We start from the raw sequence: 57,671 nt of genomic DNA, 5'->3' as shown, positions 1-57,671 counted from the left end.
GATAGGCAGATTCGAACTGCCGACCTCACCCTTACCAAGGGTGCGCTCTACCAACTGAGCCATATCAGCAATCACTTAAAGATGGAGCGGACGGCGAGAATCGAACTCGCAGCTTTAGCTTGGAAGGCTAAGGTATTACCACTATACGACGTCCGCTTTTCTATCTTCATTATTGCAAAGTGGTGGAGGGAGGTGGATTCGAACCACCGAAGGCTGAGCCGTCAGATTTACAATCTGATCCCTTTGGCCACTCGGGAACCCCTCCAATACTTTTACAACAATTTTATTAATGGTGCCGACTGCCGGAGTCGAACTGGCGACCTACTGATTACAAGTCAGTTGCTCTACCAACTGAGCTAAGTCGGCACTACATTAAGTGGTGCGAATTCTAGTGGAATGTTTTCTCCCTTGCAAGCGTAAAAACAAAAAAAAACCATGTTTTTAACCATTTGATGTTTTTTTAATCGCCTAACGTTAAATGTTGCCACAAACTGGCGATATAATTTGCCATAAGCGAATTAGAATCGTTGCATGCCGATAAAGACTAGCTCATCAATAATGTAATGTTGCCTGTTTAATAAAGCCGCTATTTTTTTAGCGTTACCGCCAGTAAGTAATACTTTATCTAATGAGACTTGTTTATTAGCTTGCTTGATACCTTGTTCAATAAAACCAAGTGTTGCTGCCCAGCAAGCATTATTGACACCGTCAGAGGTACTTTTACCAAAAGAAATGTTGGCCTGATGTTCTTGAGTTGCCAGCACTTTTGTAGTATTTGATAAAAGACTATTAAATAATATATCAATACCTGGCAAAATCCACCCACCTAAATGTATGCCCTGACTATCGAGTAAGTCTATGGTTGTCGCTGTTCCCGCGTCAATAATAAGGACATTCTCATCTGGGTACAAAATATTAGCCGCCAGTAACGTCAACCATCGATCAATACCTAACGTTGTCGGTTGTTGATAGCTTGAAGTAACGCCAAAGCATTTGCTTTCACTGTTTACTATGTGCAGTTCAATATTATGCTGCTGAGCATAGGCTATAAAGACCTCTATAATATAAGCTTCGCTAACACTCGCAACGACGATAGATACCACTGATTCAGTGATACTTGATAGCCACTTTTCATTAATGGTTTCATTTCTTTCACTTTGAATTATTGATAATTCACCTTGCTGCTCAAAAGTGTATTTGGTGCGAGTATTGCCAATATCAACTAATAACCTCATGTGTCAGCCCTCAAGCTAACTTCACCACCATAAATAGGACTAATTTGGCCATCAACTTCTAACAATAAAGCTCCTTGGTTATTAATGCCTCGACAAATACCTTTCTTTTCACGCGTGCCGGTGATTAACCTTATCGGTTTATTGATATAATAATCTTGTTTGACCCACTCCTTGGCCATAGACAACAACCCTTCATGTTGATGCTGCTGAAGCCTTAATGAGAGTTTAGAAATTAACGTTGCAGCTAAAACATTTCGGTCAATCGTATTAACCGCGTTATTTTCATGCTCGGTGGTACTTTGAATCATAGCTGTTTGCAAATCTGTCCAAGGTTGATCGACTTGTTCTGCACTTTTTTGGGGCATATTAATATTTAAACCAATACCAATAACACAGTGACACGGTTCAAGAGCTTGCCCATCCAAATCAATAAGGATACCAGCCAGCTTAACCCCGCCAAAATAAATGTCATTGGGCCACTTTAACTGCACATCAATTTGATAAAGTTCTTTTACTGCATCGCTAACCGCTAGAGCCGACACGACACTTAATCCCATAGCTGCCGCCATACCTTGCTCTAAATACCAATACATCGACATATATATATGTGAACCAAAAGGTGAGATCCACTTACGCCCGCGTCGACCCCGCCCTGCATCTTGATATTCAGCTAAACAGACTTGCAAATTATGATTTTGATTGGGTAAACGACGCAATAAATAACTATTGGTTGAGTCGATAATATTATGCACTTCGACTTTGTTTTTATGACCCAATGCACTTAACTTGTATTGAATTTCTTTTTCATCTAATAGTGTTAACGGTTCAGATAATTTATAGCCTTTGCCGGTAACACTATAAATATCAAGCCCCATTTCAATTAGCGAGGCGATATGATTAGATATTGCTGCGCGACTCACCCCTAGCTGCTCACCTAACCATTGCCCAGAAACAAATTGTCCATCGGCTAAATATTGTATTAATTGCTCTCGTATTGCTTTGGCCATGATCAGTTTATAGCTCCTAAGGTAACTTCGCCCTGCTCACCGAGCATTCTTACTTCTGGTTGCAGCATAATGGCAAATAAGGCTAATACGGTTTGCTGTACATGTAGGGCTAAATTTTTGATATCTGCCCCGCAGGCCGAATCAATATTGGTTAGCACTAGCGCTTGCTTATTATGCACAGCTGCACCGTTGAGTTGATAACCTTTAAGCCCTGCTCTTTCAATTAACCAACCTGCTGCTAGCTTAACAGTGCCATTATCTTGTTGATAAGCGGCAATTTCTGGATGGTTATTTTTTAATAATAAAAATTGCTCAGCGCTGACCACAGGGTTTTTAAAGAAGCTGCCAGCGTTTGGGATAACCTTGGGATCAGGTAACTTAGCATTTCGTATGGCAATCACGGTATCCATAATAACCCTAGCATGACTATTTTTGGGCAAGGTATTTAATCCTTGGTAATTCAGCTTAGGCTGCCAGTTTTTTGGAAAACGTAAAGTAATATCTGTGATGATACCTTTATTTTTTAAAGCATTTTTAAAAATACTATCGCGATAGTCAAATTGACATTGTGCCTGAGTTAAGTGCTGTGATTTATTTTTAGCAAAATCAAACCAAGTTACACTTTCAATAAAATCAGCAATTTCAACGCCATAAGCACCAATATTTTGTACTGGAGCAGCGCCAACACTGCCAGGAATAAGCGCTAAGTTTTCTAGACCGTTAATGCCTTCATCAATACAAAAGCATACCAAGTCGTGCCAATTTTCACCGCAAGCGGCATTGACCTGATAATATTCTTCGGTTTCATTCACATGAATCCCTAAAAACTCAGGCTTAATAATTACCGGTGTTACACCCTCGACAAAAAGCGTATTACTGCCCGCGCCTAAAATATAAAAAGGTTCGCTAGTCACCGCTGCTAATAATTGCAGATCTTGTTCACTATTTGGATAATAAATAATGGGTGTCGTTGCATAGACTGCAAAACTGTTATTTTTTTGTAGGGAAAATTGTTGGCGTGATTTCATATTATAAGCAGAAGTACTTGCTGGTAAAAACTTACTCTTATTCTACCGCAGTTTTCAATAAGCGGAAGAGGTTAATATTGAGAAAAAGATTAACCCTGTTTGCGTACCGGTAGTTTAACAATATTATTAGCGCGTTCGTTGTAATACTTGTTTTGGTATTTATCAGTATCAATGCTTTGGCTGTGGTTGATTATGATGCCTTCAAATATTGGCTGCATTGACTATCGACTACTGACTACTGATAAAAAGAAGAACACTAACCTTGCTTGCGTACCGGTAGTTTAACAATATTATTAGCGCGTTCGTTGTAATACTTATTTTGGTATTTATCAGTATCAATGCTTTGGCTGTGGTTGATTATGATGCCTTCAAATATTGGCTGCATTGACTATCGACTATTGATAAAAAGAAGAACACTAACCTTGCTTACGTACCGGTAATTTAACAATGTTTATTAACCTTGTTTGCGTACCGGTAGTTTAACAATGTTATTAGCACGTTCGTTGTAATACTTGTTTTGGTATTTATCAGCATCAATGCTTTGGCTATGGTTGATTATGATGCCTTCAATGGGTGCATTGACTTGCTTTAGCATACGTAAACCTGTGGTAATTTGCTCTCGTTTCGTTTTTTCACCATGAACAACATACAAAACCGTTTCAACTAATTTAGAAATAATAGCCGCATCACTCACAGCATTTACCGGTGGTGTCTCAATAATAATTCGGTCATAAAAATTACCAAAAACTTTAATGAGCATATTAAGGCGCTTCATTGATAAAAAAACTAGCGGATTAGCCGGAGAAATACCCGAGGTTAAAATATCTAACTTTAAGTTTTTATCGCGGATAATACATTCATTAATTTGATGTGTTTTCGCTAATAGATTTGATAATCCTGGGCGATGTGGACTTAAATTCATATTTTTTGCTACGGTCGGATGTCGCATATCCGCTTCAATGAGCAAAACCTTTTCCATTTCACTAAACGAGCGGGCTAAATGTAGTGCTATAGTCGACTTCCCTTCATTTGGCACCGAGGATGTTATCGCAATCACTTTAGCTGGCTTACTTTCGCCATTAAACAATAAAGAGGTTCTTAACGTGCGCACCGCTTCGGTAAAGCGATTATCTGTGTAATAGGGATCACTCTTTTTTTCAGCACTTGGCGCTTGAAACTTTGGTAAAATAGCGAGAACAGGTGCTTCGGTAAAGCTATCAAGTTTTCGACGTGAATTTAACGTATCCATTGATATCTCACGCATAATGATAATTATGGCAATAATCGCAAACGATAGCATAAAACTCATAATCACTATGAGGGCTTTTTTCGGGGCGAATCTATCCGTGGGTATAATCGCTTTATCAATAAAACGCACGTAAAAGTTTGCTTTATAATTACCCATAGCGTCAGTCTCTTTTAAACGGACTAAATAGTTATTATAAAGTTCTTTATTGGTATCAACTTCGCGTTGCAATTGTGAAAATTTATTTTGTAAACGGCTCAAGCGTAAGTAATCTACTTTCGCAATTGCCAAACGATTATTCGTTGCTTTAACTTTTTCAGAAGAGTTTAGGTAATCTTTTTCAATAGATATTACAATTTCATCAACGAGCTGTACGATGCCTTTTTGTAATGACTCTAGCTCTGCTTGTACCGCTATACGTTTGGGGTGCTTGGGCCCGTAACGCTTGGAAAGCTCAAATATCTTACGTGCTGCTTTTTCATCGGCACGCCTTAATTGTACAAGATCACTTTGCTGACTGATTTCCTGAAGTTCCAGAAGTTGCGCGGTATTTTTTCGACGCTTTTGCATACTTTGGTAAGTTACTTCTAAATCATCTTTGATTTTTTCAGCTCGTATTGCTGAAGAAGTTAACTCGGTTAACTCAGAGCTAACTAGGCCAGCAATCCCTAAAATATCAACAATACCTTCCGCTTCACGGTATTCTTGTAGTGCTTGCTCTGATGTTTCAAGCTTTTTCTCTAACTCTTCAAGTTGGTCAACAAGCCACTGCGACGTTGACTCCTTTGACGCGCTATGGATTTCATCTTGGTATTGAAGATAAGTGAGACCGATTTGATTAGCGACTTTTTGTGCTAATTGAGGTGAGTGAGCAGCAAAACTTATTTTAACAAGTTCGGTGCTCGCTATCGGAGCGATAGTTAAACGACTTTCAAAGATTGAGATTAAGCTACTGACCGTTGGTCTACTAGTCCGCTTTCCTATGTCAGCGAAGAAGCTTATTTTGTCATTGTATTTACCACTATTAAATTCCTGATGTTCAACCAAATTTAAACTAATAATAACGCGCTCAGCAAATTTTCGAGACTTTAATAATTCGTACTGGGTTTTAACTTGCTCTTTACTGGCGCTAGATTCATTAAAGGCGTCATTAATCGATAAAGTATTAGCGGGTTTATTACTGCCTATTTGTAAAATAGCCGTGGCTTTAAAGGAAGGCTTGAGCAACGAAACATAAAAAGAAACCATCAGTGAAACGAGTAAAGTAAAGAAAACAATCTGCCAACGTCGAGACCAAAGCGGTCTTAAGACCTCTTTTAAATCTATCTCTTGGTTTGGGGCATTAAAATTTACGCTTTGATTATCGTTTAACATTACTGCTCATTATTATTTGCAAAACCACATATAAATACGGCTAATAAAATCTGTCGAAAATCCTTTTTCAGTTTTTATAATTATTTTTATTGTTATTGTTATGTTTATTTTAGAAAAAACTTTGTTCTATTTTTATAATATCATCAGGGTGGATCTCAGTAGCAATATTCCCCTCCAACGTCACTTTAACACCTTTGACTAGTCGTGTGATTTTCCAATCAGAAGTCGACGCTCTATTAGATAATCCTCCAGCGATTGCAATGGCTTTATCTAAGGTCAAATAATCTTGATAAGGGTAACCTCCTGGTCGTGTAACTTGTCCGTGGATAAAAAACGGCCGATAAATAGACACAGAAACAGAGACTTGTGGGTCAACAATATAATCTCCTAGTAAGCCTTTTCTTATCGTGGTTTCAAGTTTCTTAGTTGATAAACCTATTACTTGTATATCAGCTAAAAACGGAAAAGATATAAAACCCGATTTATCAATTTTCACATCAGTTGTTAAATCGTCTTCACCGTAAACAACAATATGTATTTTATCGCCAGGGCCCAGTAAATAATCACTTGCCTCACAAAAAAAGCTGCAGAACACTAAAATTAGTGACAAAACATAGTAACGCATATTTTTTATCCAATACTAAATATTAACATTAAAGCCTAACGATAAGCTATTGCCCTGGTTGTTTAGCCTATCATCACTTGCTGTTAGTTCTTTAAAAGTAAAACCTGCAAATACAGTCAGCCAATCATTACGTTGATAATTCAACCTAACCTCTGAGTATAAATAATCTTCATTAATCGTTTGCTCAAGGTAAACGACCTTTTCTTGTCTATACCCAACAACCGCAGATGTCTGAAAATAATCAGTCAGTTGATGAGTAAGTTGTAAATTAGTACTGTCAACAACTCGATAGCTATCGACAATTCTGTTGGTTGTTTCATAATTTCGTTGGGTGTTTATATTCATTTGCATAAAATTCGTTGGCTGCCAATTAATATCAACTCGCCATTTAAAGCGAGTATCGCTGGCAAATAATGTTTCTTCAAAAGTTAATCTTTGATAACCAATTAATGCTTGCAGTTGAGTTATAGCCGTCGATTGCCACTTCATACCGACTAATACCGCATATATGTCTTTATTTAACGGGCTATTATTTTGAAAGTTTGATTGGGTATAAGCTAAATCTGCAGCGAAATATGTCTTTCCTGACAGTAAATAATCAAAACTAGCCGCAACACTTTGATCAACACGGTCAAGTGCCTTATTTTCGGCTCGTCTTGTTTTATAGCGAAAGTCTTCTTGACCGATTGAAAGTTTTAATTTCGCCACTGAATCAATTTGGCCATATAAGTAACCTATATTAGCGGCAAGCGATTTTTTATCATCTCCGCTTGTTTTTGATTCTGCATTGCCTAAAGATAGGCCAGTACCGCGATATTCATAACTTTCCTGTAACTTAATATCTGCAAACAGTGTTTTGTTATGATCAAGCTTAAAGAAATAGCTTGGCTTAAATAATAAATTATTATGATCGTCTTCACTAAAGTGACTAAATTGGTAATGACTGACCTTTGTCGCTAATTGTATTAAATGTCGTGATAACTGTGTTTGAATAAAGACGGACGGTTCAATTTTTATGTAGCCGGTACTTTCTTCATCACTTCCTTGATTAAGAAAGTTACTTATTTGACCATATTCAGATAACAGCGTTGCTGTAAATTGATCACCACTTTCTAGCGCGAAGTCAGTTTCTGCTTTGAGTGCAAAAGAAGTCAGCAAAGTCATTGCAAAAGCAATGAGAAGAATGACTAAAAGTCTAAATATGACCATTGAAAAGTATAAACCTTACAAACAAATAATGAGCGCGGCACACAATATGCCCTAAAAGTAACGAATATGAAACATTACTGTTACATAAGTGCACGATTATTGTATATAAATGCTTTTATATTTACTTTGTTGCATAAATAAACAAACTCAAATATTTAAAGCCCACCTTAAAAACAAAAAAGCCGCTTTTAAAAGCGGCATTTATTTTCATAAATAAACGTTGAATTGATAACAGCGAGACCTATTCACTAAATATGTTTGATGTATACCTTAGATTTTCGTTGGAAGTTATACAGCTGTTTTTTACCTTCAGGTAAATCTTCCATTGAACTCTCGATAAAACCTTGTTCTCTAAACCAATGACCACTGACCGTTGTTAAGACAAATAATGAGGTTAAATGTTGATCAAAAGCCTTTACTTCTAAGGCATTCATTAAGCGCTCACCTCGATTTCCATTGCGATAATCAGGATGAATCGCCACACAGGCTATTTCTCCTGAACTTGCTTCGGGATAAGGATACAAAGCAGCACAAGCAATAATAACATCTTCCTTTTTAAGTACCGTAAAGCGATCAATTTCAACTTCAAGTAGTTCTCTTGAGCGCTTCACCAGAATACCTTCCTCTTCTAAGGGGGCAATCAGTTCTAAAATGCCACCGACATCATCGATGCTAGCGGTACAAACTTCTTCTTTATGATCTTTAGCAATTAAAGTACCGGCACCATCGCGGGTAAATAACTCTTGTAGTAAAGCACTATCACTTTGGTAGCTCACGCAGTGACAACGCTCTATACCATTTTCTCCACTCTCGATTATCGCTCTTAATAATAATTGGCGAACATGACAATCTTTATCATCCAATAACGTTTTTACTCGCCGTACACTACAGCTACGAATAAGCTCACCCGACTCATCAATTAAACCATCCTCTTGAGTAAAGGTAATTAATTTATCCGCTTTAAGGGCGAGTGCTGTTTTAGTCGCGACATCTTCAAGTGCTAAGTTAAACACTTCACCGGTAGAAGAGTAGCCAATCGGCGATAATACCACTATCGAGCCATAATCAAGCTGGGTATGAATACCGACCGCATCGATTCGTCTTACGCTACCGGTATATTTATAATCGACGCCATCACGGACCCCTATCGGTTTAGCAATGACAAAATTCCCGGTGCTAACACGAATTCGCGAACCATGCATAGGCGAGTTAACTAAGCCCATAGTGAGTAAAGCTTCGATATGTAAGCGCAATGAACCCGTCGCATCTTTTACTGCAACCAAAGTTTCAGCGTCGGTTACTCTAATATTATTTTCAATATGGCGAGTAATGTTACGCTGATCCATACGCTCTTCTATCTGTGGCCTAGCGCCATGAACTAAGACTAACTTAACACCCAAGCTACGCAACAAAGCAATATCATGAATAATATTGGCAAAATTTGGGTGAAGCACGGCTTCGCCACCAAACATAAGCACCACTGTTTTTCCACGGTGCGCATTAATATAGGGCGCAGCATTTCTAAACCATTTAACATAATTTTGTTCGTTATTATTGATGCTATCCATTTTCTAAGTTGTAACTACCTATTTGTTTATCCCAAACGCTAGCGTTTAGGATCTTAGCTAAAGTAAATACCTTGCCTAAATCAGTTAAAATGACGACTGAAATTATGCCTGTTGAGGCTGACTAAGTATGTATTCCATGGCGACTTCATCAGCAGGGTCTTTATGTGGGCTGGGTTCGCTATCTTCAATAATATTATCGGCTAGTGAACTTTTATCAATTAAGTTAAAACCAAGCTGCTGAAAATATTTTGGAATATAAGTTAAAACAATAATTTGCTCTAATTCCATTTGATAGGCAAATTCTAACAAATACTGAATAAGTGCTTTGCCTTGACCTTGCTGTTGGGCATCATCTTGTAAAACAACTGAGCGTATTTCAGCTAAACCTGTTTGATAGATATAAAGTGATGCGCTGCCAACAACCTTACCGTCAAGCTCGGCAACAACAAAATTCTGAATATCATGAATAATATTGTCACGTGACCGTGGCAGTATTTCCCCTTTATCGGCCCAAAAGTTGGTCAGTTGATAAATACTATCAACATCAGACATTCTCGCTCGACGAACAGACATAGCGGCAGCACGTTGCGCATTTAAACGCTGTTTTACTTGCTTTAATGCCCTTTGAATTCTTTGTTTGCCTGGCGCACCAACAACTTGCTCATTTAAGATAGCTTCATTGCCAGACTGAGTAGTCGCCAGTGCTTTTTCAACTTGTGAACGAGAAGTACCGCCGAGTGCTTCACGCTTATTAAGTGTCGATTCAATAGAAAGATGCTGATAAACATCTTGCTCAATTCTATCGCTGAATTCTTGTAGTTGGCTTATCGTTAAATCTTCTAAAGGTACACCTTTGTCAATAGCAGCTAATACGACTTCACCAACAATATGATGTGCTTCACGAAACGGAATATCTTTACCGACTAAATAGTCAGCAAGTTCAGTGGCATTCGCATAGCCTTGTTGGGCCGCGGCTAATGTCCGTGAGCGATTTACTTTCAGACCATCAGCAACGAGTACTGCCATTTCCATACATTCTTGCCACGTATCAAGCGCATCAAATAAACCTTCTTTGTCTTCTTGCATATCTTTATTGTAAGCAAGTGCCAACGCTTTCATTGTGGTTAACATCCCCGTTAAGGCGCCAAAAACACGACCTGACTTACCGCGGATTAATTCACAGGCATCAGGGTTTTTCTTTTGTGGCATTAATGATGAACCAGAACTGACCAAATCACTCATTTCAACAAAGCCAGCTTCACCTGAATTGTAGAAAATTAAATCTTCGGCGAAACGTGATAAATGCATCATTGAAATACTGGCTGAAGCCAACAATTCAATGACATGATCGCGGTCAGAAACAGCATCAAGACTGTTCATGGTGGCCGTTCTGAAACCTAAGCGACTTGCCAGTGCATTTCTATCAATAGGATAAGCGGTACCGGCTAAAGCGCCTGAGCCCAGTGGCGAAACATCTAAACGATAAAGCGCATCTTTTAAACGGCCAATATCACGGTTAAACATTTCTACATACGCTAAACACCAATGGCCAAAAGTTATTGGCTGCGCTCTTTGTAAATGGGTATAGCCTGGTAGTACCGTATCTTTTTCACGTTCCGCTAAATTCATCATCGCTTGTTGTAAATTGACAAGAGCAAACAGTAAATCGCCGCCCTTTTCTTTACACCATAGCTTTAAATCAGTCGCGACTTGGTCATTACGGCTGCGCCCTGTATGAAGCTTTTTACCTAAGTCACCCGTTTTTTCAATTAGCTGGATCTCTACCCAACTATGAATATCTTCCGCATCAGACAACAATATTTGTTGCGGATTTTCTTCTACCGACGCTTTTAATTCTTGCAATGCTGCCGTTAAGCGAACCAGTTCATCTTCATTTATAACGCCTACTTCATGAATAGCTTGCGCCCAGGCTATTGAACCAACAATGTCTTGCACTGCCATGCGGTAATCTACCGGCAATGAGTCATTGAACTTCTTAAATTGTAAACTCGCCTTTTCTTTAAAACGTCCACCCCATAAAGCCATGATTATTTTTCCTTATGCTTTAGCACAGTATCTTTTTGAGAAAGTGCGGTGATCCTACTCGATAAGCTAAATAAACGAATAAATCCTTCGGCGTGTTTTTGGTCATAAACATCGTCAGCACCAAAAGTAGCAAATGCTTCAGAATACAAACTATTTGGCGAACGACGTTGTATGACTTGTGCCATGCCTTTATACAATTTAACAACGACATCACCCGTTAGTTTTTCAGCAAATGAGGCAGCAGAAGCCAATTGAGCTTTAGCAAGCGGGGTAAACCAGCGACCATCATAAATAACATGTGAAAATTCAAGACCAATAGATTCGCGATATTTAAGTGACTCTTTGTCGAGAATAAGTGACTCTAAACCTTTATAAGCCGCCATCAAAATAGTACCGCCTGGCGTTTCATAACAACCACGAGACTTCATACCAACCAAGCGGTTTTCGACAATATCGATTCTACCAACACCGTGGGCAGCTCCTTTAGCATTTAAGTACATTAACGCTTGATAAGCACCGGCACTGTTTTCCTGGCCATTACCAGAGAAGTCTATTCCATCAATAGCAACAAGCTCACCGTCAGCAAAACTTAATTGTACTTTTTCAGGCTCATCAGGCGCATCCATAGGATCAACTGTCATGGTCCATACTTCTTTTGATGGCTCACACCAAGGGTCTTCTAACTCACCACCTTCATGAGAAATATGCCAAGCATTAGCATCACGACTGTAGATTTTAGTTAATGAAGCCGCACAAGGAATGTTACGTTCGGCAAGATAATCTAGTAAGTCTTCACGCGAAACCATGTCCCACTCACGCCATGGGGCGATAACAGTAAGCTCTGGCGCTAGTGCAGCAAAACAAGACTCAAAACGAACTTGGTCGTTGCCTTTACCCGTACAACCATGACACACGGCATCAGCACCCACTTTAAGAGCGATTTCTATGTGCGCTTTAGCAATAATAGGTCGTGCCATTGACGTACCTAATAAATATTGACCTTCGTATACCGCACCGGTTTTTAAAATGGGGTACACATACTCTTTTATGTATTCTTCTTTAAGATCAACCACGTAACATTCAGATGCCCCTGAAGCAATCGCTTTCTCTTTAACACCTTCAAGCTCTTCATCACCTTGGCCAACATCAGCACAAAACGCGATAACCTCACAGCCTTGATAATTTTCTTTTAACCATGGAATAATCGCTGAGGTATCTAATCCACCAGAATATGCTAATACTACTTTTTTGATTTGTTTTTTTGCTAAAGCCATTGTCTTATTCCTAACTAATCTTGATAAATTGTCATGCTGAATATAAATCAGCTGCTGACCTAATAATTTCTACACTATTATTTAGCTAATAGCGTAACGAGTACCGCATTTTGCGCCCACATTCTATTTTCTGCTGCTTGGAAAACTACCGACATTTCACTGTCAAAAAGTGCGGTTGTTATTTCTTCCTCTAAGTGCGCTGGTTGGCAATGCATCACAATACTGGCGCCACTGCCTTTCATCATTTGATGGTTCACTTGATAGGGTGCAAACTTCTCTAGAAGTGCAGCTTTTTTACTGGCATCTTCAAAGCCCATTGATACCCATGTATCGGTATAAATAGCATCTTGCGGCCCTAAAGCCTCAACATCTGATGTAAGTACCAACTTACTCCCTGACTTATCTGCAAAAGCTTTCGCTTTACTCAATAATTGTGCTTCTGGTTCATGCCCCGCTGGGCAAACCAAGGTAAAATCGACCCCTAGTATTGCAGCCATAAACATCAACGAATTGGACACATTGTTACCATCACCAATATAAGCAAGTTTAACCTTTGTTAAATCTATACCTTTACCTAAAACAAAATATTCTTGCAAAGTGACAAAGTCAGCTAGTGCTTGGCACGGATGATATATATCACACAGTGCATTAATCACTGGAATAGTTGCGTGCTCAGCTAAACCTTCGATGGCGCTGTTTTCAAAAACACGTGCAACGATAGCGTCAGCATAGCAAGAAAGATTTTTAGCGTAATCACTAACTCGTTCTCGCTCACCTAGTTTGCCATTTTGTTGGCCTAAATATAGCGCATGGCCGCCTAATTTGTTAATACCCATATCAAAACTAACGTGTGTTCTTAATGAAGGTTTTTCAAAGAGCATCACTACAGATTTACCCGCTAAAGCTTTACTATAGTCGCTAGGATGGTTTTTAATCTTTATTGCTAAAGCAATCAGATCAATTATTTGTGTTTTAGTCAGTTGATCATCTGCTAAAAAGTTTTCTAATCTTGTGTGTGTCGGTGACATGATAAGTCCTATCCGAAAAATCGTTAAATTAAGTGTGACTTAACTGTGGTTAATGTGGCTGAATGCGTGTGCCAATGGCATCACCCTTTATTAGATTGATGATTTGCTCAGGCGACTGCCAACTGGCAACCGCGATACTTCGTCGCAATTGGCTTGCTGCATGCAAAGCGGCATTAACTTTTGCGGTCATCCCACCAGCAATAACACCTTGCTCTATTAAGGAATTTGCCTGAGTTTTACTCAGTGAAGCAATATATTCGCCACGCGCATCTTTTACACCATTAACATCGGTTAGCAGTAGCAATTCGGCATTTAGTAACTGACAAATTGCGACAGCTGCATCATCCGCATTAACATTCACTAACTCACCATTGGCTAATGAACCAATAGAAGAGATAACCGGCAAAAAGTTTGCACTTAAAAGTGTATCGAGTAACTTACTATTATTTGCACTAGGCTCACCCACCATACCCAGGCCTTTATCGCTTAACTGACACGAAACCATATCACCATCGACCAGTGACAATCCAACGGCTTGCATGTGTAAACTTGCTGCAGTGGCAACAATCGCTTTATTAACACTACCTGCTAATGCACCCGCAATAAGGGGCATTTGCTCTTGAGGTGTAACACGTAAACCCTGTTTTTTTTCTGAAGTAAAACCAGCTTGGCTGAGTATTTCATCAACAACACAGCCGCCGCCATGCACTAGCACCACGGCTTGATTTTTTAATGTCGCGATAATTTTTAATAAATCAGCTAAAGCATCTTTTTTTTCAAGAATAGCGCCACCGATTTTGATCACTAATGGCTTGTTAGTTTTAGACGTTACTGATGTGTTTATTGTCTTAGTCATTAACTCTTTCCCAAAGTTACATTGTGCAACAAACTATACTCACTCGCTAAACCCAGAGAAATATTCGCACATTGCACCGCTTGTGAAGCAGCACCTTTTAATAAATTATCGATAGCACAACTCACCACAACAACTTGTTTTTCTTCATCGACTTGCCAATGTAAATCAGCAAATGGTGTATTAGCCACATTGTCTATTTTCGGCCAAGCGCCGGTTAAGCGCACCAATGGCTTATCTTGATAAGCGTTTAAAAAAGCTTCGTTAATATGTTTTGTCGTAATACCTGCTTTGATTTGCAAAGTGACAGTTGCCAGCAATCCTCTTTTATAAGGTGCAAGGTGAGGATTAAAAATAACCGCGGCATTAGCTTCTTGGCTTATCTCGGGTTGATGCCTGTGTTGTAAAATATTGTAGGGTGTTAGGCTGACTTCATAAAAGCTTGTCGCTAATGAGGCTTTTCTACCCGCACCGCTGACGCCGCTGATCCCATTAACAACAATGAGAGAGTTTTCAAGATGGTAGTTATTTACGGTAATCGGCTTAAGTGATAATAAACTTGCTGTTGGGTAACAACCAGGTACAGCAACTAATTGTGTATTAGCAATATCATCTTGCTGCCATTCGGCTAAACCATAAGTTGCTTGGGCAAGCGCCGATAAGTTTTTATGTTCAAAACCATAGAATGTTGGATAATCTTCACTATTTTTTAAACGAAAACCACCCGAGAGATCGAAAACCTTAACACCTTTCTCAACAAAAGCTTGTGCCCAGTCAGCACTGAACTCATGCGGAGTAGCAAAGAATACCGCATCAAGCTTTTGTACCGTATCATCGAACCAACGCTGTGAAAAACAGAGTAAAGGTAAATCACATACGCCTAAGTAACGCGGATGTAATTGCGAAAAGGTCATATCTGCCGAGCTACTGTTTTCTGACACCAGTAAATATTCAAGGGAAATTTTATCGTGCGCAGACAATAAATTAATCAGCTCTGCACCCACATATCCACTTGCTCCAATAACCGCGACTTTCATACAACCTCATCTATTAATTTTTTATTAACCTAAGGAAAGCAGAAAACAAATTATTTTCAATAGCCTTCTATATTTAGGTTATTTACACTAGAATAGGAAAATAACACCCAATGACTCGTTATGCAACAAATAAGCATAATTACCCATGGTTTTTTTTATTTATTCATTTTCAACTGTGAGCCACTATGAAAAATTTGCCCAACTTTACTGATTCATTAACACAACTTATTGCCAGTGCTTCTATTAGCTCGACACAAGCGAGCTGGGATCAAGGAAATTTAGCAGTTATTCAACTATTGGCAAGTTGGTTTGAACAACTCGGTTTTAGTATCGACATTCAAGCGGTGCCAGAAACCCGCAATAAATATAATTTATTAGCAAAACTCGGTAGTGGAACAGGAGGATTGTTACTGGCAGGTCATAGTGACACTGTACCTTTTGATGAAAATCGTTGGCAGTCAGACCCGTTCAAAATTGTTGATAAAGATAATAAGTTTTATGGTTTAGGCACGTGTGATATGAAAGGTTTTTTTGCTTTTATTTTACAAGTTTGTAAAGGATTAACCGCGCAACAGTTAAAAAAACCACTTTACATTTTGGCCACCGCAGATGAAGAAACCACCATGGCTGGCGCACGTTTTTTCACCAAAAACCAACAGATAAAACCCGATGTTGCTATTATTGGTGAGCCAACAAATTTGGTCCCTGTCATCATGCATAAAGGTCATATGTCCCATCGCATAACTATTCAAGGTCAATCAGGACACTCAAGCAAGCCAAGTTTAGGCGTGAATGCGATAGAAATTATCCATCAAGTGATTGGCCAATTAATGCAACTCAAAGAAAAATTGGCTCTCAATTATAGTAATCAAGCCTTTGATGTAAAGGAGCCAACCCTTAATTTTGGCGCAATACACGGCGGCGACAATGCCAATCGAATTTGTGGTCACTGCGAGTTAGACATTGATATGCGTGCCCTACCCGGCATGACTGACAGCGAACTTATCTTACTACTCAGTGAAGCGTTAAAACCGTTAGCTGAAAAATACCCTAATAGAATTTCATTTAGTGAATTGGATCCGAGTTCACCCAGCTTTGAACAAAGTAAAAACAGTGATTTTGTCACTATAGCCGAAGAAATAAGTGGTCATTCATGTTGTGCGGTTAACTATGCGACCGAAGCTCCTTTCATCCAACAACTGGGTTGTCAAACTATCGTTTTAGGTCCTGGTTCAATTGATCAAGCACACCAGCCTAATGAATTTCTAGCGCATAGCGAAATTGATAAAACTGAACAACTATTACTGAAGATGATCGAAAGATACTGTTTATAAAGGTACAAAAAAGCAAAGCGATAATGCTTTGCTCTTTCGTTTTTACTTAGTATAACCTTGCAAGGGGTTAAGTTATGACTACACCATATCCGCAAACGGATTTTTACTGGGTAAGGCAATACTATTAGTAAAGCCGGTCATTGAGATATTTTCAGTGTTAATTTCAATATCATCATCACCTAGTACACCCACACCAAATTTATAAATTAATTCAAACTGTCCATTGTTGGCTTTTTCTTGATAGATACTTTGTTTCACTTCAACCGCAGATAACTTTTCTTGGTAACGGGTCATTTCTGCTATGCTATATCGTTTTTTCAGCATAGAGAGCGTTACGTCTGGTGAGAGTATAGTGGCCGTGGCATTGTTACCGCCAAAACCTTTTGAATTGATGAAAGCAACATCCATCGCTTCACACTGCCAGTGATCAAGAGCGATATTCAAGCGCTCATTATGTACATCATCGGCTATCGATTTAATGGTCGTAATACCCGGCATAATATTATGAGCAAAAACACCTAGCGCCATAGTGATTTGGTCACCACTTGCTGGTGCAATAGTATGGCCAACATAAGCTTTAGGCGCGGCTACAGGCCAATTATGAATATCAAAAGTTTCGGCCAAACGGTGATAAATTAACGACTCGGTGATACGGTTTTGTGGGGTACTTGAACCATGAGCTAATATAAAGCTACGCTTTTGTACCGACTCTTCCCCTAAAATACTTTTTGCTAATGCCACTGACTTCGCCATGGTAATGTAATTACCAGGACCTGGAGCGGTAATAGATTTTTTAATACCATCGGCATTAATGAATACATCAGCAACCGACCCCAAAGGTTTAGCGCCTAATTCAACGGCTAATTCGTCATCCATAATCACCAGAAAATGTGCAGCTTCACCAATAGTAAAACCACAATTTTCACCAAACGGGCGACTGGTATTACGATGGTCAGCTTGGCCATCAGTAATACCATCAAGTTTTTTCAAACCTTCTTCATTAGCCAATGCACTCATGTTACCGAAACCTTCAATAATTTCCGGTGTTATTGGGCTTTCACTACTGCCCACAATAGCAACACGCACTCGACCTGATTTAATATCTTGAATAGCATTACGTAAGTTATAAAGAAAACTTGCACAAGCGCCAGTCGAAGTCGAAGTGGTACCCACACTGCCGGTCACATAACCATTAATAAAATCAGCTGACATGGTGTTTAAGCCCAACGCTAAGTTTTTAGTGGTAACACGATCGCCATGCAAACGATTTTGTAACATGCCCCCTAAACCTTCCGATTGCATTTGACCGAAAGCTGAAGAAGAATAAGTACCCACGTGGTCTGGGCTTACTTTTTCTAATATTTCATCCCAGCTAAAGCCCGTTGAATGAATAGCGTCTGCAGCACCAAAAATAGTCGTTTGTAAACCACGTGGCTGATAACGACTATTATATAATGTCGACGGTTCAAAGCCGGTAGGTAATTGCCCCGCTGCTTTAATCGGATTATCGCGATAACTACTATGTTTAATATCTAAATTATCAGTAATTTCAACCTTTACGCGTTTATCTGCTAAGGGTGTTACTGTCCATGAGCGCGGTAAGGGTTTTGGTAATTCTTTTTCTTTAATTTCAAAAGTAATATTTTCAGTGCTCGGTGTTGCCGCCATATTTGTGTGGCAATGCGTCGCGTCAGGGTCAAAGTGATTATTTTCAATTTTACGGATAAGGGTGCCATCAAGAATTTGCTGGCCAAAACGTGCTTCTACTTCGCTTAATGCAACACTATTACCCTCAACGTCAACTAACTGACCTGCTTGGAAAGTTAAGATATTCATCAAAGTAGCAAGACCAACAAAAGTTTCTTGGCGTGCTTCTGCAGTTAATTTGTCGATAACAATACGACGAAAACCTTGATGAAACGAGGTGCGGCCAGCAGCGTTTACGCCGCCCATGCCAACAATAATAGGTAAAGCAGTCATTTATAATTCTCTTAAATACATGAGTCGTAATTCTTGTTACTAGTGTAAAAAGAAATACCAATAATTAATTGTCGTTTTCAGCCAAAAACAATACAATAACAGCCAAATATTGCAAAAGTTATTAATATGCCACTCAAGACAAGCCGAAAAACAATCAATGTTGCCTTGGTTTTATATGATCATATGTTAGCAACCAGCGTAAGCTTACCTATTGAAATGCTTAGAGCAGGCGAAGCTTTTGCTCGAAGAGAAGATAGGCAGTCACCTAAACTCAGTATTGAAATGGTGAGCGAACTATTAGCCCCAGTGCGCACCAGAGCACTTATTAAGCTTTATCCCGATAAAGATATTGAGCATGCCCAAAGTCCAGATTATATTTTTATTCCTAGTCTTTGGCGCAACCCTAGGCCAATAATCAAAAAACAGCCCAAAATGGTAAGTTGGCTTAATCGTATGTGGCAACAAGGTTCAACGCTTATTGGTGGTGGTACAGGGGTTTGTTTTATTGCTGAGTCAGGACTACTTGATCATCATCCGGCAACAACACACTGGCATTATGTTAACCAATTCAAAAGAAATTATCCTAACGTTGAATTGAAACCAGATTTTTTTATTACCCAGTCAGAACGTATTTACTGTGCGGCAAGTTTAAATGCCTTAGCTGATATTACCGTTCACGTTATTCATCAAACGTACGGTGAGACTGCTGCACAACATGTTGAGCGTAATTTCTCTCATGAAATAAGAAAACCATATGAAGAACAACGTTATTTAGAAGGTGCGGTCGATCGACATCCTGATGAATTGATCACTCAAATTCAATTCTGGATGCGTACTAATCTATCATCAACATTATCGCTTACTGAACTGGCGTTACAATTTGGTATTAGCCATAGAACATTTAGTCGGCGTTTTAAAAATGCTACCGGCGTTAAAGCCTCTCATTATTGGCAAAAAATGCGTGTAGAAACAGTCAAAGATTTACTATCATCAAGTAATCTGTCTATTCAAGAAATCGCTTTTCAGGTGGGTTATCAAGAGCAAGGCCAGTTAACTCGGCTGTTTAAGAAACAATTAAAACTCACTCCAAGAGACTATCGAGCAATGGTGCGTAAAAAGCTTTTTAATTAACGGTTAACGTCTGTCAAACAAGCTAAATTTTTGACAGTGCACTTTTATCAGTAACGGGTATAATCCATAACAGATAAATTAAAAGCATTGAAGTGCTTGTACTTTAATACAATAAGTCTCATGGTACGACCACTAGAAAATTACAAACGGAGAAAATACATGTCAATCGTGATCAGTGGTACAGGTCTATTTACACCACCACACAGTATTTCAAACGATGAATTAGTCACCGCATTTAATCAATATGTTGAAGACTATAATATTGAAAATGCCGCCGCTATTAACAGTGAGCAGTTAACGGCCTTAAAACCGTCTTCAAGTGAATTCATTGAAAAAGCATCAGGCATTAAAAGTCGCTATGTTATGTATAAAGACGGCGCACTTGACCCTAAAACCATGATGCCACTTATTCCTCAGCGTAGTGATGAGCAATTATCAGCACAAGCAGAAATGGCTGTTGGCGCCGCGAAACAAGCGATGGCTGCAGCAAATAAAACAGCAGACGATATCGATTTAATCATTGTTGCTTGTTCATACACACAACGCGCTTATCCTGCAATTGCCATTGAAGTACAAAAAGAACTAGGTTGTAAAGGTTGGGCTTACGATATGCTCGTCGCTTGTTCATCGGCAACCTTTGGTATTATGAATGCTTCAAATGCTTTGCATGGCGACACAGCAAAAACAGTGTTAGTGATTAACCCTGAACTCAATTTTCCACAAATTAATTTACGCGACCGCGACAGTCACTTTATCTTTGGCGATGTTGCAACGGCTATTGTTATTGAAAAACAAGCAACCGCTACGGCTGACCATTGCTTTAAAATATTAACTAAGAAGCCGATCACGACCTTTTCTAATAACATTCGTAGTAACTTTGGTCATATCAATAAATGTGATCCAGAAACCATGCTTGATAATGACAAAATGTTTGTTCAGCAAGGACGAAAAGTTTTTAAAGAAGTACTGCCAATGGTCTCTCAATTAATTACCGAGCAAATGGCAGAAGCAAATGTTGAAGCTAAAGATTTAAAAAGATTATTTTTACATCAAGCCAATATCAACATGAATAACTTTGTTGCAAAGAAAGTATTAGGCCGTGACCCTATGGGCAATGAAGCGCCAATTATTTTAGACAAGTTTGCAAATACGGCTTCGGCGGGTTCTATTATTGCTTTTCACTTGAATCATGATGATATGGTTACTGGCGATAAAGCTTTAATCTGTTCTTTTGGTGCCGGTTATTCGGCAGGCTGTATCGTTATAGAGCATATTTAATTCTGCTGTGCGGTTAAGTCACTGAGAAAAACCTCTGTGACTTAATCGTTAATTAACCTTTAACCTTTAACAAAACTCACTATGTAAAAAAGTAATTAGCTTTACTATCGATGGATGAGCAATTGTGTAGTATATCGTTTGTGATTCTCGGCGAGTTTTTACCAAGCCGTCTTTTCTCAATCGAGCTAAATGCTGCGATAAACTCGACTGGCTCAAATCAATAAAACCATTAAGCTCTGATACCGACATTTCTTTCTCACCTAAATAGCAAAGTATCAATAATCTATTTTCATTACTCATCGCCTTCAGTAACTCAGCGGCTTGAGTTGCATTACCACGCATTTCAGCTATGTCTATTTGAGTTTCATTATTCATCATTTGGGTCTTTATTGTCAGCAAAAAGTAAATATTAATTGATATTACATTAGATAGTGCTAATATAAAAGTACATTACATTTATCTAATATAATAACTTTTCAGTTAAGGATCCCTTTTGAATTACACCAGACTGCTGCAACTCGCTATTGAGAAACCTAAACTTGTTTACACCTTAGTCTTATTAATGGTGGCAATTAGTCTGGCGATGATGCCAAACCTTAAAATAGATACCGACCCTGAAAATATGCTGAGCAGTGATGCGCCAGCACGTGTTTTTCATAACCAAACAAAAGCTGACTTTCAAATGCGCGATATGATAGTCGTTGGAATTGTTAGTAACAATAGTATTTTTACTCCTAGTGCATTACAGGTTGTTGAGCAACTTTCAACAGAAATATTACAAATTGAAGGGGTTATTCAACAAGATTTATTATCCTTGAGTGTTGTTGACAATATTACCCAAGAAAAAAATAACCAAGGTGAAAATAACGGCATACGCTTTGAATATCTAATGAAGCAGGCACCGTCTTCACTCGAAGGCAGCTTAGCCATTCAACAAGCCGTAAAACGCTTACCTATGCTTAACAACACCATAGTTTCTGGAGACAACAAAGCGATAGCGATTTACGTGCCTATTCAAGCCAAAGACATGAGTTATAATATTGCCGAAAAAATTCGTACTATCAGTGGCAATTTTCCCGCAGAGTTGGTGGCTAATGTAGACTTTCATATCACAGGTTTACCTGTCGCTGAAGACCAATTTGGCTATGAGATGTTTGTTCAAATGGGTGTTGCAGCTCCACTTGCTGGTTTAGCTATTTTTGTTTTACTTTGGTACTTTTTTCGCAATTTTCCGTTAATAATTGCACCTATGGTGGTCGCGATGGCTACGGTGATTATAGTCATGGGCTCACTCATCGGTATGGGCTTTACTGTTCATATTATGTCATCAATGATCGCTATATTCTTAATGCCAATAGCAGTGGTTGACTCAGTTCATATTCTCTCTGAATTTGCTGAAAAATATAAAACAGGTGATGATGCCGGCGATGTTGTAAAAGGTGTCATGAAGCATTTATATACGCCAATGCTTTATACATCAATCACCTCTGCTATCGGTTTTTATTCGTTAATGCTAACCCCTATTCCGCCGGTAAAAGTCTTTGGTGCTTTTATTGGTACTGGTATTTTATTGGCATTCGCGCTGACAATTATTTACGTCCCTGCTTATATTTCTCGTTTAAAACCTGAAACTTTAGCCAAATTGCATGACGCTATAGTGCGTATGGAGAAAAAAGGCAGATTAGCCAATGTATTAGAACGGTTAGGCAGTTTTGCTACTCAAAAAACCAAGCTTATTCTTATCGGCTTTGTTGCCTTATTTTTAATTAGTATTGAAGGCGTTAGTCGTATTGAAATTAATGATAATCCTGTTAATTGGTTTAAAGCGGATCACGAAATAAGAATTGCTGACAAGGTACTTAATGAACATTTTGCTGGTACTTATGATGCTTGGTTAGTGTTTAACAATAACGAGGGTGACAATAACGGCGAGGTAAAAAAATTCAAAGAAGTTCTGGCAACGTTTACCGCTGATTCAGCTAGCGCTAAAAAAATTCATACCTTTATAAATAACGTTAACTCGGCTAAAAAAGAGTCATTATTCAATCAGCATTTGTTGGTTTTATTAGATGACTTAACGTTTTCTGCCCCTGATAAAGACCAGGTTATTATTGAGCAGTTAGTCAATATTGCTGATAGCGCTTTCAACGACAGCAAAGTATTTCTAGACCCCACGTTATTAAACTGGCAAAGCGACTTTCAACAAGCGTTACTAGCTACAGGTTTAGTTGGTAAAAGTAATGGCTTGGCTGATATCGTTAAAACGGTCAATCGTGAGCTTTTCTCCGGTGAAGATAAAGACTTTACTCTACCTGAAACAAGCAATGGCGTGGCGCAAACATTATTGCAATATCAGTCATCACATCGTCCACAAGACTTATGGCATTTTGTCACTAAAGATTACCAAAAAAGTCTCTTATGGTTGCAAATGACTAGTGGCGACAATCAACACACTACCAAAGTTGTTAACTGGACAGAGACTTACATTACCAACAATCCAATGCCAAAAAATATTAGTTATCAATGGGCAGGTAAATCTTATTTAAACATTGTTTGGCAAGACGCTATGGTAAATGGGATGATCGACAGTCTATTGTCTTCATTTGTCATCGTTTTCTTGATGATGGTTTTACTGTTTCGGTCTTTCAAGTACGGTATTTTAGCCATGTTGCCGCTAACACTTACTATTTCGATGATCTATGGATTAATTGGCTGGATAGGTAAAGACTATGATATGCCTATCGCGGTGTTGTCGGCGCTCACATTAGGACTATCTATCGATTTTGCCATTCATTTTCTCCAACGTGCACGAGAATTAGAGAAAGAACTGGGCAGCTTAACACAAGCATTAACCGCAATGTTCCAAGAGCCAAGCCGAGCAATTTCACGCAATGCAATAGTTATTGCGGTTGGTTTTACCCCATTATTACTTTCACCATTAATGCCTTATATTACCGTTGGTTTTTTCCTGGCGAGTATTATGGCGCTATCGGCGTTAGTTACTTTAGTGCTATTGCCGGCATTAATGACCCTTTTTGCTGGTAAGCAAAACCTAAAAACTGAACAACTATAGGATATAAAGATGAAATATTTATCAAAACTATTGATACTGGTCTACTCCCTTTCAAGTTTTGTTGGCCATGCTGGCGATCTAACCGATGCTAATAAAATTATTACTAAGGCAAATTTAGCCTCATATTATTCTGCTGATGATGGTAGTGCCCAAGCACGTATGATTATTGTTGATGCGCAGGGTAATAAGCAGATGCGACAATTTACCATCTTGCGTAAAGACCAAACCGATTTAGGTAACCAAGACATTTTAGTGTTCTTCTCTCGCCCCACCGATGTCCAAGGTACGGTATTTCGTGTAGTTAAAAAAGTCACAAGCGATGACGACCGCTGGTTGTACTTGCCAGCACTAGATTTAGTAAAACGTATTTCAGCCGGTGATAAGCGTACTTCTTTTGTTGGCGCACATTTTTTTTATGAGGATGTTTCAGGCAGAAACCCCGCAGAAGATAACTTTACCCTGTTAAAAACTGATAACAACTTTTATACGATCAAGGCTCAGCCTAAAGATCTAAACAGTGTTGAATTTGATCATTATATTGTCAGTGTTGATAAAAACACTTTTTTACCGATGCAAGTTGACTTTTATGACAGCCAAGGTAAAAAATCACGTTCTCTGCAAGTATTAAAAACTGAAGTTATTGATGGTTTTACCACGGTTATGCATTCAAAAATAACTCAACACTCCGATGGTAGCTATACTGAAATGCAATTTAGAAATGTTAAATATAATGTTGGCTTACCCAATGATATTTTTTCTGAGCGCAGTTTACGTAACCCACCGAAAGAGTGGTTAGATTAATCAGCTAAGGGTGATCGTATGAACTCATCCTGACCCGTTTTAGCTGCTGAAATTAATTCAGTATCGTGATTATTAGTCTTTATATCGCTTAACAAAAAATGGACAAAATTATCGTGCAAAAATCAGTAAAAAATTTCTTTTTTCTAGTGAGCAGCCTCTGTGTCGTTAGCGCAAGTTTTGCCGCTAATGTTCTCGCAAACGAAACAGATAATTGGGGTGATGAGTGGAGCGAAGCAACAGTTTCACCTTGGAAGTTTTCAGGTTTTGTTGAAGCAGGTTATGGCTATTTATTACAGGATAATATTGTTGAGTCAAACGCATCATTAAGTGAAATCACCACACGCGTTAATCTTGATTACAGTCATGAATCTTTTGAGCTGGTTTCAAAAGCAGAGTTAATTTATGACGATGTATTAAAAAATACTTTTTTGCAAACACGCGAATTAAATATCCGTTTTAGCCCCTCGGATAAAACAGATGTTAAGTTAGGTCGGCAAATTCTGACATGGGGTACCGGTGATTATATTTTCCTTAACGACTTGTTTGCAAAAAACTGGCAATCATTCTTCTCAGGACGTGATGACCAATATCTAAAAGCGCCTTCAGATAGTGCGAAAGGTACTTGGTATATTGGTCACTATTCACTTGATCTCACTTGGACTCCTGAGTTCACCCCTGATGTTTATATCACTGGCGAACGTTTTTCTTTTTATTCACCGCAAGGGCATGCCATAGTTGCACCCGCTGATAATTTTAGGGTAAAAAAAACCAATAAAGCACAATTTTCAGCGCGCCTTGCGACTAACAATAATGGCGTGGAATATGCGCTGTATGGTTATAAAGGTTTTTGGCCAACTCCCGTAGGTATTACAGAAGATAACAGTCAGCCATCACAAGCTTATTTTCCAGAAATGAATGCTTGGGGAGCCAGTGTTCGATTGTCATTAGCCGGCGGATTATTTAATGCTGAATATGCAAGTTATAACAGTATTGAGGATAATAACGGCACTAACCCTTTTATTGCGAATGGTCAAAATAGGTTTTTAGTGGCGTTTGAAAGAGAAGTAATTAAAAACCTGACCGCTAGCGTTCAGTTCTATGTTGAGCAAACCAAACATTATCAGCAATTTATTAGCCATTCTGCTACGCCAGCAACAGAAGTCGATGAAAACCGTCAATTATTAACCTTTCGCTTAACCTACAGAACATTGCAGCAAAAATTAATTTATAGCGTTTTTAACTTTTATTCTCCCACAGACAAGGATGGTTATCTTAAACCTTCAATAACTTATCGCTATAGCGATAAGTGGTTATTCTCGGCTGGGGCGAATTTATTTTGGGGTGAAGAAAAGTATACTTTTTTTGGTCAACATCAACAAAACAGCAATGCTTGGCTTAGAGTAAAAGCCCACTTTTAAATGACGCCAGCACTAAAGGCTCAATGTCTACAGAATTAATCTGACAATAACTTACAGTTTTTCAGCATATCCTAACAATTAGATCACTGAAACTTACCCGTAATAAGATGAGAATGGCTGTAAATCTTCTGTTGAGCTTATTATGAAAAAAATTATTATCGTCATCTGTTTTAACATTTTGTTTTCTTTGAACAGTTACGCAATGAAATCTAATGATTATATTATTTCTATTAAGCATGCAACTAACGACAGTGACTATTATTCAAGTGTTGGCGTAGAGGTAATTCATCGTAAACTTAATAGTTATTTAGGTTTCTCGGTTAATAGCTCAATAGGCTATGCAAGGGTTACCGATACCTTTGATTATCAACATGGTTTTATTGCATGGGAAGGCGGTATAAAAATAGGTTATTTTTCTAACTTTAGTCTTTATGCTGAATTTGGCGTTGATCTGCTTGAGCTTGCCTTTAATGATCGAAGTGACGATGACTATTCACATAGAAATAAGGGCTATAGTACAGATTTCGAAAATGATAACTTTGACCATCATTACAATGACAACGATTCAGATGGCTATATAGGGATTGGTAGTTCGATGATGATTGAGCAAATAAAAGTTACAGCATTTGTTCGTTTTCGTGAAATAAGTGGTTATAACTGGCAAGCAAAAAACTATGCCTTTAGCGGTATTGAGTTAGCGGTAGTTTTTTAATTAAATTACCATCGTTTGTTTGTTTGCTTGTTTCTTTCTTTTCTCTACGGCAAAATAGTCCCCATAGATATTTACAAATAATAGAGAAAAAAATGAGCGTAAATTCAGCAGCACAAAATCAAATAAAACAAATGCTAACCATGCAAGACGCGATGAATACTCGTGTTAGTGATACCTGGCAAGAAAATGGTTATGAGTGGTATCGCGCCATTTGGGTTGAGTGTGCTGAAATGTTAGACCATCACGGATGGAAATGGTGGAAACATCAAGAAATAGATATTGCGCAAGTGCAACTGGAGTTGGTTGATATTTTTCATTTTGGATTAAGCTTACGTTTAATGACAGGCGAAACCGTTACAAGTATTACTGACACCTTAGCAACAGAACTCACTGAAAGCTCAGGCGAAAAAGATTTTAAAATTGCCCTTGAAAACCTAGCGTCAGCCGCCGTTACTAACAAAAGTTTTGATGCGATTGCCTTAGCTGATTGTATGCGTTTGATGAATATGGACCTAGATGAATTATTTCGTCAATATGTTGGCAAAAACACCTTGAATTTTTTCCGTCAAGACCACGGTTATAAAGAAGGGACATATATCAAAGTTTGGCATGGCGAAGAAGACAATGAAGTATTAGCTAATTTAGTTAATACCTTAGATGCCAGTGCAAGTGATTTTCAGCAACAACTTTATGCAGCACTTGAGGCAAAATACCCAGCATAATTATTCGCTCAAAACCTAATGAAGACTCTAGATAAATAATAACTAGAGTCTTTTATCCCCCACCCTTCTCCCATGCTCAAACAGTCTTTTAGCTTAAAGTATATAGAATAAATTCTACTTTCCGAACGGTCATTAAAACAACTCTTTTATATTAAGATCTGTCGCATAAATTTAACCTAGCCAAGGGTTATTAAAAGAATCTAGCAAAATTATGATCTGTGGCACAAATTCTGCTTATTCAACAGTTATTAAGAAGACCGTCAAGAATTTGAACCGCCGGAGCAGTGTATGGAATTAATTCTCTTTGCCATGATCAGCCTAATTGTTATTGTCGCTTTGTTAGCTAGCCGTTTAAACGACAATAGTTTTCCTTTTCCATTTGATAAAAAGCAAAGTCTTTTTACGCCAGCAGAGAAGAATTTTCAGAATTTGCTCGAACAAGCCCTTGGTGGTAAATACCGTATTATTAATCGAGTAAAACTTGCTGATATTGTCACTATTCGTCATGGTGTGTCGAACAGAGCAAGCCAAACAGCATCAGCGAATGCCGAAAGTAAATACTTAGACTTTGCTATTTGTGATCGTGAGAGTATGAAGCTATGTGGCGTTATTGACTTAGTTGATACCCAAGGTAAAGGCTATAAAATCAAAAAAGACTGGTTTGTCAGCGGCGCATTAGAAGCATCTTCAATTCCTCATATTCGTATTAAAGTGAAAACTAATTATACCGTTGACGAGATCCGCGCTTGTATTTACAGTCGACTTTTAGGAAACAGACCACCAGAGCCAAAAATTAAAGGAAAAATTATTCCTGCTCCCATGCTAAAACCTCGACCCAATAGAAATAGAGAAGAAGTTGGCGCTTTGTCTCCTATTGCCGCTCGTGCGCAATTAGGCTCATCAACAGGCAATGCTATGTCGCAACGTATCCCTGCACCGCAAGTAGCCGCATTACCTCATTAAACTCTACAATAAAATTAACTCATTATTAAAATAAAAAGTCAGCGATTTAAATCGCTGACTTTTTTGTTTTCCCTTAGATAGAATTAACGTGCTTGGCAGTTTTAATGCCATAAAGGCTGAGAGTGGCAATGTGATCGTAATATATCGTTGACGTATAATCTTGTGCCTATTGAACTCATACATAGAAAGACAGGGTGTCTGAGAAAGGCCATCCTGAACATATACGCTCTTTGCCATCTCGGTAACTGCTCCTGCGTTACTCTACTTCCTACATCCATGTAATCACAGCACCGCGTTATACCGTTGACGTGCAAGGATGCACTAATGCCTAGAAAGACAGGATGTCTGAGAAAGGCCATCCTCAACATAAATATACGACATCTGGGAATCTTCACGTTATAATTGTTTTATTAGATGTTATCAACGAATTGGAAATAAAATGAAAGCAGGAATAATTGGCGCAATGGAGCCAGAAGTTGCTATTTTAAAAGCAAAATTAACTCATGCAGTAACAACCGAACATGCAGGTTATACCTTTTATCAAGGGCAACTCAACGGCAGTGATGTCGTTATTGTACAATCGGGTATTGGTAAAGTGGCTGCTGCCTTAGCAACCGCGATTTTAATTGATAAGTTCCAGCCTGACTATATTGTTAATACTGGCTCTGCTGGTGGTTTTGAACAATCACTAAAAGTAGGCGATATTGTCATTAGTTCAGAAGTTCGCTATCACGATGTCGATGTTACCGCTTTTGGCTATGAGATTGGTCAGTTACCAGGCAATCCAGCTGCCTATATTCCTCACCCGACACTCGTTAAAGCCGCACAGGCAGGTGTTGCTGAATTAGAAAATATCCAGACCTTACTGGGTTTAATCACTACCGGCGATACCTTTATGACTGCTGATGATGATATTGCTAAAGCCCGCGCTAACTTTCCGACTATGGCCGCGGTTGAAATGGAAGGAGCCGCAATTGCTCATACCTGTCATCAATTTAAGGTGCCTTTTGTGGTTATTCGTTCTATGTCTGATATAGCAGGTAAAGAGTCTCCTACCTCCTTTGAAGCTTATTTAGAAACAGCTTCGGTGAATTCATCTCAGTTAGTTGAAAATATGCTCGACGCATTGCAAGGTAAAAAGTTAACTTAAGCCCTAAGTTTAATCGATACCAACTCCACTAATTTTGTGAGCTTGTTCGCGCAAGGAGAATATATCAAGGCAAGGCTGACGATTTTCTAATCACTGGCTATAGGCGTTGAGTGCGCCGCAGGTTTGGAGTATTTTAACCCGCATAAGTGAGCAATAATTTAATGGAATGGCTATAAATATGACTGCTAATAATCTAACAAACTTAATTGATATCAGCCCTTTCGCCTATTCAGTTGTCATGCTTTACGGTGTTATTTTGGTTAAGCTTTTTACTGGCTATTTAGCGAGTCATCAACCCTTAAGGTTTTTTCGAATTTTTTGCGATCAGCTCGCCAAAAAAGTCAATAAAAGTAAGAATACTGACCGTCAGCGTTTTATTTCTGGTTTAATTGCTATTGTAGTTAGCCTTACGCCTATAGTCATTATTCTTTGGTTATTTGAAGCTTTTGTTGAGGCCACCTGGCTTTGGCAGGGATTTTTACTTTATCTTGCCTTAGGCTGTTTACAACTAGGAAAAACAAGTAAAGAGATTGCCAAGTTAATTGTCGCCAACAAAAATTTCGAGGCTAAACAGTTATTAAACCCCTGGCTGTTGCGAAATACCGAACAGCTTTCCTCTTTAGGCTTAGCAAAGAGCTGTATTGAAATGTTATTGCTTCGAGCGGTGCAAAATCTATTCACTATTAGCTTGGTATTTTTACTTTTTGGTCCGCTTACTGCTTTAGTTTGTCGATTGCTTATTGAGATGCATTACAGCTGGAATAACAAACAAAATAGTTTTCAACCTTTTGGCGACAGTGTTGCTTTTATTGTCAACATTATACAATGGCTACCTAGCCGTATTTTTTCATTAATCCTGCTGTTTGGTTGTATTGGCAAAAATTTCGTTTTATTTTTTCGGTTAAATCGCCGCTACTTTTTTCAATTAAATAATAGCTATGTGCTCAATTTATTTGCCTTGTCATTAGAGGTTAAACTTGGTGGTGTGGCTATGTATCAAAATATAAAATTACGTAAAACAAGTTACAACGATCACGGAAGGCAGCCTCAAGCTACTGATATTATTCATGCCAGCAAACGTATTAGCCAAGTGTTCTATTTTTGTTTTCTATTTTTAACACTACTGACATTATTTATTTACTCGTTCAATATCAATAGGTAACAAACATGTATGAACTTCTTTACTGGTTAGATTTATTTGGTATTGTTGTCTTTGCCTTATCGGGTGCATTAATGGCGGGGCGGTATAAGCTCGACCCTTTTGGTGTTGTCGTATTAGCCGCAGTGACAGCGATTGGCGGCGGTACCATCCGCGATATTACTTTAGATACGCCAGTATTTTGGGTTGCCAATCCCATTTATCTTTATGTTATTTTATTAACTGCAGTGTTAACAATTATCATTATTCGCCGTCCTAAGCGTATTCCAAAGCGCTTTTTACTGATTGCTGATGCATTTGGTTTAGCATTATTTGCTGTTTTAGGAACTGAGAAATCATTAAGTTTAGGCGCTCCTGTATTTGTTGCTGTTGTAATGGGCACCATTACCGGTGTTGCTGGTGGGATGATCCGTGATGTTATATGTAATGTTATTCCAATGATCTTACAAAAAGAAATTTATGCTACTGCTGCGATCTTAGGCGGCTCTTTGTATGCGTTATTTCGATACTTAGCTTGGCCAGAAAATATCGCCATCATTTCTGCAATTCTTGGCGCATTAACGCTGAGACTAGCCGCTATTTATTGGCGAGTTTCACTGCCAGCGTTTCATATTGTTGAAAAAGAAGAAAGTAAATAATGCCAGCTCAGTGCTTTACAGATGTCGATAAGTTGTTTGTTTCTGTTAGATAATTAAGAGATACTAAAGACTAATTTTTAATCACTTTATGATTTCATTAAGCGACTAAGCCATTAATAACACTCATCGAACTATTTTATGACTGATAAAGATAAAATCATTGAAAAACTATCCAACAAAATAGTCATGTTAACTCAAGAAAATGAGCTTATTAAAGATGAACATAAAAAATTAACTGAGTACTTATCCGCGGCTCTAGATAGAACTGGTTTATTTATCTGGGAGCAACACATACCTAGTGGGCAGTTAAAAATATTAGATCAAGCGTTTGGTAGCATGTGCGGTTTTGAAACCAATGAAATTGAATCAACAGTATCCTCTTGGAAAAACAACTTACATCCAGATGATAAAGAAAAAGTTATCGCTGCATTTGAAGAGCATTTAGCGGGAATAACACCCTACTTTTATATGACTTACCGTATGAAGCACAAGGACGGAGGTGATGTATGGGTATCTGATCGCGGTAGGGTTATTGAATTTGATGATGATAATAATCCTTTACGTATGACAGGAACACATACTGATATTACCCAAGAAAAACTTTATGAATTAGAGTTAGCTCAATATGCTAATTTAGATCCGCTCACTAATTTACTGAACAGAAAAGCCCTTCAACATAATTTTGAAGTCTACACTAACACCAGTAAATATTGTGGTGGTGCCTTATTTTTTATTGACTTAGACGATTTTAAATCAATAAATGATATTTATGGACATAAAGTGGGCGATAAATTACTGCTGCATGTTACCAGTAACTTTGATGCCTTAGCACCAACAGACGCCTTAATTGCCCGATTCGGAGGTGATGAATTCGCGATTATTTGTAAAACAACCGATAGACTAGCCCTTGAATTATTAGCGCAGTCGATCTTAACAATATTAGCTAAACCCACTGAAATTGAAGGGATAAAAATATCAATTAATTTAAGTATCGGGATATGCGTTTTTGAAAAAAATAATGAAAGCTTTGCCAATATCTATGAGAGAGCTGACAAAGCGATGTACTCGGTGAAACGAAAAGGCAAAAATCATTATGCCTTTTGGGACGAAGACAAAGAAAGTTAAACGTCGAATTCCTCTGTTTAAGCCTCCATTCCCCAGCCATCGTTATAGCCATTATACTTTGCAGCAAGTTGTTCAAGCTGTGCTTCTTGCGCGACAATCCCATCGTAGCAAGGTAGCATTTTTACAGTGCAATCTAAATCCCAAACATTAGGTGTTTCATCAGGATGAATGACTAATTCCATTTCAGGTGCATGTTCTGCTAAATAATCAGCCATTGCTTGGGCTTGTTCTTTTTTTTCGAACAATTGAAAAAACACGACGGGATGAATAATAGACAAATCAATACCAGCATCTTGCATTTCAGCCAAAATTTGGCCTGTTTCATCATTTGGAAAGGTCATAAAAGTTATTATCTGGGTAAAAAGTACTTCATTATAAACCGCTATTTTCTTCAACTCCACAGGAGAGTTAATTATTAATGTTTGAGTAGCTGCATAAATTATTCTGACAACTCAATTGACTCTTTGCGGGGTAGCGAGGACACCTTGCCACTGAACTCGACTCACCTGCTGTTTTCGCTAATAAAGAGGCGCCAATGGTATTAATAGCAAAGGCACATGTTAACTCTCCAAAGGTAATGTTAACTAACACACATTGTTTTTTTGATGAGCAGGTTAAATTTTCTAGCAATATTTTTTGTTTGACCGAGACAAAGGTTTTACTTGTTAATGTATTCGTCTTGGCAGCAACGTTAACAAGAGAGGTTTCAATAACCGTGTTAAGCTTGTGTTTATTTCTTTTTTCTTTGCTTTTTTGAGCAGCCCTTTCCTGATCAAGCTGATGTTTTAAGTGCGTTGTTGCTATTTCATGCTCTTTTAATAAATACCCTAAGCCTAATAAAATAGTAATAAAAATCACTACGGCTATCAGTGTTATCGTTAACCATTTAAGCATTGTTAGCTTTACTTGCATCACGAGAATGAGGATATTTATCTATCATCGCATCAATAGCCCGGTAAATTTTCAATTGAGCCTCTCTACTATTATCGGTTTTAGCATTAATTTTCAAAGGGTAAACACTTCGCCAAACTGAACGTTTTTTTTCAGGGTCAAGTACATCAATAATTAAACTTCCCGGTTTAGTTTGCCACTGTTTTTTGTCCGCTTGCGCTTCACCGCCACGCAAACAAAGAGAACAATAAAGCACCCCTTTATTGTAGGTTAATAATTCCTTAGTGTTTTCATTAACAAGATGATAAGTAATCACAATATCAGCATCATCTAGCGTATTATAAATAAAACCATTCTTATCTAATACTTGCTCTATGGCTAATTCAATACTGTTACGCGTGGTATAACTAATATTTTGAAACTGGCCAAAGTCAGAGTTACGCTTATAAAAAGCGTAGCTGCTTACCTTTGAAAAATTAAAGTTAGTTTGATATTTTGAAATGGCCGGTTGGTATAATGTACAACCTGAGAGCATTAGTGCTGAAAAGCATAGCAAGGTTATTAAAAAAATAAGCTGAAAAGATATTGGCTGGCTATTTTTAATCAAGAATAAAAGGCATAGATAATGAAAAGGATAACTTTAGCCTACCCTGCTGAAAAAAAATTACAACTATTTGCGCAAGTAATAAAATAACAGCAGAGCGTTTTGTGTAAATAGCTTACATCAACACAGATAAATCAACTTGGGTAAAATTAATGACCTTACCACCAAATTCAGCTGCAAAGGTTTGCGCATCTTTTTGTTTACTAAAACTTGCCAGCGTTTTACCCATCGCACCTGTTTTAATTGAGCCAGCAACAAACCATGCGTTGCGGGCATCAATAAAGTATTGGTCATTTGGTGTTTTCCACGGTGATTTACTCATATCGTGTACTAATATGGTGGTAACATTTCGCTTATTCTCAGGGTCTAAGTAAAAGCTAAACATATCGCGAGTCGAGCAAAACTTTTTCACACTATCGCCTTCCGCTTTAGTAAGACCCTTTCTAAATAATTCCCCTTTAGGACCACTAAAGTTTGAAATTAACATCCCACACAAATGACATTCATCGGCCGTTTCTATCGCCACGGCTTCATGTAACGATTGGGCGACCTCGTCATTTTTAGAACACGCAGACAGCAGTGCTGCCAACAATAGGGTTATCAATAAAAGGGGTAAGCTAGGCTTTAAAATATTCATTAGAGTGTTTTTTTCCTAAAAATAAAAATGGCAATAATGATAGGTACCATGACCCATGCCAGTAAAATGCTAAATAATTGCCCTTGTGACAGACTCGATTTTATTGCAATCGCTAAAGCGCCATTAACGTCACCACTATCAAGGCCGGCAAGATTTACTAATCTAAATATATCGGCTGGATTTAGCATCATTAATTGGGTAAGTCCCTGCTGGCTAATACCTTGTTCCACACCGACCAATAACGCCAGCAACGCTAAATCAAAAACTAACGCAAAGAAAAACCAAGTGATTAAAGCAAAACCCGCTGCTTTTGATTTTTCACTTACCGATAAACTGATCAAATAAGCGATGGCAGTAAAACTTAAACCTAATAAAACAGCACTCCCAATAAAGGTAGCAAAAACATTAAAAACGGCACTGTCGTTTAGTTGATAATATAATATTAGCGCCGACGAGCCAAAGCCCAAAAGGGTTGCAAGTGCAATAATACCGCCTTGTCCTAAAAACTTACCTAATAACAGTTGGCTTTTACTTAAGGGATAAGTCAACAATAATAACAAGGTGCCGCTTTCTTGTTCACCCACAAAACTGTCGTAACTGAGCAGTAATGCAATGAGTGGAATAAGAAATACCGCTAAACTGGCCAGACTCGCTATCGTTGTTGATAAAGAGGTTACGCCTACTGTCCCTGACGCTGCAGCACCAAAATAGGTCAAACCAATAGACAAAATAGCAAAAATAACAGTAATTGACACTAGCCAACGGTTACGTAAACCATCATGAAATTCTTTGTTGGCAACGGCTAATATTTGTTTCATTAGCGGGGCTCCTTAACGGTATTTTTATTATCGACATGTTCAGCTAAATGGCGTGATAAATAAAATTGATAAACTTGCTCTAAATTGGCCGAATCAACTCTGACATCTTTAATCGCTTGATAACTCAGTAACTGACGCAAGGTCGCTAATTTATCTTGCTCAGGTACCGTCAGTAAATCACTATGATTTTTATCTACTAAAAATTTAGCCAATTTAGGATCGCCTTGAAGCGAACCATTTAAACCTTCAACTTTGATGGTTACGGGCAAGGCGGCGGCTTGGCGTAACTCTTCTAAAGAGCCCATAGCAAGGACTTTTCCGGAAGATAATATCATCGCTCGGTCAATATGTTGTTCAACACCGGGTAAAACGTGTGAACATAAAATAACACTGGTTCCTTGGCTTTTTAGATCATCAACCGTTTTATAAAAATCAGCGGTTGCCATAGGATCTAAGCCAACAGTGGGTTCATCAAGCAACAACAGAGCTGGATTGCCGATAAAAGCCTGTGCTAACCCTAAACGTTGCCTCATTCCTTTTGAATACGTTTTAACTTGCCGCTTCATGGCATGAGCAACCCCAACTTGCTCGAGTAAAGCCATTGCATGTTTTTTGTCAAAGCCCTTAAGTTTAGCAAAATAACTAAGCACTTCTAAACCGGTTAATTGCTCATAAAAACTAACATTTTCAGGTAAATAACCAATTTTAGCGCGCATGTGCCAAGCTTCTTTAGAATCTGGTGCCATCCCCATCACTTTAACATTGCCATGACTTGGCGTAATAACGCCAAGAATAAGCTTCATCATGGTGGTTTTACCCGCACCATTATGACCAAAAAGTCCTAAGACTTCTCCCTGTGAAAGTTGCATATCAACAGAGTCTAGTGCTGTTAATTTGGGATATTTTTTACCCACGTTAGTTAGTTTAACCAGAGGTGTTTTGTCTGTAGTGTTCATCAATTTATATCCTTAATGCTCTGCACGTTGCACAACAGCAGATTGATTATCTGCCGTGTCAGTTTTTAGTGCCTCGGCATTAATCTTTTGTACCCTTGAGAAATTTTCATCAGTATTTCGGTGATGTGGTGAGGACATCAACGGAAAACTGTCTTTCACACCGGGTGGTTTTAGTACTGGAAATTGACGTTGCACCCATCGCAGAATAATAATCGCGGGGCTGTCCATTAGCATTTTCATTTCTGGGTATTGCCAAACTAATTTGTCGATACCATCGTTTGGTTCAAACATAACATCGCCAATGTTATCGTTATTCATATCCCAGCCTAGGTAATTACTCCAGTAATTACCTTTACCCGCTAAGCTCCACTCTTGCTTTTTATTGGAAACGTACTTAACTTGTGTCGGGTTATTAATAAAACTGTTACCGTAAATTTTAATATTTTCTGAACCAGCCGTTAAATGAATGCCTATTTCAGCGCCTTCGACAAGATTGTTTTTTAAAGTGTTATAACCTGAATTATAAACAAAGAGCCCTTTACCATCACGGCCTAATACTTTATTTTCAGGCTTTGTCCAAACACGTTTAACAATATTATTGCTGATAGTTGACTGTGTTATATAATTAAATAAAAAACCATAATCTTCACTGTCTATCGTTGTATTCCCGCTGATAATTAATCGCCTAGAGCTCATTAGTGCATAGCCAGCTCGCGTGTTATAAGCAAAATTATTAATTACCGAATTGTCGTATGAATACATATAATGAATGCCATATCGTAAGTCGTGCAGAGTATTATTTTCTAAAATATTCTCTTGACTAGAAATAATATAAAGCCCATCACGGGTGTTAAATATTTCATTTCCTCGGACTTCAGCATGTTTCACGATAGAAAGCTGAATACCGTTACCTCTATCGGCTGAGCGTAAGCTCAAATTACCTTCAACAGTATTATCAAGGACTTTTATGTGTTCGCTTTTTTGTAACCAAATACCAAAGCCATCACCTTTAAGCTTGTTGTTTTTAATCACTATATGGCTGGATTTTTTTTCAGAATAAATAGCAGAATGTTGCTCAGTAAGGTTACTTCCCCAATTAACTATGGTGAGATTTTTTATGGTGATGTTAGAGTTTTTCAGTAGCAAAGCATGACCATCACCTTGCGCATCAATAATCACTTTGCCTAAATCATCACGCTGGGCTGAAAGTGTAATCGAATGTTCAATAATGAAGTTGCCTAAATAACGACCGGGAGTAAGAATAACAACATCACCATCAACGGCTTTATCAAGCTGTTGTTGTAAATTGTCTTGTGGCGTCAGCTTAATATTTTCAGCGCAAAGCGGCTTAATAAAAAGACAAAACACACTAATAAATATAAACACTGATTTGCATTTTACCAAGAGACAACCACCAAAAATCAATAATATTTGTAAGTAAAAAAAGCATATCACCTTTTAATGATATGCCCTTGATCTGGATTAACTTCGTTAAACGTTAAGTCTATTAAAACTAAAATGTACTTAACTTAGTACTAAGCTTCAACCAACATACGACCGCGCATTTCCATGTGTAATGCATGACAGAACCAATTACAGTAATACCAATAAACACCGGGTTTATTCGCCATAAAAGTAATAGAAGCAGTTGCTTGTGGACCAATTTCCATTTGCGCGCCGTGATCAGTCATACAAAAACCGTGGGTTACATCTTCTACTTGGTCGAGGTTAGTGACGATAACAGTCACTTCATCACCTAACTTCACTTTAAATTCAGTCATACCGTAAGTTGGCGCGATTGAGGTCATGTAAACGCGTACTTTTTTACCATCACGAATAATTTTGTTTTCAGAGTACACATCTACGCCATCACGTTTTGCTATAGCAATTGTTTCTGCAAACATTGGATCCGTACGAGGCCACAATTTTAATGGTTTCATTTTAGTGCGGTGTACCATCATACAATCATGTGGTTCAGCAAATGCAGGTCCATCGTGAACAATTTTCATTTCGTCACCTGAAATGTCAATTAATTGATCGTTTTCTGGACGTAAAGGACCAACAGGTAAAAATCTGTCTTTAGAAAACTTACATAAAGAGACTAACCATTTACCATCAGCATCACGTGTTTCTCCCATTGTTGTATGGTTGTGACCGGGTTGATAATGAACATCTAGTTTTTGACGAATATAGTTCACTTTTTTACCATTGTGGGCATCAATAGCATCTTGAACATTCCACTTAGCAATTTGGCTATCAAGAAATAATGTTGTGTACGCATTACCTTTGTTATCAAATGCGGTATGAAGTGGGCCTAAACCTAATTCTGGTTCCGCAATAATCGTATCACGTGGTTTAATTTCATCAGCGAATAATGCATCTAATTTTTTAATTGAGATGATTGAAACGGTCGGTGATAATTTACCGTTAGCGATGAAATACTCACCATTAGGTGACGTGTTCAAACCATGTGGTGATTTAGGAACCGGAATATAACGCGTTAATTGAGAGCCTTTACGACCATCTAAAACAGGTACATTGTTGCCATTATAAGTTTTGAATTTACCTGCCTTAACAGCAGCTTCACAACGCGCTAGACTAAATACAACAACATGATCGCGTTCAGATGTGATCATTTCACCCAAGCTCATCCCCATTTCTGAGTTGTAACATGTAGATGCAAAATATTTTCCATCATAATCAGCGTCGGTGTTATCTAAGTTACCATCAACGATGACTTGGAAAGCCATTTCCATCGTTTCCGCATCAATCACGTTATATATTGAACGATAAGTACTTACATCTTCTAAAGAGGCTTTACCATCATTGACAATTGGCACCTCAAACTCGCCATTACATACGATGTATTTTGTATAGGGTACTTTTTGTACACGTAAACCGTGAATTGCTTGTGTATTAGGAACGGTAAGCATTTTATCCGTTTTCATCACATCACATCGAATGCGTGCTACACGTGTATTTGATTTATCGTTAATGAAAACATATTTACCGTTATAACGACCGTCAGTCATACTCATATGAGGGTGATGCGTATCGCCAACCATAATATTGGCACTATCGCCTTTAATACGTTTAGACTCGTTTGTTAAGCCCCAACCAGTCGCACTATCAATGTTAAAGACAGGAATACGCATTAACTCACGCATTGATGGAATACCCATAATACGTACTTCACCAGATTGACCACCTGACCAAAAACCATAATACTCATCTAAATCACCAGGATGAACAAACGGATCACTGCCGGCATCTTTAGCACGAGCTTGTGCCATTGATGAAAACATAGCTGCCGTCATTGGAGCAGCAACAACACCAGCACCTAATATCGCTGTTTTACCAAAAAACTTACGTCTACCTTCGTTCTCTAACTCTACGTTATTAGAGCTTTTATCGTCATTACTCATTACTTTTCTCCATTATGGTTAATTTTTTTAATATTGATTCCAACACTTGCTTGTATACTTTTATTTACTTGTTAACCGACATTTACTGCTTCTATTTCTGTTTCTTTATACTTTGCTTTTTTGCGTGCTAATTTTTTCAATGGTGGGCATTTCTCATCGTTAAAGTAAGTGACTTGGCAGTCGAGACAATAGTGACACTCGCGCATATTGATCACGCCATTAGGGTCTATCGCTTGAATTTCACACTCTTTAGCACAGGTTTTACAAGGCTGACCACATTCAGGGCGACGACGTAACCAGCTAAATAAACGAATACTATTACTGGTTGATAATGCAGCGCCTAATGGGCACAAATAACGACAAAAGAATTTGCGATTAAAGATATTGATAATCAAGAGTACTGATGCATATAAAACAAATGGCCATTCTCGATCAAACTTTAATAAGAACGTTGTTTTAAAAGGTTCAACTTCAGCGAAATGTTCAGCCAGTGATAATGATTCCATCGACAAACCAAAAAGTGCTAATAGAATCAGATATTTAATGGCCCATAATCTTTCATGCACGGCCCAAGGTAATTCAAATTGTGGTATTTTTATGTAGCGAGCAAAGATATTCATCAACTCTTGTAAAGCGCCAAATGGGCACAACCAGCCACAATAAACCGCCCGGCCCCATAAAATCATGGTAACGGCTGCCGCTCCCCATAAAATAAATATAATCGGGTCGAGTAAGAATAAATCCCACGAAAAATCAGACATTAAGGCTTGTAAGAAAGTAAATACATTGACCACAGACAACTGGCCACCCCATGACCAACCAATAAAGACGACAGTAATAATCAAAAACAAATGACGGAAGTTGTGCATAAAAGTTGGGTGGCGTACCAATATATCTTGAAAAAACAAACTCATGACAACGATAGCAAGTAAAATAATCAAGATAATGACTTCAGCTTCTTTCTCTTGCCAAACTTCTTGAATCAAGGTTAACTCTGGCTCAGGATAAATAAGAGCTGGACGGTCAACATACTTATCTAATGTGTGATAATCGCCTTTGAAAGAGGTAAATAAGCTATCGACTGCGCCTAATTGGCGGCGAACAAGTAACTCCACCTGCCAATCAACACCGGGGTTAAACTGGTGCTCGGCACGGACAATAAATAATGACATTTCTTTAAATCTAGGTGCGCCAGCAATATAAAGATCAGTAACACGGTTATGATCTAAATCACGAAAGGCAAAGGCTTCGTTATTTTGTAGTATTTGAATACGATCAAAAATACCGCCACGCACATAACCCGACCCTTTATAAGAATAGCCATTTCCCAGCATAATAATGGCATGTTCACCCTCTTTAAGGCTTGCCATTAACCATTGATATTCACTATCGCCTAATAAGTTACGACCCACCGTTGGGATATCAGCCTGAGCAAAGTAAATTTCAGCAAACAGCTGTTGTTTCTGCTCTGCACTTGCTTCATCAACATGCTCAACTCTAGTCCCCGCAAACGCTTCATCAACTATTTTTCTATTTAAGGCTAATTTTCGAATGGAGCCGTCACCAAGGAGTCCTTGCCAATCAAGCTTTTGATAGACATCTGGGTATATTCTGGACATAGGTTGAATAATGTCTTGGCTAGCTTTAATAATACCTAAAGAACGAGCGACTTTTGTTGCCGCTTTAGTAATTGCTACATTCATCACCATGACAGTAACAGTTGCACCAGAAAGCCCATCGATATGAATAACGCCTTCCTTGTTATTCCCACCGACCTTTAATCTGTCACTGACGTTTAAACCATTATATTGATCAGCAAATTCATACAGTTTACTTTCAGGGATGCCAGCAAGAATAATAGGTTCATGATGCTCTAGAACTTTAGCTCCCAAATAAACACCTGCTGGGCTAATGGCGACTAACATATTGACTGGCTCACCAGAATAAGCTGGCATTTTAGCTAAGTCGTTTGTTTCAAAAGCATAGCCAATAATGTCTTTGTCTTTATATATGGTCCAAATTAACGGTTCACCTTGCTTATCTGATATTGATGTTGCTTCTGGGAATATTTCATGGATAAGTGGAATAGGGTCTTTAGGCGGGCTAACAAACAAAGCTTGTGCAGGCATTACTACAGATAAAAATATCGAAAGCATTAATAGCAAACTGTTAATTTTAGATGTCTTTACTCTATTCTTAGCCATGACTTAACATTCTTTTATTTAATTTTAATTCAGTAAACCTAAAGGTACTACTGCGACAATATGTCGCATATATTACGCTCACGGTTAAACAGTGATCTGATGTAGATCAATAAACAAAAGAAAAATAACCCTCCAAAATATAGGGTTAAAGAAACATTAGTATCAGGAAAGGTAACAACTAGCGTCGTAGAATATCTGCAGTGGCTGTAGAGTGATAACGGTGGTGTTTCAATTTAGGTAATCGATAATCGAGCTTAGTTTAGGGGCAGAGCTCTACTGGCAGCGGATAATAATGACGATGGTGGTTATGGTATCAATGGTGGTTATGGCAGCAATGGTGTCATTACTCGCAATACTAGCAATACTAGCAATGCAGAATAAAAGTCAGTTTAGAAGCAGAACTCTACTGGCAGCAGATAAAGTCGACAACTAGTATCACTATCGTATATTGATATCTGGTGTAGTATTAATGTCGCCATCTTCGCTTATAGTTGCTGGTGTACCATTTTTTAAGACAAGAACAGCAGTACTGCCACTCGATGTAAACCGGGTAAAGCGGAGTTCATAGCCATATTTAGTTAAACTTAGTGCAGCAAAACGTTGAGCTAACGTTAATTTTTTCCAATTATTATCAGATTCAAACTCACTGTCATCAAAATATTGTCGCCGTTCGATTAAATTATTTCTCTCGGGTTTATTTTCCATAGTGCGGCTCAATACTGTATTTAATATTTGGTTCAACAAAATAACAACTCGACAACTTTAATGAGTGGGATTTATCGGTTAACAACCTTAACTCGACACTTAAATTAAGCACAAATTATTCCAAGATTAAAATACTGTTATTTAACAACGAACTGGAGATAAAGCATTCTGTACTTACGACTAGATTTAGCGTTAGTGTAAAAAAAATTGACGAATAATTATTAAGCAATCATGCTGGATTTTATTACTGAGATAATAAATAAAAGTCATTATGATTTTAGCGTAAAACACCTGACTCTTTAATGCACTGATAAAAAAGCCAGTAATAAATACTGGCTTATACATAGGTTATAAATATGTGAGGTTATTTTACTGTTACTTTAGCAAATTTACGTTTGCCAACTTGGTAAATAGCCGTAGTCCCCGAAGCAATACGTAACTTGCTGTCGGTAATTTTTTCACCTTCAATTTTAGCCGCCCCTTGCTTAATCATTCGCATGGCGTCTGAAGTACTCGCTACTAAGCCCGCTTCTTTTAGTAGGTTAGCAATAGCGATGTCACCACTGTCATCAGCTATCTGAACTAATTTATCCTCAATTTCATCAGGCATTGCGCCTTTTTGAAAACGATTAATAAATTCTTGATGTGCCGCCTCAGCCGCGGCATCATCATGAAAACGAGCAATTAACTCTTTGGCTAAATCGATTTTCACATCGCGAGGGTTCATTCCTTCAGCAATTTTTGTTTTATAAGCAGCAATTTCTTCCATTGGCTTAAAACTCAACAGTTCATAATAGCGCCACATCAATACATCAGAAATAGACATTATTTTACCAAACATTTCTGTTGGGCTATCCGTTATACCAATATAGTTATTAAGCGACTTAGACATTTTCTGTACACCGTCTAACCCCTCTAAAAGAGGCATCATTAAGACCGTTTGCGGTCGTTGCCCCTCTGATTTTTGTAATTCGCGCCCCATTAACAAATTAAATTTCTGATCAGTGCCACCTAGTTCAACATCAGCCTCTAAGGCTACAGAATCCCAGCCCTGAACGAGAGGATACATAAACTCATGAATGGCAATAGATTGACCGCTGGTGTAACGTTTTTTGAAATCATCACGTTCCATCATACGGGCAACCGTCTGACGAGATGCCAGTTTTAACATACCAGCAGCGCCTAGCTTATCCATCCAGGTAGAGTTAAAAGCAACCGTTGTTTTAGCTGGGTCTAGAATTTTAAAAACTTGTTCTTTATAAGTTTCAGCATTTGCCAGCACGTCTTCTCTTGTTAACGCTTTACGCGTAACATTTTTACCGGTTGGATCACCTATCATGCCAGTGAAGTCGCCAATTAAGAAAATAACTTCATGGCCAAGTTGTTGAAACTGACGCAACTTATTAATTAATACCGTATGACCTAGATGTAAGTCTGGTGCTGTAGGGTCAAACCCTGCTTTAATTTTTAGTGGCTTTCCCGTTTTTAATTTTTCTAGTAATTCACTCTCTAGCAAAATTTCTTCTGCACCACGCTTAATTTCAGCAAACGCTTGGCTGACATCAGTCATCGACTTAGCTCCAAAAAATATAATCATAATTTATTGCTCGATTCTACTGCAATAATGCCTTGGGTGAAAAGCCTTAAGTTAATATTTAGGGCAATTGTTCTATTTTTTAATTATTGCAGCTTGTTTTTTAAGGAAGAAGTGCCGCTGAGTCCCCGAGATCACTCACCTTTACGGTAATTAAATTTTACTCAAGGCTATTTTTTGATATAGTAAACGATAGCTATCGTATTAAGATACATGAAATTAGGTTGTAGTCTGTTGAAAAACATAAAAAAATTCTATTTACAGTTACCAAAACCGCATAGGGTAATTATTAGCTCATTCAGCATAATTGTGTTGTTGTTACTCCTTATTCCTTCGGAAAAGGCAACAGCCAGTCGTCAATTGACAGATACGTCACTAGAAATAGGTAAACGTTACGCATTAGCTTTACCTGAAGTTGAAGATATCTCCTTAGACACGCCTGCTAGCAATATCGAATCATCAATAAATAAAGAAAATATAACGGCACCTATTAACAGTGAAGAAGAGACACTAACCTGGAAAAAAGCAAAAGTACGCAGTGGTGACTCTCTTGCCAAAGTATTTAAACGCCTTGGCTATAGCGCGAGAACAACATACGACGTGAGCTCAGCAAAAGGTGACTACAGTAAATTATTGAAAAAAATTAATGTTGGTGATGTCTTTCATATAGGCCAAAACGCAGCAGGAGAGCTAGCAGTACTGACCTACTCTTTATCAAAAACAGAAACCTTATATGTAAAACTAATTGATGATGGCAGTTACCAATCAAGTAAAGAAACCAAAACGGTAGAAATTCGAGAAACTATTGCCCACGGTGTTATAAAAAGTAATTTTTGGAATGCTGGTATTGAATCAGGTTTAAACGATGCACAAATAATTAACCTTGCTAATATTTTTGGTTGGGATATCGATTTTGCCTTAGATATTCGTGAAGGGGATAGTTTTCATGTTGTTTTTGAAAATCGATATGTCGATGGCGATCATATAGGTACAGGTAAGATTCTTGCCGCTGAATTTATTAATAAAGATGATCCTTTTCAAGCCATTCGCTTTACAGACGGCGAATATTATTCTCCTGATGGCAGAAGTATGCGCAAAGCTTTTTTACGTGCGCCGGTAAACTTTAGGTATATTAGTTCAAATTTCAAACCAAAGCGTTTTCATCCTATTCAAAAGCGCTGGAAAGCTCATCGTGGTACTGATTACCGTGCAAATAAAGGTACACCTGTTGTAGCTGCAGGTAATGGGAAAGTGACCCATTCAACCTATAACAAATATAATGGTAATTACGTATTTATTCAGCATGGTAATGGCATTGAGACTAAATATTTACACTTTTCAAAACGAAATGTTAAAAAAGGGCAACGGGTAAAGCAAGGTGACGTTATTGGTTATGTCGGCTCAACTGGCATGTCAGAAGCATCACATTTACATTATGAATTTTTACTTAATGGCGTACACCGTAATCCAAGAACGGTAAAGTTACCTGATGCTAAACCCATTAATAAGAAATATGCTGCTGAGTTTTCGGTATTATCAAGCCAACGCTTAATGGAACTTTCAGGCTCTAGACAAGCTTTGTTGGCGATGCAGACGCATTAACCCTCTTTAGCCCAATAATAATTAGCGAGTATAAATGACAAAAGCTACGTTTTATATTGGGTTAATGTCTGGCACTAGTGCCGATGGCATTGACTTAGCCCTTGTTGACTTTACTAGTGGAAGTGCCGAACTAGTTGCTAGTTATTATCAAGCATATGACAATGTCACTCGACAAAAAATCACTGAGCTTTATCTACCCAATCATAACGAAATAGACAGAGCCTTTTCACTTGATATTACTCTTGCCCATCAATTTAGTGAGGCAATAAGTACACTATTAGACAAAGAAAACTTAGTAGCTGCTGATATTATTGCTATTGGTAATCACGGTCAAACCATTCGACATCGCCCAACTCAAAGCTCTGCTATTGAAGCGCCTTTTACTTTACAAATAGGCTGCAATCAAACGTTAGCGGTATTAACCGGCATTAGAGTTATTGGTGACTTTAGAACAAAAGATATTGCCTTAGGTGGACAAGGTGCTCCTTTAGTCCCTGCATTTCACCAATTCTTATTACCTGCCACTGAAAAAGAAACTTTTTTAGTGAATATAGGCGGCATAGCTAATATCACTTTTTTGCCTAAAAAAAACTCGTCTAAAAGTGTATTAGGCTTTGATACCGGCCCAGGGAACGCTCTTTTAGATGCATGGTGCTTTGAACACTCAGGAAAGAGATTTGACAATAACGGCGACTGGGGAAGCTCTGGAACGATTAACCAAGCACTATTAATACAGTTACTAAGTGATGACTACTTTTTGTTATCAGCCCCCAAAAGTACAGGCCGTGAATATTTTACCTTGCAATGGTTAGCACCCTTTCTCACCCCATTACAAATAAGCGCTGTCGACGTACAAGCAACCCTCACCGCCTTAACTGCTTGTTCTATAGCCGCCGACATTAAAAAAACATCAAATTCAGCAGATGTATATTTATGCGGAGGAGGAATCGATAATAATTTTTGTTATAAGCTTATAAAGCAAGAGCTTAACAACTTCAATGTTAATAAGGTACATTCACTAAAGCTGAATAATAACGCACTTGAAGCAATGGCATTTGCTTGGCTCGCATTCGCTTATGACAAAAAAATCTATGGAAATATCCCAGCAGTAACAGGGGCTAGAAAGTCAACAGTACTCGGCTGTGAGTTTTTTGCCTAATTCACTCTAGACCTAAGTAACTTTATCTTTATAATAAAATATTACCTGTTTAAGTAAATATGCTCATTTAGCAGATTAATTGAACTAAACAATCTATTGTAAATCTAAATAACATAGGGTTTATTTATCAATGTCAACACAGCAATTTAGGCGAGGAGGTTCAATGGAATTTCATGATATTCATATTGGTATGAAATGCGGTAGTAAAAAAGGTAGTGGTACAGTCACCTGGATTGACGGTTCAACGCGCACTATTTATATGGCAAATACAGAAGAAAACAATAGCTTTGAAGTGGACTTTGAAGAAATCATAGAAGACCCTCAAGCACATAATAATACTGACGCCTATTATTAATCACTATGGTGACCCATTACATAAAATAAAAAGCCTCTTTTTAAAGAGGCTTTTTATTCGATAATAAACTTTTATTTCAATAGGTTAACCGCCAACCTTCAAATTGGGTAAGTTAGTATTTGCAATCGTCGATAATACAAGTGAGACCATAAAAAAGAAGAATGTTGTTGCCCCTATCGTCGCTCGAAACACCTCATCATTGTTCTCTGAAAACGTTAAAACTCCGCCAAAAACCATGGCAAGCATAAAACAAATAATGCCAGTAACCTTAGCCAATTTTTGTAAAAAACCTTTTTTGGTTTGTGTTAACTCTGTAGTTATTTCTTTGCTTGTGCAATTTTCGCCATTTTTATGTGCTGACATCGTAGAACTCTCCTCAATGATCAATAACCGTATAATAAAACAACACGTTGATCATAATTAAACACCGCCATTTTTTGTTAAATATAACGGCTAAATATTACATTTTAAATTGTGATAATTGCTGATTAAGCTCGTAAGCTAACTCGAGTAACTGTTCACTTATCTCTTTACCACGTATCGCATCTTTACTTGATTTTTCTGCAACGTCACTAATATTGACAACATTGACATTAATTTCGTCAGCCGCTAAATTTTGTTGCTGTGCTGCACTAGCAATTTGTGTGTTTAAATCATCAAGCTCTGTTATTTGCGACGTTATTTCCACTAATAAACTGGCTACATTCGTTACATCTTCTGCCTTTTCATTTGCCTGCTGACTAACATCATTCATAGAGTTAACCGCATTACTGGCATCGACTTGTAATCCCCTAATCGTTAACTGGATTTGGTCAATAGACTCTCTGGTACGCGTGGCTAATGAGCGCACTTCATCGGCAACCACTGCAAAGCCTCGCCCTTGCTCTCCGGCTCTTGCTGCTTCAATAGCGGCATTCAATGCCAATAAATTGGTTTGTTCGGCAATACTGGTTATTACTTCTAAAACACCTCCTACTTCATGAGTTTTGTCGCTTAATGCAGCTATCATAGCGGTATTATCAATTACCTTATCACGCAATAAACCAATGCCATCTTTAGCATTTTCAACTAATTCCAGGCCTTGCGTTGCTTTTTCTCGTACCGACAGTGAATTCTCAGCGGCGGTTTGAGTATTACGATGTACTTCACTCGCAGATGTATCTAGTTCATTAATTGCAGCGGCTACAGAGTCGGTGCCGTTCTTTTGTTCAAGCACAGCCGCACGCATTAAATTCGATATTTCATCAACACTTTTTGCTGAATCAATTAATTTGTCTGTTGTTGATGAGATGGATAAAAAACTTGTTCTAAATTTTTGCATCATGCTATTCAATGCCACACTTACTGCACCTAATTCATCATCATGATGTACTTTGATTTCTTTGTTCAAATCTAAATTATGTTCTACATCGTTAATGGTTTTTCTAAGTCGTTTGAGGCGACTAAAAATCAATTTTTTTATGGTTAAACTTAATAACCAAAAGCTAACAACAGTGATAACTAACTGTAGGATCGCTGCTTGAGTTATAGAACTCATAATTTGCTGGTCAACTTTAGACAGATCATAGGTCACCTTTACCGCGCCTAATATTTCATTTTCTTTGACTTGATGACAGGTTAAACAGTTAGTGCCACGGTAATCTGAACTGGCACGAATAGGCGAAATAAAACTCATCATTCGCTTACCGTCACGTTCAAAAACATCAAACGCTTTAGTGCCGTTTATACCTTGTTGTTCAAAATTACCGACCGCTTTTTGATCAGCAAAACCGTCACCAAAAATAGCCGTTAAAGCAGGCGCTCGAATAATACGTGCCTCAACAATTTCATCTTGGCTCTGTATTTTATTTTGTATTAACTGACGATTTACTATTGTCCCGGTTAACATCATAGTATTCACAGAGTCAAAATAATTAAGTGCTAAACTTTCTAGGTTACGTTCAACAAAATTTTCACTGAGCTCTTTTTCATCATAATAAAAGAATATGACTGTGGTACTTAAGAACGCTATTGCGATAAGTACTAATGCAGCATTAATCTTTACTGCCAATGATAGTGTAGAAAACATTGTGTTCATGAACCCGATAGTTAAAAGTCATTAAAGTGTAAATTATTATCATAATAAAACTTTGATTTACTTTAACAATCGAGCATATATTTTTATCTATTTATAATAAAACCAACCATTTTATAACTCATCTCTTTACTTATTTATTATCTTCATAGATCGAGGGCAATTGTAGAAATGGAATAAAGATGGAAACCGTTAAATACAATCGGAAACTGGAATTATTAAGTTTAAGCGCAGTATCTGCCACAAAGCGGTCTAAATTTACGAATAAAAATCATCCTTCGTAACGATCTCTTTGATACGAAACCGGACGTTAGCCTTGGCTTATCTAGCGACAAGAGAACCGATGAAAATCAGCCCTGCGTTAGATAATAGAATTGTTCTAAATTTCATCAGGAATCTATAAAGTCAAAAATTCTAATTTGATTAGAAAATACCAAAGCGGACATTAAATTAATATGATTTTAGGTATTAAATTCTATGGCGCTTCGGGGCACTAAGCGTATATGGATTTGATCTGATTTAGATTGCTTATTAATGTTTTAAAAATCAGGTGTTCATTTGAAATTTCATTGTAAATCAATTTGTTCCTTGTGATTAATAATCAATGTGATATATTTTTTGTGACTAAAAAAAGAACACATTGGAATTGTGTAGCTTTTTAAATGGAATATCAAACATGCATAGGGTTAAGGATGAATAGCAACAATTGTGAAATTAGTCACGTTCGTGAGTATTAGTCGTTAGTCGTTAGTCTTTTAAGTTAGAAGTAAATGCATTTTGTTGTTCCAATAATTTAATTATAACAACAGGTAAGTTAAATGATTGATAGAACAAAAAAAACAAACTACATCCGTTTAAAAACGTTTACATTAAACATAGTTAAACTTGTGATGACACTCACTTTTAGCTTTGTATTCACAATTAGTATAGTGTCGGCTAATGAAGTAATAAAAAAGGATAAAGGAACACGTATAGAGCAAAGAAATGCCATCAAAAAAATTGGTAACCTCAGTAAATTAAAGTTTAACGCACATGGCATGCCATCAAATATCGAAGGTGAATTAGGTTATTACAACCCAGCGACACACGATAAAGATATTAATAAGTTAATTAAAAATATTGGCGCTATATATCATCTACAAGCTAACCAGTCTTTTAAAATAAGAAGAGTTAATAACTCATCAACGGGTTATCATACTCGGCTAGACTTATATGTAAATCACATAAAAGTAGAGGGTGCTGAATTCATTATTCATACCGACAACAATAATAATATTTATGCTATCAATGGTAATGTTATTTCTTCTGAAAATTTGGCCATTCAAGCTTTAATCACTCAACAGCAAGCGCTTAATGCATCATTAGATATATTAAGTGATAACAAAAATATAAATATCCTAGATCAGCCCAAGTTAATTTATGTGGTTGATGCTTTAGGGGGTGCTCATTTGTCATGGTTATCTTTAATTGAATATAAGGATAATAATGGTAGTCAATACCTTGATAAGATTTATATTGATGCCACAAATGCTCAATTTATCATGCGAACACCTCAAATTCATAACGCTTTAGATAGAGAAATACGCAGTGCTGGCAATCAAGATATCCCTTTAGGAACAACAACTCTTATCTCTGAGGGAGGCTCATCTTCAGACACTACCGCTATGGATGTCTATGAACATCTAAAAACAACGTATGATTATTTTAATAATAAACAGGGTATTGACTCTTTTGATGATAATGGCACAAGCCTAAAAGCGACTATTCATTATGTAGTAAGTGATGTAGGACAGCCAGATGAAAAAAATATTGGCCGTTGGGATTCAAACAATAAAAGGTTCCTCTTTGGTGATGGGGATGACAGCCTGTTTTCTTCTTTAGGACGTTCTTTAGATATTGTCGCCCATGAATATACTCATGGAGTATCGAATGAAATAGGCCCGACATTTATCTATCAACAGGGTGCTAACGGTAAATTTATTGGTGAGTCAGGAGGAGTAAGCGAAGCTCTTAGTGATGTTTTTGCTACAGCTGTTGATATTTTTAAAAACGGTCAAACAAGCAATACTTGGCTCCTTGCTGAAGATGTATGGAAACCAGCCGTTAGTGGTGATGCCATGCGGTATATGAATAACCCTACTAAAGATAATAATTCATTAGATTTTTATTTAGACCTCACTTCTAATACTGAGGTCCATGATAGCTCAGGCATAATCAACCTTGCTTATTACTTGTTGGTCAATGGCGGTTTTCATCCACAAGGACGAACCAGTCACCCTGTAGAAACGGGGGTTGGCCATACAAAAGCAGAAAACATCTTCTTTCAAGCACTTACCCAATACATGACTAGCGCTGAAACCTTTATAGATGCGATGGAACATACGGCAAGAGTTGCCCTACAAGTACACGGTAATAATTCAAATGAACACAAAGCGGTTTGTGCTGCATGGAGTGTGGTTGGTATACCTAATGACAGCTCGGTTTATTGCGCTAGCAGCCTGCCAAACAAAACAACTTGGCTTAATAAAAGTTACTCTTGTTCAAATGGTGGGGCATTAATTAATACTTCTTGGGGAATTGTTAATGGCAGTTTAGCTTCAGGAGAGTTTTATCAGCTTGAACACCGTAATGGAAAATACGGTGTTTGGGCAAAAATATTACCCTATAGCCAATCAACAAGTCACAGTGAAATTTATTTTAGTGGTTTGCAATATTTTAAAGCAAGAGTCTGTAACCATATGGGTGACTGTGGCACAGCAACGTCAACTTTAGTAAATGCTAGTTGTGGTGGCGGTGGTGGCGATTTGTAATAAATTAAGCTCAGGTGTTGTTAGAGTATAATAATTACCAATATCATCTGAGCGTACAATAAACGGTTGACTTAAAATTAAACTAATTGAGATATAAAATGAAAATTAACAATCTTTTGATACTTGTAATTATCTGTTTTATTAACGCTTGTCAGGGTGATTCAGAAGAAAAAGCAGAGCCAATAGCTGAACAAAAATATTTACTGGCTGTGACCTATGATAACTATGCATGGGGGGCAAGTCATGCAGGGATTTTTGTTGATATTGAAGGCAACTTTTATCATTATTATCATGATAAAGGGGATAATGATGGTTACCTTTCAGTAAATGAAGTGGCAGAGCAGTCAGAAATAGAACTCACTAAAGTGATGGGGGGCGCTGGGACTTTACTTGAAACTTTAGATATTGAAGTTATCAAGGAAATTAAAAGTATTGCCAGTCGGGTGACTTCTCATAATTTTACTGAGTCGCAGCAACGTTGTCATGATTCTGGAAGTATACGTTTTTTTAGCTTTTATTTTAATATAAACACTCAAATGTATACTCCAACTCTACTAGAGAAAACTGGTGGATTGGCACAAGTTAATCTTTCACCTTCTGCAAAAGAATTAGTGAATTGGCTGGACACTAAATCAAGTGAATATCAGTTAGGTCTTAATTCAGATGATTGCAGTTATATACCTGAAGATTAATATTATACGACTTTACTTTTGTGAAAATTCTTATAACTCTATAGCACTTTTGGGGATATATGACCTTAAAGTTAACAATCTAATTTCGGTGCATCCAAGATGATTCTAATGTCCGCTTTTGAAATTGGGAACATAATTGTACGTTCAATATTAAGTGAATTTTAGAGTACAAATAAATAAAATTTGTTGTAGTAGCTCAGACCAGTTCTGCCGTTAGTAACTCAAAAGCTAACTTCCGCTTTTGGCTAGTAGTTGCCCTAAAGAATAAACAGGAGTTAACGTCAACAATGCCGACTTTCCTGACTGTAATACTAAAATATAATCATAATAAGAAACAGACAGTTCGCGTTTGAATAGATCAGATAAGGCGTCTTTTTTGTTGCAGAAAACTTTATAAAGCATCTAATGAAAACATACCAACAGAATCTACTTTTAGCCAAAGCATCAACAGATAAAGAACGTTACCAGCAGGTGTGCCTGAGCGCTTAGAAAACTTAACTTGACGTCACATTATATTAAAGCCAGTGCTCTTCCATGTTGAATTGAAAGTATTGTTAAACTTAAGGTTTGCTTGTTCAAATAGATCAGCCGTTAGTGATGATAAGTTTAAGATGTTTGTGGCAGAATTCACTCGATGTCTCTTTTGGCTTTTTACGTTGTCTAGTTAACAAGTATTTACCACATTGAGACATCACTTATTTAAAATCATCGTCTTATTATCATTGTTTTATTATATTTGAATCCCGAAACTTGAGTTGATTTTATACAAAAATGTTTAGTTGTTATTTTAAACTTATCATACGACCTTTTTACGTTGCTCTGCTAATCCCATGGCGAGTATAAAAGGGTTTTCCTTTTGCTGCGCTATAAAATTAGCTTTGCTTTGTAAATTAAGCCAATGATGGCTGATCAAACTCTGCGCTACTGCGCCACCTAAGGTAGCACCTGGGCCCAGAATAATAAGCTTATCGGGCGCAAACTCTTTAATGGCTACCTCTATCGCTTTTGAAAAGTTATAAGGTTCTACCACTTGTGTATTAAGCGTGTAGTTATGTAATTGCTCAACATCGCAACTATAAGGTTGCCACACTTGCCCTAAGCCATCAATTAACGGTATTTCAGGGGCATTAAACAGTTGTGCTGGCAATAGTTCCACCGCCCGCTTTGAAACATCACTTAGCAGCGGTGTATGAAAAGCAGCATGGTTAAATAAATTCATTGGATAACGATCTTGCACCACAGGCAGTAACGCTTCTAACGCTTTCAAACCGGCCTTGTTACCACCAAATACTATATAACCACCTAAATTAATCGAGACATAAACTTCACATTCACTTTGTTGATTTGCTTGTGCTAACCATTGCATAACCTTGTGTTCTTGCTCTCGCTCAATATTCCACTCATCGTTAATGATTGGATATATCATTTGTCCGCCAATCACACCTTTTGTCATCATCGAGCCCATGGTATTAATTAGCTTAATAGCTTGTTTGGGCTTTAATGCGCCAGCAACCGCTAATGCTATATACCAACCCATGGAGTTGCCAGTAACCGCGACAATGTCGAACTCGTCTTTATTAATGGCTTGATAATCTGATAACGCACAAGCATAAATAAGTGCCGAAGCATTTTCACCAGCTGTATGGGTACGCATGCTGTAATTTTCCATACCATCAAGTTCAGAAACTTTCATTTGCCCTTGGCTGTCGCGAAAATCATCAATTAGAGAAACTATTTCGGTTTTATCGCTATGCAAACGCTGTAAATATCCTAGTTCTTCTTTATTGTAGGTACCTCGGCCAGGGCAAATAACTACCGCTCTTTGCTTTTTCTTATTCATGGCTTTTACTGGTGCTCTATCGGTATTTTTTATTGACGAACTCATTGGCAAATCTCCTTCGCAGCATCGACAATATTCTTAACCGATGGTAATACCTCATAGGCTGCAGCGCCTAGAGGAATAAAGCTATCACTGGCGGTAACGCGTTTTATTTTAGGACATTCACTTGTTTTCTCATGAATTAAAGTCACTAGCGCTTCACTAATTGAGCCCGTTTGACGACATTCATCAACAATAAGCACATGCTCACAATCATTCACTTGCGCCAAAATACCTTTTTCATCTAATGGTGCTAACCAACGTAAATCAACAACACGTGCATCAATACCCTGCTCTGCTAATTTTGCTTGTGCTTGGCACGATAAATAATTGCCATTGCCATACGTTAAAATACACAGTTGTTTACCTGAGCCAGCAACCTTAACGCCTAAATCGATACTGCTGTCTGCCAATTCAGGAGGCAGATACTCAAAGGTCCATAAACCATCACCTTCTTGGTGTAGGTCTTTCGCCATGTACAATGCTATTGGCTCTAAAAATATCACCATACGTTGTTGCTCTTGCGCTAAACGCACACTAGCGCGCATCATTTCAACTGCATCGGCACCATTTGACGGACAAGCGATGATTAATCCTGGAATATCGCGAAAAACGGCAAAAGAGTTATCATTATGAAAATGACCACCAAAACCTTTTTGGTAGGCCAAACCCGCAATGCGGATCACCATGGGATTAGTAAATTGCCCATTTGAGAAAAACGGTAATGTCGCCGCTTCGCCACGAATTTGATCTTCAGCGTTGTGCACATAAGCTAAAAATTGAATTTCAGGGATAGGTAAAAAACCGTTGTGCGCCAAACCAATAGCGGTACCTAAAATCGTTTGCTCATCTAACAAGGTATTAATCACCCGGCTTTTGCCAAAACGTTCACATAACTTTGCCGTAACGTTATAAACGCCGCCTTTTTTGCCAATATCTTCACCGCACATAACAATACTGGGATATTCAGCCATCAAGTCCATCAATGCCCAGTTAATCAATTTTGCTAAATGCTGTTTTTTAGGTAGGTTATGTTTCTCATGTTTAAAAATTTCTGCGCGAGTTTTATCGCTAACTAACACCGAGCTTCGTGCTTTAGTAACGTTAGGTATAATGCTTGCCATTACGGCATTAGCACTGGTCAGTTTTTCCTTGCTAGCGGCATTTTCAGCAATAACCTCAATGCGCTTTTCAACGTCTTGATAAATATCGATTAGCTCTTCAGTCGTTAAAATATTGTTTTCTAAGATAATGCGCGCGGTGTGTAATAAAGGATCTTGAAACTCTGTTGCCGTAATGTCAGCCATATCACGGTAAACAAACTCAGCATCAGAGCCCGCATGCCCCAAAATACGCACAGTGCGGATATGTAAAAACACGGGTTTACGCAATTCTCGAGCAATTCGCTCTGCTTCTTTTGCGGTTTTATAGGTATCTAAAATATTTAAGCCATCACAATAGAGGTAAGTTAAGCCGGCTCTATTTTCATAATTAGCGGCGATCCAGCCTTCCGGTGTAGCCGTTGAAATACCAATACCATTATCTTCACAGACAAAAACAATTGGCATAGGTATAGACTGATAAGCTGCCCAAGCTGTGCTGTTAATTGCCCCTTGTGTAGTGGAGTGATTCGATGAAGCATCACCAAAGTTACAAATAATGACGCCATCGTCTGGGATCTCACCTTTATGCGCTAAACGTTTTGCTAACGGAATGCTATATGCAGCGCCCATCGCTTTAGGCAAATGCGACGCTATGGTACTTGTTTGTGGTGGAATAGAGAGCGCTTTACTACCAAGCACTTTATGACGACCGCCAGAGATAGGGTCATCTTTTGATGCAGCAAATGACAATAGCATGTCATATAAAATCGTTTGTCCTGGTACTTGCTTACTTCGCTGAATAACAAACGCACCGCTGCGATAATGCAAAAATGCCATATCTGTCGGACGAAATGCCTTAGCATAAGCAGCATTACCCTCATGACCTGAGCTACCAATAGTATAAAAACTTTGACCTTTTTTCTGCATCACACGTGATTGCAAATCAAGGTGGCGACTCATTACTTGGGTTTCAAATAGATCAATAACTTCAGCTGAACTTAATCCAACATCACTAGGAGTTAAAGCACAAGTTGATTCAGGCAAAGTTTGGGCGCGAACAAAGTTAATAAAGTTTTCTTTCACCAGCTGATTACGATCAGACATGATATCTCCACGGGGAATTATTATTATTATTATTATTATTATTAT

At 38.0% G+C, this 57,671-nt stretch carries 48 protein-coding genes and 4 tRNA genes (1 of these 52 running past the window's edge); 19 read left to right on the top strand and 33 right to left on the bottom strand.

Annotated features, from left to right (window positions below):
• The 16 genes from H4J76_RS17405 to argC all read right to left on the bottom strand — a co-directional run.
• Window positions 1-69: transfer RNA gene (locus H4J76_RS17405), tRNA-Thr, on the bottom strand; it reaches 7 nt to the left of the window's first position.
• Window positions 70-82: 13 nt separating this feature from the next.
• Window positions 83-156 (bottom strand) — tRNA-Gly (locus tag H4J76_RS17400).
• Window positions 157-180: 24 nt separating this feature from the next.
• Window positions 181-265 (bottom strand) — tRNA-Tyr (locus H4J76_RS17395).
• Between the two features lie 25 nt (window positions 266-290).
• Window positions 291-366, bottom strand: a tRNA-Thr gene (locus H4J76_RS17390).
• Window positions 367-518: 152 nt separating this feature from the next.
• Window positions 519-1,235, bottom strand: a complete 717-nt coding sequence (locus H4J76_RS17385; RefSeq protein ID WP_182216812.1) for a type III pantothenate kinase — start codon at window positions 1,233-1,235, stop codon at window positions 519-521.
• The gene (gene birA / locus H4J76_RS17380) at window positions 1,232-2,242 is read right to left on the bottom strand and encodes a bifunctional biotin--[acetyl-CoA-carboxylase] ligase/biotin operon repressor BirA (RefSeq protein WP_182216810.1); all 1,011 of its coding nucleotides are present in this window, start codon (window positions 2,240-2,242) and stop codon (window positions 1,232-1,234) included. Before birA ends, H4J76_RS17385 begins: the two co-directional genes overlap by 4 nt.
• A gap of 2 nt (window positions 2,243-2,244) precedes the next feature.
• Window positions 2,245-3,270: a UDP-N-acetylmuramate dehydrogenase gene (murB, locus tag H4J76_RS17375; protein WP_182216808.1), complete on the bottom strand. Its 1,026-nt coding sequence runs from the start codon at window positions 3,268-3,270 to the stop codon at window positions 2,245-2,247.
• Between the two features lie 454 nt (window positions 3,271-3,724).
• Window positions 3,725-5,890, bottom strand: coding sequence for a polysaccharide biosynthesis tyrosine autokinase (locus tag H4J76_RS17370; RefSeq protein ID WP_182216806.1), 2,166 nt, complete (start codon window positions 5,888-5,890; stop codon window positions 3,725-3,727).
• A 109-nt stretch (window positions 5,891-5,999) separates the two neighbouring features.
• The gene (locus H4J76_RS17365) at window positions 6,000-6,515 is read right to left on the bottom strand and encodes a polysaccharide biosynthesis/export family protein (RefSeq protein ID WP_182216804.1); all 516 of its coding nucleotides are present in this window, start codon (window positions 6,513-6,515) and stop codon (window positions 6,000-6,002) included.
• Between the two features lie 15 nt (window positions 6,516-6,530).
• The gene (locus tag H4J76_RS17360; RefSeq protein ID WP_182216802.1) at window positions 6,531-7,724 is read right to left on the bottom strand and encodes an outer membrane beta-barrel protein; all 1,194 of its coding nucleotides are present in this window, start codon (window positions 7,722-7,724) and stop codon (window positions 6,531-6,533) included.
• Between the two features lie 248 nt (window positions 7,725-7,972).
• Entirely contained in the window at window positions 7,973-9,292 is a 1,320-nt protein-coding gene (argA, locus tag H4J76_RS17355) for an amino-acid N-acetyltransferase (RefSeq protein WP_182216800.1), read from the bottom strand.
• A 102-nt stretch (window positions 9,293-9,394) separates the two neighbouring features.
• Window positions 9,395-11,338 (bottom strand): argininosuccinate lyase, encoded by a 1,944-nt coding sequence (gene argH / locus H4J76_RS17350; RefSeq protein WP_182170403.1) that lies wholly within the window; start codon window positions 11,336-11,338, stop codon window positions 9,395-9,397.
• A 2-nt stretch (window positions 11,339-11,340) separates the two neighbouring features.
• Complete coding sequence (locus H4J76_RS17345) at window positions 11,341-12,612, bottom strand: argininosuccinate synthase (protein ID WP_182216798.1); 1,272 nt, start codon at window positions 12,610-12,612, stop codon at window positions 11,341-11,343.
• Between the two features lie 77 nt (window positions 12,613-12,689).
• Entirely contained in the window at window positions 12,690-13,640 is a 951-nt protein-coding gene (locus H4J76_RS17340; RefSeq protein ID WP_182216797.1) for an ornithine carbamoyltransferase, read from the bottom strand.
• 49 nt (window positions 13,641-13,689) lie between these two features.
• On the bottom strand, window positions 13,690-14,496 hold the full coding sequence (gene argB / locus H4J76_RS17335; RefSeq protein ID WP_070375629.1) for an acetylglutamate kinase: 807 nt from the start codon (window positions 14,494-14,496) through the stop codon (window positions 13,690-13,692).
• Window positions 14,496-15,530: an N-acetyl-gamma-glutamyl-phosphate reductase gene (argC, locus tag H4J76_RS17330; RefSeq protein ID WP_182216795.1), complete on the bottom strand. Its 1,035-nt coding sequence runs from the start codon at window positions 15,528-15,530 to the stop codon at window positions 14,496-14,498. Before argC ends, argB begins: the two co-directional genes overlap by 1 nt.
• A 185-nt stretch (window positions 15,531-15,715) precedes the next feature.
• Between argC and argE the strand changes: the two genes are divergently transcribed.
• Window positions 15,716-16,864 (top strand): acetylornithine deacetylase, encoded by a 1,149-nt coding sequence (gene argE, locus H4J76_RS17325; RefSeq protein WP_182216793.1) that lies wholly within the window; start codon window positions 15,716-15,718, stop codon window positions 16,862-16,864.
• 78 nt (window positions 16,865-16,942) lie between these two features.
• Here argE and H4J76_RS17320 read toward each other — a convergent pair whose 3' ends face one another.
• Window positions 16,943-18,844: a beta-ketoacyl synthase gene (locus H4J76_RS17320; protein ID WP_182216791.1), complete on the bottom strand. Its 1,902-nt coding sequence runs from the start codon at window positions 18,842-18,844 to the stop codon at window positions 16,943-16,945.
• A gap of 126 nt (window positions 18,845-18,970) precedes the next feature.
• On the opposite strand from H4J76_RS17320, the gene H4J76_RS17315 reads away from it, so the two are divergent.
• Both H4J76_RS17315 and H4J76_RS17310 read left to right on the top strand, forming a co-directional pair.
• Window positions 18,971-19,975 (top strand): GlxA family transcriptional regulator, encoded by a 1,005-nt coding sequence (locus H4J76_RS17315; RefSeq protein ID WP_182216790.1) that lies wholly within the window; start codon window positions 18,971-18,973, stop codon window positions 19,973-19,975.
• Window positions 19,976-20,134: 159 nt separating this feature from the next.
• On the top strand, window positions 20,135-21,253 hold the full coding sequence (locus tag H4J76_RS17310; RefSeq protein ID WP_070375624.1) for a beta-ketoacyl-ACP synthase III: 1,119 nt from the start codon (window positions 20,135-20,137) through the stop codon (window positions 21,251-21,253).
• Between the two features lie 66 nt (window positions 21,254-21,319).
• Here H4J76_RS17310 and H4J76_RS17305 read toward each other — a convergent pair whose 3' ends face one another.
• Complete coding sequence (locus tag H4J76_RS17305) at window positions 21,320-21,628, bottom strand: metalloregulator ArsR/SmtB family transcription factor (RefSeq protein ID WP_083277999.1); 309 nt, start codon at window positions 21,626-21,628, stop codon at window positions 21,320-21,322.
• 118 nt (window positions 21,629-21,746) lie between these two features.
• On the opposite strand from H4J76_RS17305, the gene H4J76_RS17300 reads away from it, so the two are divergent.
• The 10 genes from H4J76_RS17300 (at window position 21,747) to H4J76_RS17255 (ending at window position 33,014) form a co-directional block, all read left to right on the top strand.
• Window positions 21,747-24,326, top strand: coding sequence for an RND family transporter (locus tag H4J76_RS17300; protein ID WP_259364654.1), 2,580 nt, complete (start codon window positions 21,747-21,749; stop codon window positions 24,324-24,326).
• A 9-nt stretch (window positions 24,327-24,335) separates the two neighbouring features.
• Window positions 24,336-25,127 (top strand): outer membrane lipoprotein-sorting protein, encoded by a 792-nt coding sequence (locus tag H4J76_RS17295; protein ID WP_182216788.1) that lies wholly within the window; start codon window positions 24,336-24,338, stop codon window positions 25,125-25,127.
• A 113-nt stretch (window positions 25,128-25,240) separates the two neighbouring features.
• Entirely contained in the window at window positions 25,241-26,545 is a 1,305-nt protein-coding gene (locus H4J76_RS17290; RefSeq protein ID WP_182216786.1) for a hypothetical protein, read from the top strand.
• Between the two features lie 142 nt (window positions 26,546-26,687).
• The gene (locus H4J76_RS17285; protein WP_182216784.1) at window positions 26,688-27,257 is read left to right on the top strand and encodes a hypothetical protein; all 570 of its coding nucleotides are present in this window, start codon (window positions 26,688-26,690) and stop codon (window positions 27,255-27,257) included.
• 92 nt (window positions 27,258-27,349) lie between these two features.
• Window positions 27,350-27,979, top strand: a complete 630-nt coding sequence (locus H4J76_RS17280; protein ID WP_182216782.1) for a dUTP diphosphatase — start codon at window positions 27,350-27,352, stop codon at window positions 27,977-27,979.
• 288 nt (window positions 27,980-28,267) lie between these two features.
• Window positions 28,268-28,942: a DUF2726 domain-containing protein gene (locus H4J76_RS17275; RefSeq protein ID WP_182216781.1), complete on the top strand. Its 675-nt coding sequence runs from the start codon at window positions 28,268-28,270 to the stop codon at window positions 28,940-28,942.
• A 439-nt stretch (window positions 28,943-29,381) separates the two neighbouring features.
• Window positions 29,382-30,092: a 5'-methylthioadenosine/S-adenosylhomocysteine nucleosidase gene (mtnN, locus tag H4J76_RS17270; protein WP_182216779.1), complete on the top strand. Its 711-nt coding sequence runs from the start codon at window positions 29,382-29,384 to the stop codon at window positions 30,090-30,092.
• Window positions 30,093-30,270: 178 nt separating this feature from the next.
• Complete coding sequence (locus H4J76_RS17265; RefSeq protein ID WP_182216777.1) at window positions 30,271-31,254, top strand: cobalamin biosynthesis protein; 984 nt, start codon at window positions 30,271-30,273, stop codon at window positions 31,252-31,254.
• Between the two features lie 5 nt (window positions 31,255-31,259).
• Window positions 31,260-31,889: a trimeric intracellular cation channel family protein gene (locus H4J76_RS17260; protein WP_070375615.1), complete on the top strand. Its 630-nt coding sequence runs from the start codon at window positions 31,260-31,262 to the stop codon at window positions 31,887-31,889.
• 138 nt (window positions 31,890-32,027) lie between these two features.
• Window positions 32,028-33,014, top strand: coding sequence for a sensor domain-containing diguanylate cyclase (locus H4J76_RS17255; RefSeq protein ID WP_182216776.1), 987 nt, complete (start codon window positions 32,028-32,030; stop codon window positions 33,012-33,014).
• 17 nt (window positions 33,015-33,031) lie between these two features.
• Here the strand turns inward: H4J76_RS17255 and H4J76_RS17250 are convergent, their stop codons facing one another.
• The 9 genes from H4J76_RS17250 to nosR form a co-directional block, all read right to left on the bottom strand.
• Window positions 33,032-33,355: a ribonuclease E inhibitor RraB gene (locus H4J76_RS17250; protein ID WP_182216774.1), complete on the bottom strand. Its 324-nt coding sequence runs from the start codon at window positions 33,353-33,355 to the stop codon at window positions 33,032-33,034.
• A 67-nt stretch (window positions 33,356-33,422) separates the two neighbouring features.
• Window positions 33,423-33,908 (bottom strand): hypothetical protein, encoded by a 486-nt coding sequence (locus H4J76_RS17245; protein WP_182216772.1) that lies wholly within the window; start codon window positions 33,906-33,908, stop codon window positions 33,423-33,425.
• Window positions 33,901-34,440 (bottom strand): DUF4136 domain-containing protein, encoded by a 540-nt coding sequence (locus tag H4J76_RS17240; RefSeq protein ID WP_182216771.1) that lies wholly within the window; start codon window positions 34,438-34,440, stop codon window positions 33,901-33,903. Before H4J76_RS17240 ends, H4J76_RS17245 begins: the two co-directional genes overlap by 8 nt.
• 184 nt (window positions 34,441-34,624) lie before the next feature.
• Window positions 34,625-35,146: a nitrous oxide reductase accessory protein NosL gene (locus H4J76_RS17235; protein WP_182216769.1), complete on the bottom strand. Its 522-nt coding sequence runs from the start codon at window positions 35,144-35,146 to the stop codon at window positions 34,625-34,627.
• A complete protein-coding gene (locus H4J76_RS17230) occupies window positions 35,146-35,964 on the bottom strand; it encodes an ABC transporter permease (RefSeq protein ID WP_182216767.1) in 819 nt (272 codons plus the stop codon). The genes H4J76_RS17235 and H4J76_RS17230 overlap by 1 nt, the downstream gene beginning before the upstream one ends.
• Window positions 35,964-36,920 (bottom strand): ABC transporter ATP-binding protein, encoded by a 957-nt coding sequence (locus H4J76_RS17225; protein WP_182216766.1) that lies wholly within the window; start codon window positions 36,918-36,920, stop codon window positions 35,964-35,966. The genes H4J76_RS17230 and H4J76_RS17225 overlap by 1 nt, the downstream gene beginning before the upstream one ends.
• Before the next feature lie 12 nt (window positions 36,921-36,932).
• Window positions 36,933-38,300 carry a nitrous oxide reductase family maturation protein NosD gene (locus H4J76_RS17220; RefSeq protein ID WP_404842417.1) on the bottom strand — a complete coding sequence of 456 codons (1,368 nt, stop codon included), beginning with the start codon at window positions 38,298-38,300 and terminating at the stop codon, window positions 36,933-36,935.
• A 155-nt stretch (window positions 38,301-38,455) separates the two neighbouring features.
• Window positions 38,456-40,345 carry a TAT-dependent nitrous-oxide reductase gene (nosZ, locus tag H4J76_RS17215; protein WP_182216762.1) on the bottom strand — a complete coding sequence of 630 codons (1,890 nt, stop codon included), beginning with the start codon at window positions 40,343-40,345 and terminating at the stop codon, window positions 38,456-38,458.
• A 71-nt stretch (window positions 40,346-40,416) separates the two neighbouring features.
• Window positions 40,417-42,549 (bottom strand): transcriptional regulator NosR, encoded by a 2,133-nt coding sequence (gene nosR, locus H4J76_RS17210; protein ID WP_182216761.1) that lies wholly within the window; start codon window positions 42,547-42,549, stop codon window positions 40,417-40,419.
• Window positions 42,550-42,841: 292 nt separating this feature from the next.
• Here nosR and H4J76_RS17205 point away from each other — a divergent pair, with 292 nt between their 5' ends.
• Window positions 42,842-42,982 carry a hypothetical protein gene (locus H4J76_RS17205; RefSeq protein WP_182216759.1) on the top strand — a complete coding sequence of 47 codons (141 nt, stop codon included), beginning with the start codon at window positions 42,842-42,844 and terminating at the stop codon, window positions 42,980-42,982.
• A gap of 5 nt (window positions 42,983-42,987) precedes the next feature.
• Here H4J76_RS17205 and H4J76_RS17200 read toward each other — a convergent pair whose 3' ends face one another.
• Both H4J76_RS17200 and tyrS read right to left on the bottom strand, forming a co-directional pair.
• Window positions 42,988-43,254 (bottom strand): hypothetical protein, encoded by a 267-nt coding sequence (locus H4J76_RS17200; RefSeq protein ID WP_070375611.1) that lies wholly within the window; start codon window positions 43,252-43,254, stop codon window positions 42,988-42,990.
• A gap of 364 nt (window positions 43,255-43,618) precedes the next feature.
• Window positions 43,619-44,824, bottom strand: coding sequence for a tyrosine--tRNA ligase (gene tyrS, locus H4J76_RS17195; RefSeq protein ID WP_182216818.1), 1,206 nt, complete (start codon window positions 44,822-44,824; stop codon window positions 43,619-43,621).
• 237 nt (window positions 44,825-45,061) lie between these two features.
• Between tyrS and H4J76_RS17190 the strand changes: the two genes are divergently transcribed.
• From H4J76_RS17190 to H4J76_RS17180, 3 genes are all read left to right on the top strand, one after another.
• Window positions 45,062-46,450, top strand: coding sequence for an OapA family protein (locus H4J76_RS17190; protein WP_182216757.1), 1,389 nt, complete (start codon window positions 45,062-45,064; stop codon window positions 46,448-46,450).
• Between the two features lie 34 nt (window positions 46,451-46,484).
• Window positions 46,485-47,609: an anhydro-N-acetylmuramic acid kinase gene (locus H4J76_RS17185; protein ID WP_182216755.1), complete on the top strand. Its 1,125-nt coding sequence runs from the start codon at window positions 46,485-46,487 to the stop codon at window positions 47,607-47,609.
• Window positions 47,610-47,772: 163 nt separating this feature from the next.
• Window positions 47,773-47,964 carry a hypothetical protein gene (locus H4J76_RS17180; RefSeq protein WP_070375607.1) on the top strand — a complete coding sequence of 64 codons (192 nt, stop codon included), beginning with the start codon at window positions 47,773-47,775 and terminating at the stop codon, window positions 47,962-47,964.
• An 84-nt stretch (window positions 47,965-48,048) separates the two neighbouring features.
• Here the strand turns inward: H4J76_RS17180 and H4J76_RS17175 are convergent, their stop codons facing one another.
• Both H4J76_RS17175 and H4J76_RS17170 read right to left on the bottom strand, forming a co-directional pair.
• Window positions 48,049-48,327 carry a hypothetical protein gene (locus H4J76_RS17175; RefSeq protein WP_182216753.1) on the bottom strand — a complete coding sequence of 93 codons (279 nt, stop codon included), beginning with the start codon at window positions 48,325-48,327 and terminating at the stop codon, window positions 48,049-48,051.
• Window positions 48,328-48,424: 97 nt separating this feature from the next.
• On the bottom strand, window positions 48,425-50,032 hold the full coding sequence (locus H4J76_RS17170; protein WP_182216751.1) for a methyl-accepting chemotaxis protein: 1,608 nt from the start codon (window positions 50,030-50,032) through the stop codon (window positions 48,425-48,427).
• 824 nt (window positions 50,033-50,856) lie between these two features.
• Here H4J76_RS17170 and H4J76_RS17165 point away from each other — a divergent pair.
• Complete coding sequence (locus H4J76_RS17165) at window positions 50,857-52,848, top strand: M4 family metallopeptidase (protein ID WP_182231016.1); 1,992 nt, start codon at window positions 50,857-50,859, stop codon at window positions 52,846-52,848.
• Between the two features lie 98 nt (window positions 52,849-52,946).
• Window positions 52,947-53,540 (top strand): hypothetical protein, encoded by a 594-nt coding sequence (locus H4J76_RS17160; protein ID WP_182216747.1) that lies wholly within the window; start codon window positions 52,947-52,949, stop codon window positions 53,538-53,540.
• A 796-nt stretch (window positions 53,541-54,336) separates the two neighbouring features.
• Here H4J76_RS17160 and H4J76_RS17155 read toward each other — a convergent pair.
• Together H4J76_RS17155 and H4J76_RS17150 are read right to left on the bottom strand one after the other, a co-directional pair.
• On the bottom strand, window positions 54,337-55,425 hold the full coding sequence (locus tag H4J76_RS17155) for an ACP S-malonyltransferase (RefSeq protein WP_182216745.1): 1,089 nt from the start codon (window positions 55,423-55,425) through the stop codon (window positions 54,337-54,339).
• Window positions 55,422-57,626 carry an alpha-ketoacid dehydrogenase subunit alpha/beta gene (locus H4J76_RS17150; RefSeq protein WP_182216814.1) on the bottom strand — a complete coding sequence of 735 codons (2,205 nt, stop codon included), beginning with the start codon at window positions 57,624-57,626 and terminating at the stop codon, window positions 55,422-55,424. The genes H4J76_RS17155 and H4J76_RS17150 overlap by 4 nt, the downstream gene beginning before the upstream one ends.
• Window positions 57,627-57,671 lie beyond the last annotated feature (45 nt).

Source organism: Colwellia sp. BRX9-1 (assembly GCF_014077195.1).
Taxonomy (GTDB): domain Bacteria; phylum Pseudomonadota; class Gammaproteobacteria; order Enterobacterales; family Alteromonadaceae; genus Colwellia_A.
Note: the sequence above shows the minus strand (reverse complement) of the source record. Positions and strands in the feature narration are given on the sequence as shown.

Bases quoted from the DNA above. Each gene is read 5' to 3' on its own strand.
- H4J76_RS17385 (WP_182216812.1), bottom strand. From the start codon at position 1,235: ATGAGGTTATTAGTTGATATTGGCAATACTCGCACCAAATACACTTTT.
- birA (WP_182216810.1), bottom strand. From the start codon at position 2,242: ATGGCCAAAGCAATACGAGAGCAATTAATACAATATTTAGCCGATGGA.
- murB (WP_182216808.1), bottom strand. From the start codon at position 3,270: ATGAAATCACGCCAACAATTTTCCCTACAAAAAAATAACAGTTTTGCA.
- H4J76_RS17370 (WP_182216806.1), bottom strand. From the start codon at position 5,890: ATGTTAAACGATAATCAAAGCGTAAATTTTAATGCCCCAAACCAAGAG.
- H4J76_RS17365 (WP_182216804.1), bottom strand. From the start codon at position 6,515: ATGCGTTACTATGTTTTGTCACTAATTTTAGTGTTCTGCAGCTTTTTT.
- H4J76_RS17360 (WP_182216802.1), bottom strand. From the start codon at position 7,724: ATGGTCATATTTAGACTTTTAGTCATTCTTCTCATTGCTTTTGCAATG.
- argA (WP_182216800.1), bottom strand. From the start codon at position 9,292: ATGGATAGCATCAATAATAACGAACAAAATTATGTTAAATGGTTTAGA.
- argH (WP_182170403.1), bottom strand. From the start codon at position 11,338: ATGGCTTTATGGGGTGGACGTTTTAAAGAAAAGGCGAGTTTACAATTT.
- H4J76_RS17345 (WP_182216798.1), bottom strand. From the start codon at position 12,612: ATGGCTTTAGCAAAAAAACAAATCAAAAAAGTAGTATTAGCATATTCT.
- H4J76_RS17340 (WP_182216797.1), bottom strand. From the start codon at position 13,640: ATGTCACCGACACACACAAGATTAGAAAACTTTTTAGCAGATGATCAA.
- argB (WP_070375629.1), bottom strand. From the start codon at position 14,496: ATGACTAAGACAATAAACACATCAGTAACGTCTAAAACTAACAAGCCA.
- argC (WP_182216795.1), bottom strand. From the start codon at position 15,530: ATGAAAGTCGCGGTTATTGGAGCAAGTGGATATGTGGGTGCAGAGCTG.
- argE (WP_182216793.1), top strand. From the start codon at position 15,716: ATGAAAAATTTGCCCAACTTTACTGATTCATTAACACAACTTATTGCC.
- H4J76_RS17320 (WP_182216791.1), bottom strand. From the start codon at position 18,844: ATGACTGCTTTACCTATTATTGTTGGCATGGGCGGCGTAAACGCTGCT.
- H4J76_RS17315 (WP_182216790.1), top strand. From the start codon at position 18,971: ATGCCACTCAAGACAAGCCGAAAAACAATCAATGTTGCCTTGGTTTTA.
- H4J76_RS17310 (WP_070375624.1), top strand. From the start codon at position 20,135: ATGTCAATCGTGATCAGTGGTACAGGTCTATTTACACCACCACACAGT.
- H4J76_RS17305 (WP_083277999.1), bottom strand. From the start codon at position 21,628: ATGAATAATGAAACTCAAATAGACATAGCTGAAATGCGTGGTAATGCA.
- H4J76_RS17295 (WP_182216788.1), top strand. From the start codon at position 24,336: ATGAAATATTTATCAAAACTATTGATACTGGTCTACTCCCTTTCAAGT.
- H4J76_RS17285 (WP_182216784.1), top strand. From the start codon at position 26,688: ATGAAAAAAATTATTATCGTCATCTGTTTTAACATTTTGTTTTCTTTG.
- H4J76_RS17280 (WP_182216782.1), top strand. From the start codon at position 27,350: ATGAGCGTAAATTCAGCAGCACAAAATCAAATAAAACAAATGCTAACC.
- H4J76_RS17275 (WP_182216781.1), top strand. From the start codon at position 28,268: ATGGAATTAATTCTCTTTGCCATGATCAGCCTAATTGTTATTGTCGCT.
- mtnN (WP_182216779.1), top strand. From the start codon at position 29,382: ATGAAAGCAGGAATAATTGGCGCAATGGAGCCAGAAGTTGCTATTTTA.
- H4J76_RS17265 (WP_182216777.1), top strand. From the start codon at position 30,271: ATGACTGCTAATAATCTAACAAACTTAATTGATATCAGCCCTTTCGCC.
- H4J76_RS17260 (WP_070375615.1), top strand. From the start codon at position 31,260: ATGTATGAACTTCTTTACTGGTTAGATTTATTTGGTATTGTTGTCTTT.
- H4J76_RS17255 (WP_182216776.1), top strand. From the start codon at position 32,028: ATGACTGATAAAGATAAAATCATTGAAAAACTATCCAACAAAATAGTC.
- H4J76_RS17250 (WP_182216774.1), bottom strand. From the start codon at position 33,355: ATGACCTTTCCAAATGATGAAACAGGCCAAATTTTGGCTGAAATGCAA.
- H4J76_RS17245 (WP_182216772.1), bottom strand. From the start codon at position 33,908: ATGCTTAAATGGTTAACGATAACACTGATAGCCGTAGTGATTTTTATT.
- H4J76_RS17240 (WP_182216771.1), bottom strand. From the start codon at position 34,440: ATGCTCTCAGGTTGTACATTATACCAACCGGCCATTTCAAAATATCAA.
- H4J76_RS17235 (WP_182216769.1), bottom strand. From the start codon at position 35,146: ATGAATATTTTAAAGCCTAGCTTACCCCTTTTATTGATAACCCTATTG.
- H4J76_RS17230 (WP_182216767.1), bottom strand. From the start codon at position 35,964: ATGAAACAAATATTAGCCGTTGCCAACAAAGAATTTCATGATGGTTTA.
- H4J76_RS17225 (WP_182216766.1), bottom strand. From the start codon at position 36,920: ATGAACACTACAGACAAAACACCTCTGGTTAAACTAACTAACGTGGGT.
- nosZ (WP_182216762.1), bottom strand. From the start codon at position 40,345: ATGAGTAATGACGATAAAAGCTCTAATAACGTAGAGTTAGAGAACGAA.
- nosR (WP_182216761.1), bottom strand. From the start codon at position 42,549: ATGGCTAAGAATAGAGTAAAGACATCTAAAATTAACAGTTTGCTATTA.
- H4J76_RS17205 (WP_182216759.1), top strand. From the start codon at position 42,842: ATGACGATGGTGGTTATGGTATCAATGGTGGTTATGGCAGCAATGGTG.
- H4J76_RS17200 (WP_070375611.1), bottom strand. From the start codon at position 43,254: ATGGAAAATAAACCCGAGAGAAATAATTTAATCGAACGGCGACAATAT.
- tyrS (WP_182216818.1), bottom strand. From the start codon at position 44,824: ATGACTGATGTCAGCCAAGCGTTTGCTGAAATTAAGCGTGGTGCAGAA.
- H4J76_RS17190 (WP_182216757.1), top strand. From the start codon at position 45,062: ATGAAATTAGGTTGTAGTCTGTTGAAAAACATAAAAAAATTCTATTTA.
- H4J76_RS17185 (WP_182216755.1), top strand. From the start codon at position 46,485: ATGACAAAAGCTACGTTTTATATTGGGTTAATGTCTGGCACTAGTGCC.
- H4J76_RS17180 (WP_070375607.1), top strand. From the start codon at position 47,773: ATGGAATTTCATGATATTCATATTGGTATGAAATGCGGTAGTAAAAAA.
- H4J76_RS17175 (WP_182216753.1), bottom strand. From the start codon at position 48,327: ATGTCAGCACATAAAAATGGCGAAAATTGCACAAGCAAAGAAATAACT.
- H4J76_RS17170 (WP_182216751.1), bottom strand. From the start codon at position 50,032: ATGTTTTCTACACTATCATTGGCAGTAAAGATTAATGCTGCATTAGTA.
- H4J76_RS17165 (WP_182231016.1), top strand. From the start codon at position 50,857: ATGATTGATAGAACAAAAAAAACAAACTACATCCGTTTAAAAACGTTT.
- H4J76_RS17160 (WP_182216747.1), top strand. From the start codon at position 52,947: ATGAAAATTAACAATCTTTTGATACTTGTAATTATCTGTTTTATTAAC.
- H4J76_RS17155 (WP_182216745.1), bottom strand. From the start codon at position 55,425: ATGAGTTCGTCAATAAAAAATACCGATAGAGCACCAGTAAAAGCCATG.
- H4J76_RS17150 (WP_182216814.1), bottom strand. From the start codon at position 57,626: ATGTCTGATCGTAATCAGCTGGTGAAAGAAAACTTTATTAACTTTGTT.